The organism is Glycomyces sp. NPDC021274 (assembly GCF_040641195.1).
GTDB lineage: Bacteria > Actinomycetota > Actinomycetes > Mycobacteriales > Micromonosporaceae > Glycomyces.
On the sequence record NZ_JBFADC010000001.1, the window covers coordinates 793,393 to 849,984 of the forward strand.

A 56,592-nucleotide genomic window follows, 5' to 3' on the forward strand; every position below is an offset into this window, starting at 1 on the left:
TGCCGTCGTCGTGTGCTGCCTCCGGGCTCTCCCCCACGGCTTCAAGGAGTTCCACCGTCGCCTGGCGCGGGTCGGCGGCACCCGCGATCGCGCCGACGACCGCCACACCATGGGCTCCGGCCTGTCGGCACAGCGCCGCGCGCTCGGCGGTGATGCCGCCGATGGCGATCACCGGCAGGTCGACGGCCTCGCAGACCGCGGCCAGGCCTTCAAGCCCGATCGGTTGCGGCAGACCGGCTTTCGTCGTGGTCCCCCAGACCGGTCCGACACCGAGATAGGTCGCCCCGGCGCGACGGGCGGCTCGGGCCGATTCCGGGTCGCGGGCGGTGCCGCCGATGATCGAAGCGGCGGGAAGGATGCGGCGCGCCGCGTCGAGGGGAAGGTCGTCCGCGCCGAGGTGGACGCCGTCGGCGCCGACCGCCTGCGCGATGTGCACCCGGTCGTTGACCAGGCAGACCGCCCCGTACTGGTCGCAGAGCGCAGCGATCGCGGTCGCGAGGTCGAAGGCCGCCCGATCGGTGTAGTGATCCTCGGGCCGGACCTGGACGAGGCGCGCCCCCGCCGCCAGCGCGGCCTCGATCGCGAGCAGCGGATCGCGGTGCGTGGCAAAGCTGACGGCGTCGCGCCCCGGCCCGGCCGAGCCGGTCACGGCCAGCACGTCGCGTTGCAGGGAGACCACTCCCTGCGGCGCTTGGAGGATCGGCCCGGCGGCCGGAGGGACGGCGGTCGGTTCGAGCGACACGGCAAGGGAGTCAGCGAGTCCGAGGACCGGGTCACGGAGCGTTGCGCCGAATCGCGGCGTGTTCGGCGGTGCGACCGGTCCGCGGGTGTCGGTGATGACGTGAAGTCGGGGTAGACGAGTAGCGCGCATAGCTCCTTCTCCCTGCGCCAGCATGATCTGGATCAGGTTCGACGGTCGGGACTACCAAGTCCCCTCTCAGCCCGATGCATCGGACTCCCGTGGGTTTTATTCGTTTACGGCCGTTACGCTACGTCATCGCGAGGACCTTTCGCAAGTGCGGTGTCAGGTACTGGACACCGCCGCTCTCCGGCTACCCGCCGGTCGCGTGGTGGCGGAAGCGCTCGACGATGTCGGTCCGGACGCGTTCAAGGCCCGTCTCCCGCTCCTCGAGTCGCCACAGCCCCATGGTGAGCCGGTGCGCCTCGCGCGGCTGCTCCGAATGGCGGTAGGTCCATTCGTACATGTCGAACAGGGGCCACCACGTGTATCCGACGACGTCGACGCCGGAGGCGCGCAGGTCGTGCAGGGCCGCAACGGATTCGTCGAGCCAGTCGAGCCGCTCCTTGACCGATCCGGTCACGCACGTCTCGGTCAGCATGACCGGCGCCCCGTACCGGGTGTGGGCCTCGCGTATGAGCTCGTTCAGGCCGGTGACGCCGTCGTCGCGGGTCGGGCGCGGGTCGCGGAAGCCGCCGCCGTGGAAGACCCCGGCCTCGAAGACCTCGGTCGAGTGGCGCGGGTAGTAGTTGACGCCCATGACGTCGGGGAGCACGGGCGCCTCGGCGAACCAGGCGAGGTCGGCGTCGTTCCACCCGTTGGCACGCAGGTGCGGCGTGAGCGGGTGGGCGTCGTCGACGCGGCCGGTGACGAGGTCTTCGACGAGGAAGACCTGGTTCTTCAGGCGGGCCGCGTGCTCGCGGTGCTCCGGGACTTCGGTGTCGCCGACGTAGCGCATGCCGGCGTCGACGTGGACGAAGACGCCGCGGTCGCCGAGGACGTCGCGCATGGCGCGCTGGGCGAGCACGAAGCCGCGGGCGAGCTGCCCGACCATGGTGCTGAGCCCTTGCGGCCCTGAGAGGTACGGGGGCCAGTACGCGTACTCGCCGGAGAAGAGCGCGTGGATCATCGGCTCGTTCACCGGCGTGTAGTCGTGGACGCCGAGGTGCGCGTAGCGTTCGGCGACGCGGGCGGAGTACTCGGCGACGAGCTTCGGGTAGTCCGGATTGGCGAACTGCCGTTCCAACCACAGTGGAGTGCCGTAGTGCATGAGGTCCACAATGGGCCGAAGGTGGAGCTCGGCGTAGCGGTCCATGACGCGGTCGAGCCATTCCCAGTCCCAGCGGCCGGGTTCGGGCTGGATGCGATGCCACGGCACGCCCCACCGCACGAGCTCGGCGCCCGCCTCGACGGCGAGGCCGAGGTCGGCGTGCCACCGGTCGTAGTGCTCGGTGAGCTCGTACTCGTCGATCGGCCGCTCGCCCGGCCCGGCCTGGGGCACGAAGGTGTCCTCGACACCGACGGCGAAGTGCAGGCCGCCGTCGCGGTGCCAATTCACAGCTCCGCGAGCGTCGCCGAGGGGCCAATTGGGGGAGCCGGTCATTTGAGTCCTGTCGTTGCGATGTTCTCGATGAAGCGCCGCTGGATGAAGAGGAACGCGATGACGAGCGGCAGGATCGCGATGAGCGAGCCGGCCATCATCACGCCGTGGGGCACGATGCCGCTGGGTCCGGTGAGCTGCGTCAGGCCGGAGGTGATGGTGCCCATCTCGGCGTCGGTGGTGAACACCAGCGGCCACAGCAGGTCGTTCCAGTTGTTGACGAAGGTGAAGAGCCCCAAGGTGAGCAGGGCGGGGACGGCGTTGGGGAGCACAATGGACCGGAAGATCCGGAACTCCCCCGCGCCGTCGATGCGCGCGGCCTGGTCGATGTCGCGCGGGAGCGCGAGGAAGAACTGGCGCAGGAAGAAGATCCCGAACGCGTCGGCGGCGCGCGGCGCGATGAGCCCGGTGTACGTGTTCACCCAGCCGAGGTCGGCCACGAGCTGGTACAGCGGGATGAGCGTGGCCTGGAACGGGATCATCAGCGTCGCGATGATGACGATGAGCAGGAGCTTGCGTCCCCTGAAGTCCAAGCGCGCCAAGGCGTATGCCGCGAGCGAGTCGAAGACGAGCGCGAAGAGCGTGACCCCGCCGGCGAACACGAAGCTGTTGCCGACCAGTCGCGCGAACGGCAGCTCGGAGGTCACGGTCTTGAGGTTGTCGAGCGTCCAGTCGCCGGGCAGCAGGCTCGGCGGGTAGGCGTTGACCTCGGCCGCGGGCTTGAACGCGGTGAGCACGATGATCGCGATCGGCAGCAGCACCAGGGCGGTGACGACGACGAACGCGATCGTCGTGAGCACAGTGGAGGGCTTGAGTCCCCGGAGTCGCGTCCTCATGCCAGGTCCTTTTCTTTGCGGCCGAAGAACACGAACTGCGCGAGGCTCAGCAGCAGGGTCGCGGCCAGCAGCACGTACGACAACGCCGAGGCGAAGCCGATGTCGAGTTTGCGGAAGCCGGACTCGTAGATCTCCATGACGAGGGTCTGGGTGCTGCCGTAAGGGCCGCCGCCGGTCATCACGTAGATCTGGTCGAAGGCCTGGAGCGCGGCGATCATCGCGAAGATGAGCACGAACGCCATCGTGTTCGACAGCATCGGGAGGGTGACGTTGCGCAGGCGCGACCACGCGCCCGCGCCGTCCATGCGGGCCGCCTCGTAGACCGAGGTCGGGATGTCCTGCAGGCCCGCCAGGAAGATCACGAAGTAGAAGCCGAAGAGCTTCCAGACGGCGACGAGCACGACCATGGGCATGGCCAGGTGCGGGTCCTCCAGGACGTTGCCGATCTGGATGCCGAGGCCGCGCAGCCAGTAGTTGAGCAGGCCGACCTGCGGGTCGACGAGGTAGCTCCAGGCGAAGGCGGCCACGGAGAACGAGACCACGAACGGCACGAACAGGGCGGTGCGGAAGAAGCCCCGGAAGGGCAGGCGCGGATTGTTGAGCAGCAGCGCGAGCCCGAGCGCGGCGACGACCGCGACGGGCGTGAACAGCACGGTGTAGAGCGCGGTGTTCGTGACGGCGTTGAGGATGTCGGGGTCGGTGAAGACCCCGATGTAGTTCTCCAGGCCGATGAACTCGGGGTCGCCGAAGCCGCTGGCGTCCGTGAAGGACAGTCGTAGCGCCGAGAGCATGGGCCAGATCGTGAACGCGCCCAGGACGATCAGGGCCGGGGCGAGGAACGCGGCGGCTTTGGCGGTGCGGTGCGCGGGACTGTCGGCGCGGCGGCGTCCGCCCAGCGGTGCGGGCGGGCGGTACCGCCGGCCCGTCGGTGGTGCGGTGGTCATGGTCTCCTTCACTCCCCTTGGTGCGGCGGGGACGCCGAGGGGCGGCGTCCCCGCCGGTCGCTGTCCTGTTCGGACTTCGTTCCGGCCTGGCTAGAGCGCGTTCTGGATGGTCTCCTGGGCCTGGGCGAGCAGGTCGGCGATGTCGTCGCCCGCGATGGCGCGCTGGGTCAGCTCGTCCACGGCGGCGAGCACGTCGACGCTGTTGACGACGCCGGGCAGGAGCGGGCGGCCGAGGTCGGCGATCTCGGTCAGCGAGGCGACGACCGCGTTCGAGTTGACCGCTTCGGCGGGCACGTCGGTGCGCAGCGGCGGCCAGCCGGACCCGAGCGACCAGGCGGCGGCGTTCTCGTCGTTCAGGAAGAACGCGAAGAACTGCTCGGCGGCGGCGCGGGCGTTGTCGTCCGCGTCCACCGTGACGGCCATGGAGACGCCGATGGCGGAGGCGGCCTGGGTCGCGGGCCCGGCCGGGATCGCGGCGATGGCGCACTCGATGCCGTTCTCAGCGGCGATGGAGGCCATCCAGGGGCCGCCGATGGTCATGGCGGCCTTGCCGGCGCCGAACAGCTCGTCGGCGCCGACGCCGTCGATGCCGGTGGGCGAGATCTTGTCATCCACAATGGCCGCACGCCAGTACTCGAGCGTCGCGGCGTTCTCGGGCGAATCGATGACCGCGTCGATCCCCTCGCTCACGATGTCACCGCCGTTGCCGTAGAACAGGGACGGCCAGAGTCCATTGGCGACGGTGGCGTGGTCGGGCAGGACCACTCCGTACTGCTCCGGGGTGCCGTCGCCGTCTTCGTCCACAGTGAGCTGCTTGGCGGCGGCGACCCACTCGTCCCAGGTGGCCGGGAACTCGGTGACGCCGCCGGCCTCGAACAGCGCGGTGTTGTAGTAGACGGCCAGCGGCACGAAGCCGGTGGGCACGCCGTACCTGGTGCCTTCGACCTCGATCATCGCGACCGCGCCGGGGATGAGGTTCGCGGTGTTGGACGAGTCGTCGGCGTAGAAGCTGGTGAGCTCGACCAGGGCGCCCTTGTCGGCGTAGACCGGGAGGCGCTCGGCGGGCATGGCGACGATGTCGGGGCCCTCGCCGGCGGACAGGGCCGTCAGCAGGGTGTCGTCGATGCTGGCCCAGGTCTTGACCTCGGTGTTCACCGTGATGTCGCTCTGGGAGGCGTTGAAGTCGTCGACGATGCCCTGGAGCACGTCGCCGTCCGCCTCGGTGTAGCCGTGCCAGAAGGTGAGCGTCGCCGGACCGCCGGTCTCGCCGTCGCCCGAGCATCCGGATCCGAGGAAGGCCAGCGCGGCGCTGCCGGCGCCGCCCATGAGGACCGTTTTGCGTTTCATTTCAGTTCCCTCCCAACGCAGCTGTGCTGTCACAACCGGCGCTGTCAATGAGTGATGCGGCATGCAGTTGGTACGAACAACGTCGAGGGGGTCCTGTACTGGGGGAACCGTTTGTACAACGTTGTAAGTTCGGGAAGCGTACGCCCGCCGTGTCGCGACTGTCAACGCGACCCGCCGTTCTTTTCCACTTCGTTTCCGATCCGTGATCAGATCCGCGACCGTGGGCTTGACCTGCGGGCATTGATGGCCGTACGACGTCCCGGACGCATAATACAACGTTGTAAATTGTCGGTGTACGAGGCCGCGAGCGACCGGCATCGAAGCGGGATTGCCGACCGCGGGGTCGGGACCCGGAACGGGCTCGCCCTGCGCCCTGCGGTCAGTTCCTCGGCGCGGACTCGCGCTCGACGATCGTGTAATCGGCCAGCTCGGTCCGGGGCGGTTCCTTCGGGCCGACCTCGGCGATGCGCGCGAGCAGCGTCTCGAGTGCGGTGCGCGCCAGCCACTCCCGACCGGGGTCCACTGTGGTGAGCGAGGGGATCGAGTAGGCGGCCTCGTCGAGGTCGTCGAAGCCGATCACGGCCACGTCCTCGGGCACGCGGCGGCCGGCCTCCTGGAGCACGCGCATCGCGCCGAGCGCCATGGTGTCGTTGAAGCCGAAGACCGCGTCGAACGGCACGTCCCGATCGAGCAGCTCGTGCATGGCGCGGGCGCCGTCGGCGCGGTGCCACAGGGTCGCGCGGACCACGAGCGAGGCGTCGTAGGGCACGTCGTGGGCGGCGAGCGCCTCGCGGTAGCCGCGCAGGCGGAGCCGGGCCGAGCCCATGACCTCACCTTCGTACTCGCCGATGACGGCGATCCGGCGGCGGCCCGAAGCGAGCAGGTACTCGGTGGCGGCGCGGGCGGCCTCGACGTTCCGCATCGTCACGTGGTCGCACGGCCAGTCGAAGGTCCGCTCGCCGAGGAGCACCAGCGGGAACGGGACGTTGAGCGCGTCGGCGTCCTCCTGGCCCATGCCGAGCGGGCTGAGAATGAGGCCGTCGGTCATGCTCAGGCGCGGGCTGCGCAGCAGCGCGAGCTCGCGGTCGCGGTCGCCGCCGGTCTGCTCGACGACCACCGTGAGGCCGGACTCCTCGGCCGCGGCGATGACCATCCCGGCGAGCTCGGCGAAGTAGCTCAGGTTGAGCTCGGGGACGGCGAGGGCGACGGTGTCGGTGCGGCCCGAGCGCAGGCTGCGGGCGTTGAGGTTCGGCTTGTAGCCGAGCTCGGCGATCGCGCGCTCGACCTTCTCCCTGGTCGCGGGGCGGACGTGCGGGTAGTCGTTGATGACATTCGAGACGGTCTTGAATGAGACGCCTGCCAGTTTCGCGACATCGCGCAAAGTCGCCGCCATCGCACCTCCTCGGTCCGCGCTGATTCTACAACGATGCAAATCAGTCCTGCCGGACCGATTCGGCCCGGGTCGGCCCGCTCACGGCCCGACTCGGCGACAGTTTATCCGCACATTTCGATGAACTGATTCGTCGGCGTCCGCCGAGTACCTGAGGGGCGCAATGGGCGCGCCCCGCCCGGTCCGACTCGGCTCGCGCCGCTATGCCTCCGCGCGTTCGACCTTCAGGACGCGGTAGCCGTTGGCGCTCGCGTGCTTGTCGACTTCCCAGCCGTTGTCGGCGAGCCAGCGCGCGAGGGAATCGGCGCCGAGGTGCTTGGAGACGACGAGCCAGGCGACGCCGCCGTCCTTCAGACGCGGCAGCCAGGTCTCGAGCAGTTCGTGCAGGGCCTCTTTGCCGACCTTGATGGGCGGGTTGGACCAGATCTCGTCGAACCGCACGTCCGCCGGGACGTCCTCGGGCGCGGCGACGTGCACCGTGCCGGGGGCCTTCGCGGTGTTGCGGCGGGTCAGGTCGAGAGCGCGGCGGTTGACGTCGACGGCCCAGACCTCGGCGTCGCTCCGCTGGGCGAGCACGGCGCTGATCGGCCCGTACCCGCAGCCGAGGTCGAGGAAGGTCCCGGCGGTCTCCGGCGGTACGACCTTGTTCAGCAGCACGCTGGTGCCGGGGTCGAGGCGGTAGCCGGAGAAGACCCCCGTCGAGGAGGTCAGCTTGTATTCGACGCCGTCGAGCGTGAACTCGACGGTGCGCTCGCGGTCGTCGACGGCGGGCTGCTCGCTGAAGTAGTGCTCTGGCTGGTCGGCTGGGCCTTTGGACATGCCGACCATTGTCGCCTGCCCGTCCTGCGCCGGTCGCCCGGATCGGCCGGTTAGAGACGTGGGCCGTCTCCGACCCCGGGAGTGCTGCGTGACATGTGATGTGCCACCGGGTCGGTGTCGCTCGCACACTCGAGTGCACTGCGTGACATGTGATATGTCACGTGGCACGGCTTGTCACCCGGGGAGATGAACGCCGCCCCATGCCGTCCTTCTCCCGGGGGAACGCTTCCCGGTTTCGGCGGTTCCCGGGTCTAAGCTGCCTCCATGGCACATGGCCCGTCACCGTTCGGAGTTCCCCAGGAGACGCAGGCGCACCGGCCTCCGGACAATCCAGGATTCGACTGGTCGGAGTACGACGAGCGCTCGCAGATGCGCGCGCCCACCGCGCGGCTCAGCCCCGAGGACCGCACGCCGACCGTGCGGCTCGGCGCGGGAGACCGCTCGCCCACGCGCGGGCGGCGCTCGCCCGAAGAGGAGATGGAGGAGCACCTGGACCAGATCCAGGCCTCGCGTCCCCTGCGCCGCGCCGCCCAGCGCGCCCGGCGCCGCACGAAGTGGTGGCTGGTCACGCTCGTGATCGTGAGCGCGCTCGCGGTCGTCGGGGCGTGCACGGCCGGGGCGTTCATCGTGCTCCGCGAGGGCGAACCTGACCCGTCCGCGCCGAGCGCCGAGCCCGCCGCGGACCAGCCGTCCGCAGTGGACGACACAGAGGCGGCGCCCGAGGTGGTCGACCCGATCGCCAGCCGCGCGACCGACACCGCACCGATCTCGATCGAGGAGCTGTTCGGGGCGGACTCGATCACCCCGGCCGGCGGCACCGGCGCGTACAAAGTCCTTGAGACGGAAGAACTCTCGAACTGCGCCGACGCCGGACTCGACGAGCTCGCCGAGCTGCTGGCCGACGCCGACTGCACCCAGACCGTGCGCGCGACGCTCATCAACCCCGACGGCGAGTACGCGGCGACCGCGGGCGTCCTCAACCTGGCCGACACGGCCGAGGCGGATGCACTGCGCGCCGCGATCGAGGCGGGCCTCGAAGGCGGCTTCGCCGCCCTGCGGACCGACGGCGAAGCCGAGGAGCTCGGCCGCGCCGCGACCATGGTCGGCTACAACACCTACGGGCATTACCTGATGTACGTGGTCATCGGCCGCACCGACGGCGAGCCCATCGAGGAGGCCTCGGAACCGGTGCGCGCCATCGTGAGCGACCTCGTTGACGTGTGGTTCATCGACCAGCTCAACCCGAGGCGCGAAGTGCAGTAGCCACTCGCACGGCTTCGAAACGACGCGCCGCAGCGGCGGCCGGGGCTCGAACGTGAACGGAGAGTCCCAGCAAATCGGACATTCGCAAGCACCCCCGAATCGACAATGCCCCGTGGGTACGACACCGAATCCCAAGCTTCGGGCCGCGCTCGCGCCTAACGCCTCGAACGGGATGGTCGAGACCATTCATATTCGGGTCGTCGGCGACTCGCCGCCCGCCGTCAGCGCCTCCCTCTCGAAGGGCGCCCGACGCCACGGGCGATTGCCGTTGTGCCCCTGAAGCTTTCGGCGAACTCCCGGCCGCGCTCCACCGACCGGCCAGTGTCGGGAATGTGAACAATCTACTGTGACACTTGCCATAACCGATCATCCCATGATTTGATCAATCCAGGCCTGCGTCCCCATCCGTCCCCGGCAGGCCCAACTGGCGTCCGATTCCGATGCCATGTGACATGTCACGTAGTACCCAGTTCCCCGCGACCACCCCATCGGTCACCCCGACCGCCTCACCTCAGGAGCCGCAATGCCTTCCTGGACCCTCCCCGCCCGCCGCGCGCTGGCCGCGCTCGCCGCGACCGCGCTGGCCGTCCTCTCGGTCGTCATCCTCGACGCCGCGCCCGCCGAAGCCGTTCGGCCCCCGGGCATCCCGTCCACCGCGACCGCGCAGTCCGAGCTCAACGCGCTCACCGTCGCCGCCGAGTCCCACGCCTCCAGCTACGACCGCAGCCTCTTCCCGCACTGGCGGTCCGTGAGCGGCACCGGCAGCTGCACCGCCCGCCAGCACGTGCTCAAGCGCGACGGCCAGAACGTCGTCACCAGCGACGGCTGCCAGCCCACCTCCGGCAACTGGCAGTCCGACTTCGACAACACCTGGACGACCACGGTCTCCAACGCCACCATCGACCACGTCGTCGCCCTCTCCGAGGCCTGGGCCTCCGGCGCCTGGTCCTGGACCACCGCCCAGCGCCAGGCCTTCGCCAACGACATCAACTCCCCGCAGCTGTGGATCGCCACGACCTCCGCGAACTCCTCCAAGAGCGACTACGACCCCGCCGAGTGGATGCCCGTCAACACCACCGGGCTCCGCTGCGACTACGTCAAAGCCTGGACCCACGTCAAGTACCTGTACAACCTGTCGATCGACGCCGCCGAGAAGTCGGCGATCCAGTCGCACCTCACCAACTACTGCGGTTCCTCCGGCGGCACCCCCACGAACTGCAGCGGCTCCAAGACCACGCCCGCCGCGATCCCCGAAGGCTCGCCGCTGAACTCGACCATCGCCCTGTCCTGCACCGGGACCGCGTCCTCGACGAGCGCGGTGAGCGTCAACATCACCCACCCGTACAGCGGCGACATCACCATCGCGCTCATCGCCCCTGATGGCACGAGCCGCACGCTCAAGTCCGCCGGCGGCTCCGGCGCGAACATCGCCACCACCTACAGCGTCAACCTGTCCTCCGAGAACCGTTCGGGCACATGGACACTTCGCGTCACCGACACGTATGCAGGCGGTTCGAGCGGCACGCTGAACAGCTGGTCGCTCAGCATCTGACGCACCGAGCACCGCACCAAGGAGGGCCGGGCACTGGCGCGCCCGGCCCTCCCACCTATCCACCGCAGGTGTCAGGCTTCATCCGAAGTGGTCAGTTCCCCAGCTGACTGCTCCAGTGCGAGGCGCCGCGGCGGATCGGACCACCCTCGTCGGCTTTGACGCCGCCGCCCGCCGCTTGGTTCCATTCGGGCGACTGCGTCAGGTAGAACAGGTACCCGAGCGCCGGACCGACGATCACCGCCGCGATGCCCACGGCCACGAGCAGCCCCTGCAGGGTCGCCGGCGCACCAGCGCCTTCGGCGATGCTCACCTGGTCGACCAGCACCCACGGGTACTGCCCGATCCCCCACCCGGCCATCACCGCCGCGACGGCGATCACCGCGGTCAGCCGGGCCGGGCCGAAACGCCCGCGCCACAGCAGGACCAGCGTCGCGATCCCGCCCAGCGCCGAGAGCGCCATGACGGGCGCGGCACGCCCGGTCAGGCCGTCCCAGAACGTCGGCGCGTCGTGCTCGATCGGGATGAGCCCGGCGAACACCACGATTCCCGTGACCGAACCGACCACAAGGGACCTGACGCGGAGTTTCGCGGCCAGTGCGGTCTCGCCGCGCCGGGCGGCGTCGGCGGTCAGGAAGGTCGCGGCCAGGAACGCGCAGGTGCCGACCGAGATGCATCCGGTGAACAGCGCGGTCGGGTTGAGCCAGGACGACCACGGGTCGCCGTTGCCGCCCGCCGGCACCCGGCCGGAGGCGAGCGCCCCCACGATGGTGCCGAGGAAGAACGGTGCGAGCACCGAGGAGGTCGCGAACACGACGCCGAACAGCTTTGCCTGCCAGAGGGTCTCGCTGTACTTGCGGAAGGCGAAGCTCGCGCCGCGCAGCACGATGCCGATGAGCGCGAACACGAACGGCACGTACAGGGTGGTCATGGTGGCGGCGAACGACTGGGGGAACCCGGTCCACCACATGACCAGCACGTAGATGAGCCAGACGTGGTTGGCCTCCCACACGGGGCCAATGCTTTGGTCGATGAGCGTCCGCAGTGGAGCGCCGCGCCGGGCGCCTCCGGCGGTGAGGTCGTGGAATCCCGAGCCGAAGTCGGCCCCGCCGAAGACGGCGTACGCGACGACTCCGGCGAACAGTGCTGCGGCGACGGCGAACTCGAGCGACATCATTTCGCCGACCCCTTCGCCTCGGCAGCCGCAGTGCCGTCCTGCGAAGCGGCGCCGTCCCGCTCACCGCCGGTGCCGTCCTGCTCATCGGCGCATTCGCGGATCTCGGCGGGCCCGTCTGCGGCCAAGAGCTTCGACCCGTAGGGGCTCGGCAGGTCGCCGGCACCTTCACGCCAGCGGCGAGCCATCGAGCGCAGGATCGCGATCGCGGCGATCGTCATGCCGCCGTAGAGGAGCACCGATCCGCCGTAGACGAACCACAGGGCGGCCGAGTGGTCCGCGGCGGCTTCGGTGGTGCGCATGACGCCGTAGACGATCCACGGCTGCCGGCCCACTTCGGTGGCGATCCAGCCCGCTTCCATCGCGGTCATCGCGAGGAGTCCGGTGACGGCCATGAACCGCAGGAACCACTGGTTCCCCAGCAGGTCCCGTTTGCGCCAGCGCAGGAACCAAAAGAGCGCGACGGCCGCCAGGAGCAGCAGGCCGATCCCGACCATGGCCTGGAACGAGTAGTGGGCGATGTTGACCGGCGGCTCGTCCTCCTCGGGGAACTGGTCGAGGCCGGGAACGGGTTCGGTGAAGGAGTTCAGCGCGGCGACCGAGGACAGGTACGGGATCTCGATGGCCCACTTGACCTCGCCGTCGATGTAGATGCCGCCGATCGTCAGCGGGGTGGCGCCGTCGGCGGTCTCGTCGGCGAACTCGAACGCGGCGAGTTTCGCGGGCTGGCGTTCGGCCAGGTCGTGCCCGAGGAAGTGCCCGGCGAACGGCTGGGCGAGGGCGGCGATGGTCGCGAAGGCGAACGGCACCATGAAGCCGAGCCGGTGGTGGCGGTCGCGGCGGCCCTTGAGCATGCCGACGGCGTAGACGGAGGCGATGGAGAAGCCGGCGACCATGTACGCGGCGAGCCACATGTGCCCGAAGGCCAGGAAGGTGTGCTGGTTGAACAGGACGGCCCACGGTTCGATGTTCACGACCTCGCCGTTCACGATGTCGAAGCCGGTCGGGGCGTTCATCCAGGCGTTCACGGCGAGCACGCAGTAGGTGCCGATGATGCCGGTGATCGCCATGGGCAGCACCATGAGCAGGTGGAGTTTCGGGGGCATCCTGCCCCAGCCGTAGAGGTAGATGCCGAGGAAGATCGCTTCGAGGAAGAACGCGAGGCCCTCGAAGGCGAACGGGAGTCCGAGCACGTCGCCGAAGGTGCCCATGAGGCCGGGCCACAGGAGGCCCATCTCGAAGCTGAGGACGGTGCCGGAGACCGCGCCGATCGCGAAGAGCACGGCGGAGACCTTGCCCCAGCGCTTGGCGAGGTTGAGCGCGACCGGGTCGTTCTTGCGGATGCCGCGCAGGTGCATCACGAAGATGATGGCGGGGAACGCGACTCCGAAGCAGGCCAGGATGATGTGCCATCCGAGGGACAGCGCCATCTGCTGGCGGGCGGGCATGAGCCCGGCTGGGTCTGCGGCGGCGACCACATCGGACGCCTGGGCGAGGAGCTGGGTTGCATCCATGCTTTGAAGCTACGGCCTGGAAATCCCGAACACACGCTCTTGTGAATGCTTTCACAAGGCCGTCGAAGGCGAGATCGAACGTGTTCAAAAACTGCAGGACCAGCGGATACGCGTCCCTACCTCGACAACCTGCCGAGCGGCTAGGAGCCGGGAGCCGCAGCGCTCAATTTTGCGCGAATCCGATCGCCGCGGCGTGGCGACCGCCTCCGGCGCCGCACACCGGCCCCGAGTTCCGCCCCGCAAGGCGCTGATCTCGGGGCCCACGGTACCGCCGAAAGCTCATACCCTGAAACCTTCGCAATCGATCGGCGGAGACGGGAAGACCCCGGCGCAGGACTGAGCCCGCGCGACCGACAGGCCGCCGCTCAGCGCTACGCCCCCAGCGCCGAGGCCATCTCGATCAGTTCCGCCAGCTCCTCCACGTCCGGGTCCTCGCTCGTCTCGGCCAGTTCCCGAGCCGCGGGCAGCAGTGACTCGCAGTCGAAGCCGGCGCTGCCGCGCAGGACCTCGGCGAAGGCCGCCGCGACCAGGTCGACGCTCAGGTGCGCGTCCGCGTCGGCGTTCAGGTCCGCGCCGGTGTTCAGCGCCACCGAAGCAGTACCGATCTCCTCGGTCTCCGGGTCCTCCCAGCGCACGTCGACCACCGCCGCGTCCCCTGCCACGTCCCTCATCGGCAGCGTCAGCGCGTAGAGCGCCGTGACGCTGTGCCCGGGGCCGACCTCTCCGCCGTCCACAGTGTCGTCCTCGAACTCCTCGTCCTCGATCGCGCGGTTCTCGAACCCGATGAGCCGGTACTCCACCACATACTCCGGGTCGAAGGTCACTTGGATCTTCGCGTCGCGCGCGGCCACCCCGAGTGTCGAGGTCAGCCGCTCCGAGAAGACCCGCTCGGCCTCGGTCTCGGTCGCGAAGTACACCGCCCAGCCGTCGCCGTTGTCGGCCAACTGCTCCAGGAGTTCCTGGTTGTAGGAGTCGCCGACGCCCACGGTGAGGAGGGTGATGCCCTCGGCGATCTCCTCGCCCAGCGCCTCCAGCATCGCGTCGTGCTCGGTGATCCCGACGTTCGCCTCGCCGTCGGAGAGCAGGATGACCCGGTTGTCCTTCTCCGGGTCGAACACCTCGCCCGCGATCTCGTAGCCGTCCCGCAGGCCGGCCTCCATGTTCGTGGACCCGCGCGCGTACAGGTCGTCGATCGCTGCCCGCAGTGTTTCGCCGTCGCCGACGTCCGTCATTCCCAGCAGCACTTCGGATTCGGACTCGTACGTGACGATCGCGACCGAGTCGGTCGGCCGCAACTGGCTCACCAGCAGGTCGAGCGAGTCGCGGACCAGCGCGATCCGGTCGCCTTCCATCGAGCCGGAGACGTCGATGACGAAGGTCAGGTTCACATCGGCGCGGCCCTCGTCGGACGCGCTTTGCGTCTGGAGGCCGACGCGCATCACGTGGGTCGCATCGCCCGCGTCGTACCAGTCCGGCAGCTCGGTCCCGTCGACGCTGACCGCGAAGCCGTTCCCTTCGGGCTCGGCGTATCCCTGGTCGAAGTAGTTCACGAACTCCTCGGGCCGGATCTGGTCGGCCGGCGGCAGGACCCCGTCCTCGAGCGAGCGGCGCGCGTAGTCGTAGGAGGCGGTGTCGACGTCCACCGCGAACGTCGATTGTGGATCATCGGCCGGGGACACCGGCTCGTTCGCGCCGTACGTCTCGTCAGGGGGCGGGGGCGCGGCAGCACCCATGTCCTGCGCGGTACCGGATTCACTGCCGCTCGTGCCGGTGCAGGCGGTAAGGGCGAACAGCAGGAGGGCAGCCGGAATACCGGCCACTTGGTGGCGTCTCATGGAGGGGTTCCCTTCTCACTCGGGATGACGGGGTACTTCCATGAGACAGCCGATACCGCGTTTCGGTTCCCCTCGTGACCGAACCGTGATGGCACGGTGAGCGAACAGGACCCGACCGAGACCGATCCGTCACCGTGTCACGATTCGGTCACTAACGGTCGCAGTAGCGTTTCGGGAGGCGGAAGCCGTAGTCCCGCATGACCTCCCGGAGCACGTCCGGGTAGTCGGTGATGATGCCGTCCACGCCGTCGTCGATGAGCTTGCGCATGGTGGCCTCGTCGTTCACGGTCCACGGGACGACCTCGATGCCGTAGTCGTGCGCGTGGTCGACCATCGCCTCGGTCACGTACGGCGCGTAGCCCGGGTCGGTGACCTTCCCGTTCTGCGGCGAGCCGTGGACGGGCGAGAACGCGTCGGCGCCGAACGAGTCGATCGCGGCGATCGGGTCACCGCCGAAGTCGTCGATGTCGATGCCGCCCAGCCAAGGCGAGGCCCCGGCCTGGCCGGTCTGGAGGAACGAGATGTTCGTGAGCGCGACGATCGGCAGCTCCGGCGCGGTCTCGTTCATGAGCATCAACGTGCCCCAGTCGAAGCTCTGGATCGTGACCTGGCGGCTGATGCGCGCCTCGCGGATGTCCGCGACCACGGTCTTCACGAAGGCCTCGCGCGGCGCGGTCTCGTGCGGCGCACCGGCCTCCACTTTGGTCTCGATGTTGAGTTTCACCCCGCGCGCGCGGTAGTCGCGCACGAGGTCGAAGACCTCGCTGAGCAGCGGCATCGGCTCGCCGGGGTGGGCCTCCTGGTTCGGGTGGGCCGCCTGCACGAGGCTCCCGCAGTCGAGGGTGCGGGCCTGGTCGAGGGTGAGGTTCTTGACGTACTTGCCGACGTACGGGTACTCCGGGTCGCCCTCGAACGCGGGCGCGGTGTCGAGGCACTTGCCGCCGCTCACACGGCGGTCGTGGGTGACCACGGCATGGCCGTCCTCGGTGATCTGGATGTCCAGCTCGAGGGTGCTCACGCCGAGCTCGAGCGCATTCGCGAAGGCGGGCAACGTGTTCTCGACGACGAGCCCGAGCCCGCCGCGGTGCGCCTGGAGGTCGAAGCTGCGGGAGGGGTGCGCGTCGGCAGGGCTGGGAAGGGCGACGAACAGCGCGGAGGCGACGACAGCCGCCACCGCGCCGGCAGTGAGGAAGCGTCTCATGACCTCAGCATCGGGGCTCGGCCTGACCCCGCGGTGAACGCATCCGTTCGCGCGGGTGACAACTCGGCCGCCGGCCACTCGCATGGGCGACGTTCCACCCCTGGCGCTTCGGGTGACGTTCCACCACTGACGGCTCTTTCGGGTGACATTTCGGCCCGCGACCGCGTGTGCGGCGGTTTTCTGTCGGGGCCGGCTGCGACGCTCGGCCCGGACCTTTCTTTCCCCTCTAGTGGTGGGTGGGGGTTTGTGGACGGCCGATTTCGGGGCCGCCGGTATCGCCGGGAAGCGTTCGCACCCGGCGCGTGAGGTCGACGCGGGCCTGCCAGTCCTTCGGGTCGTCCGAGTAGGAGACCTCGACCAGGGTCAGGCCGTGCGGCCCCACCACATGCACATCGTTGGCCCGCTCGCCGATGTGGAGGATCGAGGCGAGCCACTGTTCGTCTCTGCGACCGTCGCCGACCGCGAGTGCCGCGCCCACCAGGCTCCGGACCATCGAGTGGCAGAACGCGTCGGCGCGCACCGTCGCGACCGCGACGCCGTCCTCGTCCCGCGCCCAGTCGTACTGCTGGAGCTCCCGGATGGTCGTCGCGCCCTCGCGCGACTTGCAGAAGCCCACGAAGTCTTGCTCGCCGAGCAGGACCTGGCACGCCGCGTGCATCCGCTCGACGTCGATCGGCCGCTGCCAGGCCAGGGTGTCCAAGCGCCGCAACGGATTCACACCCCACATCGCATCGGCGACCCGGTAGCGGTACCGCCGCCACTGCGCCGCGAAACGCGCGTTGAAGCTCGGGTCGACCGCTTCGGCGGACACCGCCCGCACATCGGGCGGGAGGATGCCGCGCATCCGCCACAGGAGCCTGTCGCTCAGCGCCTCCCACTTCGCCGTGGGCACGTCGACGTGCAGAATCTGGCCCGTCGCGTGCACGCCCGCGTCGGTCCGGCCGGCCACGGTGAAGTCGCCGATCTCGCCGAACAGCAGCTCCAGCGCGCGGATGACCTCCGAGGCCACCGTCCGCAACCCCGGCTGGAGCGCCCACCCCGAGAACTCGGCCCCGTCGTAGGCGATGCCGATTCGCAGTCTCGTCTGGTCCACTGGATCTCCGACCTCTGCTTGGAACCCAAATATCCTATAGGATATATCCTATGGGAAAGACGAAACCGCGCGCAGAGCGTGAGCCCTGCGCGCGGTTCAACGGCCTAGCTAGTCGACCAACTGAATGATCGCCATCGGAGCGTTGTCGCCCTTGCGGTTACCGGCCTTGATGATCCGGGTGTAGCCGCCTTCGCGATTCGCGAAGCGGGGCGCAACCTGCTCGAACAGGTCGTGCGTGGCGTCCTTGTTGCGCAGCTTGGCCAGCGCCAGACGGCGGTGGTGCAGCGTGCCCTTCTTGCCGTACGTGATGAGACGCTCGGCGTAGGGGCGCAGGCGGCGGGCCTTGGTCACCGTGGTGGTGATGCTGCCGTGCTCGAACAGGGAGGCCGCGAGGCCCGAGAGCATGAGCTTCTCGTGTGCCGGGGAACCGCCCAGGCGCGGGCCCTTTGTAGGTTTGGGCATTGTCTTGCTCCTCTTGGTTTGACGCGGCCGGCCGTCTTACGGAACCGACCGCCACTGGTCGGGAAGCTTAGAGCTCCTCGGTCTCGCGGAGATCTTCACCGTCTTCTTCGTACTCGTCGTTGTCGGCGACCGGCGACCCGCCGTAGGCCACAGCGGCCTCGCTCGGGTCGAAGGTGCCGGGCGAGTCCTTCAGGCTCAGGCCCATGCCGGCGAGCTTCATCTTGACCTCGTCGATCGACTTCTGCCCGAAATTCCTTATGTCGAGCAGGTCCGCCTCGGTGCGGTTGATGAGTTCGCCAACGGTGTTGACGCCCTCGCGCTTGAGGCAGTTGTAGGACCGGACGGTCATGTCCAGGTCCTCGATCGGCAGGGCCAGATCGGCGGCGAGCTGCTGGTCGGCCGGGCTGGGCCCGACGTCGATGCCCTCGGCCTCGGTGTCGAGCTCGCGGTACAGGCCGAACAGCTCCACCAGGGTGGAACCGGCCGACGCGAGCGCGGTGCGCGGCGTCGTGGACGGCTTGGACTCGACGTCGACGGTGAGCTTGTCGAAGTCGGTGCGCTGCTCGACGCGGGTCGCGTCGACGGAGTAGGCCACCTTGAGCACGGGCGAGTAGATCGAGTCGACCGGGATGCGGCCGATCTCGTTGGTCTCGCCCTTGTTGGCCGGGGACGAGACGTAGCCTCGGCCGCGCTCCACCACGAACTCCATGTCGATGCGGCCCTTGGAGTTCAGGGTCGCGAGCTTGAGTTCGGGGTTGTGGACCTGCACGCCGGCGGGCGGCTGGATGTCCCCGGCGAGAACCTCGCCCGGGCCTTCCTTGCGCAGGTACATGGTGGCCGGCTCGTCGTTCTCCGAGGAGACGCAGATCTGCTTGACGTTCAGCACCAGTTCGACGACGTCTTCTTTCACGCCGGGGATGGTGGAGAACTCGTGCAGGACGCCGTCGATCTTGATCGACGTGACCGCCGCGCCCGGGATGGACGACAGCAGCGTGCGCCGCAGCGAGTTGCCGAGCGTGTAGCCGAAACCGGGCTCCAGGGGTTCGATCGTGAACTTGGAGCGGGTCGGGCTGATCTGCTGCTCGGAGAGCGTGGGCCGCTGAGTGATAAGCACTGTTGCGTGTTTCCTTTGTTCGGGGCGCCCGCTATTTGACGCCTAAAACTCATGGATTTTCGGTGACGATGTCCGCTTGGGTGTCGCTGCGCGTATTAGACGCGGCGACGCTTCGGCGGCCGGCAGCCGTTGTGCGGCTGCGGGGTGACGTCGTTGATCGAGCCGACCTCGAGGCCGACGGCCTGGAGGGAGCGGATCGCGGTCTCGCGGCCCGAGCCCGGGCCCTTGACGTAGACGTCGACCTTGCGCATGCCGTTGTCCATCGCACGGCGGGCGGCGGCCTCGGCGGCCATCTGCGCGGCGTACGGGGTGGACTTGCGCGAGCCCTTGAAACCGACCTGGCCGGACGAGGCCCAGGCGATCACAGCACCGGTCGGGTCGGTGATCGACACGATGGTGTTGTTGAAGGTGCTCTTGATGTGGGCGTGCCCGTGGGGCACGTTCTTCTTCTTGGCGCGCGGGTTCTTGGAACCGCCGCGAGTCTTCGGTGGCATCAGCTGGTCTCCTAACGTGCCTTCTTCTTGCCCGCGACGGTCTTCTTCGGACCCTTGCGAGTACGGGCATTGGTCTTGGTCCGCTGACCGTGGACCGGAAGGCCGTAGCGGTGACGGAGACCCTGGTAGCAGTTGATCTCGATCTTGCGGCGAATGTCCGCCTGCACCTCGCGGCGCAGGTCACCTTCGACCTGGTAGTGCTCTTCGATGTGCGTCCGAAGCTGCACGAGCTCTTCGTCGGTGAGGTCCTTGACGCGCTTGTCGCGGTCGAGGCCGGTCGCCGCGATCGTCTCAAGCGAGCGCGTGCGGCCGATGCCGAAAATGTAGGTGAGTGCGATCTCCAGGCGCTTGTCGCGCGGGAGGTCGACTCCAACCAGGCGTGCCATTCAGGCGTACTCCTAGCGTTGTCGGAGGTCTGACCACTGCCTTCTCGTCGGGGTCTGATCCCTGCCCTGATGGGCGATGCGAGCCTCGGCCTCCGAGCCGAGGGTTGTGCTTGCGCACTGGCGGCGGTTTCCCCTTCTGGGGCCTTTCTTGCTGGCGTTGTGTCTGCGTTAGCCCTGACGCTGCTTGTGACGCGGGTCGGACGAGCAGATAACCATCACTCGTCCGTGCCTGCGGATCACGCGGCAGTTCTTGCAGATCACTTTGACGCTCGGCTTGACTTTCACGAGTCCTACTTACGTGTAGAAGTCAGGTCAGCGGTAGCGGTAGACAATCCGCCCGCGCGACAGGTCGTACGGCGAGAGCTCCACCACGACCCGGTCCTCGGGGAGGATTCGGATGTAGTTCTGGCGCATCTTGCCACTGATGTGGGCGAGTACCTTGTGGCCGTTGGTGAGTTCCACCCGGAACATTGCGTTCGGGAGGGACTCGACGACCTTGCCCTCAATCTCGATGGCACCGTCTTTTTTCGGCATGTCCTCCGCTACCGTGACAACTCGGTCTGAAAACCCCGCACCCATGACAGGTCGGAGCTACTGGCACGCCGACCCTGGGTCGGGTCGGCATTGGAATGGCGCGGCGCTTCACCAACGGCATCCGGGTGCACGGCGACACCCGAAGCGCATGGCGACCCACTCGGGGACGCACTGCACCACTGAGCGAGTCTACTCGCGTCCCAATACGGCTCACCAGCGGGTTCACCGTGACGGAGGGCACTGCACAGTGCCTCCATAAGACGTGAGCGGAGCGCCGCCGGTCTTCCAGTCGCCCGGAAGGCCGGGCGGCGCTCATTGCTCACTCAGGCTTACTTCGAGTAGAACTCGACGATGAGCTGCTCGTCGCAGATCACGGGGACCTGCTTGCGCTCGGGCACCGAGAGGAAGCGGGCGATCAGGCCTTCGAGGTGAGCCTCGATGTAGGCCGGAGTCACTTCGCCCGCCCAGGCGCCGGCGGCGGCCAGCTGGAACGGCGTGGTCTCGCGGGACTTCTTGCGCACCTGCACGAAGTCGCCGGCCTTGAGCCGGTAGGACGCGATGTCGACCTTGCGGCCGTTCACGGTGAAGTGGCCGTGGTTCACGAACTGCCGCGCCTGGTAGATGGTGCGGGCGAATCCGGCGCGGAGCACGAAGGCGTCCAGGCGGGACTCGAGCAGCGTCACCAGGTTCTCACCGGTCTTGCCGGGCTTGCGCACGGCCTCGGCGTAGGCGTTCCGCAGCTGGCGCTCAGAGATGTTGTACTGCGCGCGCAGACGCTGCTTCTCGACGAGCTGGTTCTTGTAGTCCGATTCCTTCTTGCGGCCGCGGCCGTGCTGCCCCGGAGGGTAGGGACGGCGCTCCATGTATTTGGCGGCCTTCGGCGTCAGAGCGATGCCGAGGGATCGGGAAAGCTTGACTTTCGCCTTAGCTTGCAATGATCTCTCCAGTAATTCATGCGTCGCCTCGAAGAAGATACGAGGCACAGTACGCTCCTGACCAGCAGGAACGCGTGAGTGTAGCGCGCTCAGTTATGCACTCGAGGGAACCTCGAGGACTGGCGCGCACACGGTGATGCAGTAGCCGAACGCCACGGTGGAACCATGGGTCAACTCAGCCAGGGTACTCGCCGTGCTCAGGAGCGTCGAGCACGGGCCTCTGCGAGAGTGACCAGGCGCTCTACGAGCTCGCCGTACGAGATGCCGTAGGCGGCGAACGCCTGGGGGACGCCGCTCATCGGCGTCATGCCCGGCATGGTGTTCACCTCGTTGAGGTAGACGACACCGTCCTCGCCGAGGAAGCAGTCGACGCGGGCCAGGTCGCGGCAGTCCAGCAGCCGGAAGACCTTGCGGGCGAGCGCCTGGGCCTGCTCGGCCACGCCCTCGGGGTAGTCCGGGTGGAGGTTGAACGGCTCGGGGTTGTCGAGGTACTTGGCCTCGAAGTCGAACCAGCCGTCCTCGCCCTTGGCGAGGACCTCGAGCGGGAACGTGATCTCCAGGTCGCCGTCGAGGGTCTCGACGACGCCCATCTCGATCTCGCGGGCGTTCACGAAGCCCGCCTCGAAGACGACCTTGTCGTCGACCTCGCGGGCCTTCTCCACGGCCTCGGCGAGTTCGGCGCCCGAGTTGACCTTGCTGATGCCCAGGCTCGATCCGGCGCGGGCGGGCTTGACGAAGATCGGCAGGCCGAGCTTGTTGATCACGGCTTCGGCGTCGAGCTTCTCGCCGGCCTTGAGGACGTCGAACGCGCCCTGCGGGACGCCTTCGGCGGCGAGGAGCCGCTTGCTGAACTCCTTGTCCATGCACAGCGAGCTCGAGAGCACACCGGAGCCGACGTAGGGGACGCCGGCCATCTCGAACAGGCCCTGGATCGTGCCGTCCTCGCCGAAGGGGCCGTGCAGGACCGGGAAGAGGACGTCGGCGATCGGCTGCGAGCCCGGGCCGAGGTCGATCGCGACGGCCTTGCCGGCCTCGGCGGTGACCTCGGGGAGGGCCTCGGGGGACTCGATCGCGAACGCCACGTCCGGCGAGAGTTCGACCCATTCGCCGCTGCGGGTGATGCCGATCGTGGTGACGTCGAAACCCCGCTCGCGCAGGGCCTTGGCGACGCCCGAGCCGGAGGCGCACGAGACCGGCTGTTCCACACTGCGTCCGCCGAAGAAGACGGCGACGGTCGGTTTACTCATTGTCGGACCTCAAACTGTCGATTTCGGGTTTGGTCTCGCGTCCCATGAGTTCGGCGACCGCGGCTCTGGGGTCGAGGCCTTCGTGGCAGACCCGCTCCACGGCATCGCAGATCGGCATCTCCACGCCCACCTTGCGGGCGAGGTCGGTAATGGAACGGCAGCTCTTGACGCCCTCGGCGGTCTGCTTGGTGACGCGGGCGGCCTCTTCCAAGGTGGCCCCGAGCCCCAGCTGCTCGCCGAAGGTGTGGTTGCGCGACAGCGGGGACGAGCAGGTCGCGACGAGGTCGCCGAGCCCGGCGAGCCCGGCGAACGTGGTCGGGTCCGCGCCCAGTCGCGCGCCGAGGCGGGTGGTCTCGGCCAGGCCGCGGGTGATGATCGTGGCCTTCGTGTTGTCGCCCAAGCCCATCCCTGCGGCCATGCCGTAGGCGAGGGCGATGACGTTCTTGACCGCCCCGCCGAGCTCGCAGCCGACGACGTCGGTGTTCGTGTACGGGCGGAAGTAGGAGGTGGTGACGGCCTTCTGCACGTCGACCGCGCGGCCGTGGTCGATGCACGCCACGACGGAGGCCGTGGGCTGCTCCTCGGCGATCTCGCGGGCCAGGTTCGGGCCCGACAGGACCGCGATGCGCGATTCGGCCGCACCCGTGACCTCGGCGATGACCTCGGTCATGCGCTCGGTCGAGCCGAGCTCGATGCCTTTCATGAGGCTCAGGAGGGTCGCGACCGGTTCGAGGTGCTCCTTCCACACGGCGAGGTTGCCGCGCAGGGTCTGGCTCGGGACGGACAGGACCACGAGGTCCGCGCCACGCAGCGCGACGGCCGGGTCGTCAGTAGCGCTCACCAGGCCCGGCAGCTCGATGTCCGGGAAGTAGTCGGGGTTGCGGTGGGTCGCGTTGATCGCGTCGGCGACCTCGGCCCGCCTGGCCCACACTGTGACCGGCGTCCCGGCGTCGGCGAGGATCTTGGCGAACACGGTTCCCCAGGAACCGGCCCCCATGACGGCTGCTCTCACTCGGAAGACTCGCTTTCGTCGGATCGGTGCTGCCGGGGATCGAACAACGGGGGTGCTTCCTGTCCGCGGATCTCGGCGAGGCCCTCGCGCAGGGCCTCCATGATGCGGTCGGTGACCGCCGCGAGGTCCTCGCGCGTGGGTTCCCTGCCCTCCCAAGGGGAGAGGTCGACGGCCGGGAGCGCGCGCACGGTGACCGGCTTGCGGCCGATCTTGAACTTGGGGTCGCGCTTGCGGTCGTGGATGCCGAGGGCGCCCCACTGCACGATCGGGATCACGGGCGCGCCGGAGTCGAGGGCGAGGCGGGCGATGCCGGTCTTGCCGCGCATCGGCCAGCGGTCCGGCTCCTTCGTGACCGTGCCCTCGGGGGACATGATGACCACGTGCCCTTGGGCGAGTTCGCGTTCGAGGGTGCGGAGCGAGTCGGCCGCCTCGGCGCTGCCGCGCTTGACGGGGATCTGGCCGGTGCTGCGCACGAGCGGGCCGACCACGGGGATGCGCAGGATCGACTCCTTGAGGAGGAACCGGGGGTGGCGGCCGGCGTTGTACACGTAGTGGACGACCAGGAGCGGGTCGATGTCCGAGTAGTGGTTCCAGACCAGGATCGCCGGGCCCTTGAGGGGCACGTGCTCCATGCCCGACCAGGACCGCTTGGTGAGTCCGAGCATGCCGCCCTTGACGAGGTTCGCGTAGACGCGGACGTCGGGGCGGAGGGCGTCGCCGCCGCGGCGGCGGAAGGTGTACTGCGCCTCGGGCCTCGGCTCGGTCACCTGCTGGCTCGCTTTCTCAGGAGTCGGGCTCCGGCCTGTGGGTTCGGCCTGTGCCGTCGTGTACGGGATCGTCAGTGCATTGCACTCTAACGCCCGCGCCGGGCCCTTCAGGCGACGGTAAGCAAAGCGTGGGGTTTGACTCCCCGCGCCGGGGCGCACCGCTACGTCGCGTGAACTCCCAGGTACGCGGCGCGCGGTCTCTGAACGACGGCACGGGAGCGGCGGTACCCGAGGGTTGCGCGAAGTCCGCTATGATGTCATCATAGAGTCACTGTGACATCTAGCTTGCCGACCGCCCGTGTCGGCCGGAATTTCGACTCGACTCGGAGTGAGTGACATGAACTGGCGTCTCTTCGGCTGGCTCGCGGCCCTGTTCGGCGGCGCGGTCCTCGCCGTGATCATCGTGGTGAACGTGATCCAATTCGTGCTCGGAGCGATCGGCGGCATCCTCGCCTTCATCTTCAACTTCGCGCTCTTCATCGCCATCGTCGGCGGCATCGTCTGGCTCGGCCTCAAGGCCAAGAAGGCCATCGGCGGGCGCAACAACCCCCAGATCCGGAAGTAGGCCGGCCGGACGCAGTTCCGGCCGGCCCCGACTCCCCTCGGCGGTCGCTCGCTTTCCCGGCCCGCATGGGCCAAGCTGAAACCATGCAGGGCACCGTCTCGAACTTCAACGAGGACACCTCCGGCGAGGTCGTCCTCGACAGTCCATCCGAACTCAGCGGCCGCCGCGTCACCTTCGACGCGGCGGCCTTCGCCGTCTCCGGCCTGCGGTTCCTCCGCCTCGGCCAGCGCGTCGACCTCGACACGGACGCCGACGGCACGGTCGTCGCCGTCCGGATCCCCACCATGCGTGCCTAGACGCCCCGCGCACGGCCTGCGCCGCGCGAGTGGCACGCTTCCCGCGGTTGGGCAGGTCCCAGTACCGTATGAGGCGTGAGTGTGGAACAGGACACTGTCGGGAACGGGGCGCCGCAGAGGCAGATCGCGGCCGCTGGCGGCCTGTTGTGGCGCAACGGCGAGCGCGGCCTCATCGAGGTGATCGCGGTGTGGCGCCCCAAGGTCGGGAACTGGTCGCTGCCGAAGGGCAAGCTGGACCCCGGCGAGCACCCGCTCACGGCGGCGTGCCGCGAGGTCGAGGAGGAGACCGGGATTCCGGTCATCCCGCAGATGCGGCTGTGCCGGGCCTCGTATGTGCTGCCGAATCCCGAAGGGGACGTGCTGAAGCACGTCGACTACTGGTCGATGCGCACGGAGAAGCCGGATGCGGCGTTCACCGCTGACGAGGAGATCGGCGAGCGGCGCTGGATCACGTTGGCGGAGGCGCGGGAGGCGTTGACGCGGCCGCGGGACCAGCAGGTGCTCAGGGCGTTCGGCGAGCTGCCGGCGGTGACGGCGACAGTGCTGCTGATGGCGCCGGCGGAGGTCGATCAGGCCTGGGACGGGCCTGAGGTGACGCGGCCGTTGAGCCTGCGCGGGCAGGACCAGGCGGTGCGGGTGGCGGCGCTGGCGTCGTTGTACCAGCCGGATCGGGCGTATTGCGCTACCGGGCGGGCGAGCGTGCAGACTTTGGAGCCGATCGCGCAGGCGGTGCGGTGCAGGCTGAGCGGTGACACGGCGTTCGACGCCGAAGCGCACGAACGCAATCCGGAGCGCTCCAGTGCGCGCCTGCGCGAACTCGCGGGCGGCGGCGGGACGGCGATCGTCTGCGCGGAGCCGGAAGTCGTGAGCGACACGGTCGCGATCCTGGCGGACGAGGACGGCGTCGAGACCGCCGATGTGTCGACGCGGCCGGGCGAGGCGTGGGTGCTGTCGCTCTCGGGGCAGAAACTCGTAGGTGTGGAGCGGCTCTAGGGAGCGGGCCTCGGCCCGGTTCGGAGGCACGGTGAGAGGCACTGAGCGCCGTATCGCAGGCCCGGTCTCGGCGAAGCTTGCGAGCCGTCAATTGGCACTGTCAAAACCCTGACACGGGGGTACGACAATCCGGCCGGTGCTGGTCCGTTGGCGGCCTTGGTTCGGCGGGCACGGCCAGAGGCACTGAGGGCCGTGTTTCGGGCCCCCGGTCAAAACCCTGGCATGGGGGTACGACATTCCGTGCGGCCGTGGCGGGGGTCACGGTGGGAGCAAGGCTGCATTCCCGCCTCCTGGACCGCTCAGGTGCCGCGTGCGAGTGTTAGCGGTACCGTTGGCCGCCCCACTGCTCTGCGTGCGCGTGAGCGCGCCTACAAGGAGGAAAGCCGCCGTGCCGGACCGCACCCCCACCGCCCTCCAGAACTGGGCCGGGAACATCCGCTTCTCCCCCAGCCGCTTCGAGGCGCCCGCCACGCTCGACGAGGCCCGCGCTGTCGTCGCGGCCGCGCCGCGCCTGCGGGTGCTCGGTTCGGGCCACTCGTTCAACACGATCGCCGCCTCGGACGCGACGATGATCTCCCTCGCCGGCATCGAGCCCGAGGTGAGCATCAACGCCCTCACCGGCACCGTGCGCGCCTCCGGCTGGATCACCTACGCGGCCTTGAGCGATGCCGTGCACCGCGCGGGCTTCGCCCTGCACAACATGGCCTCATTGCCGCACATCTCGATCGCCGGCTCGATCGCGACCGGCACGCACGGTTCGGGCGACCGCAACGGGAACCTCGCGACCGCCGTGGCCGCCATCGAGTTCATCGGCCCCGACGGGGAGCTGCGCACGGTCGCCCGCGGCGACGAGGACTTCCCCGGTTCGGTCGTCCACCTGGGCGCCTTGGGCGTCGTGCACACGGTGACCCTGGACCTGCTGCCCGGCTTCGAGATGCGCCAGTACGTCTACGACGGCCTGGCGTTCGACCAGGCGCTCGCGCACTTCGACGAGCTGACCTCCTCGGCGTACAGCACCAGCCTGTTCACCGCCTGGGGCGCGTCCCCGGTGTTCCAGTACTGGGTGAAGCAGCGCACGGCCGACCAGACCCACCCGTTCCCGCAGGCGAACTGGTACGGGGCGCCGCTGGCCGACGGCAAGCGGCACCCGGTCCCGGGCGTCGACCCGGAGGCGTGCACGGTGCAGCAGGGCCAGACCGGCCCGTGGCATGAGCGCCTGCCGCACTTCAAGCCGGAGTTCACGCCCAGTTCGGGCGATGAGCTGCAGTCGGAGTTCCTCATCGACCGGGCGGACGCGCCCGCGGCGCTCGAGGCGCTGGCGGGGCTGGGCGAGCGGCTCGGGTCGGTGGTGCAGATCTGCGAGGTGCGCACGATGGCGGCGGACGACCTGTGGCTCTCGCCCGCATTCGGGCGCGACACCGTGGGCCTGCATTTCACTTGGGTGAGTGACTTCGGGGCGGTGGCTCCGGTGATGTCCGCGGCGGAGGCGGCTTTGGAACCGTTCTCACCCCGGCCCCATTGGGGGAAATTGTTTTCGATACCAATGGATGAGGTCTGCTCGCGTTATCCGCGAATGGGGGACTTCGAGAAACTCCGGGCCCGCGTCGATCCAGAGGGGAAGTTCGGCAATGACTTCTCCGACGCAGTCGCGGGCGGTGCCGCGAACCAGTAGGCGGTGCCGGCTGAGGCACCCGCCGGTGTAAAGCCGTGTAAAGCAGCGAGGGCATTCAGGTGGCTCCTGAATGCCCTCTTCCCCGTGCGAGTTCGGACGGGCGCCTCACCGCGTGCCCCGAACCGGTTCGGGGCCGCGGCATCAGCTGCGTCCGCGCTTCGTGGTCTTCTTGGCCGCGGTCTTCTTCGCGGCGGGCTTGGCCGCGGTCTTGCGCACGGCCTTCTTCGCGGTCGCGGCCTTCTTGGCCGTGGTCTGCTTCGCCGCGGTCTTCTTGGCGCCCACGCGGCTCGTGGCCGTCGACCGGGTCGCCGTGGAGGCGGCCCGCGTGGTCTTCTTGGCGGCCGTCTTCTTGGTCGCGGCCTTCTTGGTGGCGGTGGCCGTCTTCTTGGCCGGCGTCGCCTTCTTGGCGGTGGTCGACTTGGCCGCCTTGCGCTTGCCGGTCACGAGCTCCTTGAAGCCGGTGCCCGGACGGAACGCGGGGACGACGGTCTTCTTGACCTTCACCGCATCCCCGGTGCGCGGGTTGCGCGCCATGCGAGCGGCGCGTGCGCGCTTCTCGAAGACGCCGAATCCGGCGAAGGAGACTTTCTCCCCTTTCACCACCGCGCGCTGTATCTCGTCGATCGCGACATCCACGACTTCTTTCGCAGCGGCCCGGTCGCCAGTGCGTGCGGCGATCCGTTCGACGAACTCTGCCTTGTTCACGAGTCCTACCCTCCCGATAGTCCTTGAAGCCATACCAGCTTGTTAAGCGCACGTTATGACGTTTCGAAAGCGAACGCAACTGTTTCCGCGAAAATAGACCCGTTGTGTCGCAGGGAATTTTTATTCAGGTGCCCGAAATCGACGCTCGCAACCCCGTTGGGAGGGACCCGAACACGCCTGGAGCCGGTGGCTTCGCCACCGGCTCCGAACGTAGGGTCTAACTGGATCGCGTCCCGGACACTAGACCTGAACGGGGAGAGTCCTAGGCCGCCAAGCGTCCCGGTTCGACTCGAAGCCCGCGATCTTGTCCTCGTCGCGCAGTGTCAGGGCCACGTCGTCGAGCCCTTCCATCATGCGCCAGCGCAGGAACTCGTCGAACTCGAAGCTCCAGGTGCGGTCGCCCGCACGGACTTCGCACGCCGCGAGGTCGACCGTGGTCTCCGACTCCGGGTGCAGTTCGGCGCGCAGCCACAGCTCTTCGACGGCCGCCTCGGGCAGCTCCACAGTCAACAGACCGTTCTTGAGGGAGTTGCCGCGGAAGATGTCGCCGAAGCGCGGGGCGATGACGGCCTTGAACCCGTAGTCCTTCAGTGCCCAGACGGCGTGCTCGCGTGAGGAGCCGGTGCCGAACTCGGTGCCGGTGACCAGGATGGTGGCGCTGCGGTACTCCGGCTGGTTGAGGAGGAACTTCTCGTCCTCGCGCCACTCGGCGAACAGCCCGTCCTCGAAGCCGGTCTTGGTGACCCGCTTGAGGTACACGGCCGGGATGATCTGGTCGGTGTCGACGTTGGAGCGTCGCAGCGGGGCGACGCTGCCGGTGTGGGTCGTGAACTTGTCCATGATTCCCTGCCCTTCCTACAGATCCGCCGGGCTGGCGAGGTGGCCGGTGACGGCCGTGGCGGCGGCGACGGCCGGGCTCACCAGGTGGGTGCGCCCGCCCTTGCCTTGGCGTCCCTCGAAGTTGCGGTTCGAGGTGGAGGCGGCGCGCTGGCCGGGCGTCAGCTGGTCCGGGTTCATGCCCAGGCACATCGAGCAGCCCGCGAAGCGCCAGTCGGCGCCGGCCTCGATGAAGACCTTGTCGAGGCCTTCGGCGATGGCCTGCTCGCGGACCTTCGCGGAGCCGGGGACGACCATCATGTTGACGGTCTCGGCGACCTTGCGGCCCTTGATGACCTCGGCGGCGGTGCGCAGGTCCTCGATGCGGCCGTTGGTGCACGAGCCGAGGAAGACGACGTCGACGTCGATCTCGCGCATCGGCGTGCCGGCTTCGAGGCCCATGTACTCCAGGGCCCCGGCGGCGGTGGTGCGCGCGATCGGGTCGTCGAAGTCCTCGGGTGCGGGGACGGTGCCGGAGAGCTCGACGCCCTGCCCGGGGTTGGTGCCCCAGGTGACGAACGGGCTCAAGGAGGCCGCGTCGATGACGATCTCCTTGTCGAAGACGGCGCCCTCGTCGGTCTTGAGGGTCTGCCAGTACTCGACGGCGGCGTCCCAGTCCTCGCCCTTGGGCGCGTGCGCGCGGCCCTTGACGTAGGCGGCGGTCTTCTCGTCCGGCGCGATCATGCCGGCCTTGGCGCCCCACTCGATGGACATGTTGCACACGGTCATGCGGCCTTCCATCGAGAGCTCCTCGATGGCCTGGCCGCGGTATTCGACGATGTGGCCCTTGCCGCCGCCGGTGCCGGTGATGGAGATGATCTTGAGGATCAGGTCCTTCGCCGAGACGCCTTCGGGCAGCGAGCCGTTCACGGTGACGGCCATGTACTTCGGCTTCGCCTGCGGCAGGGTCTGCGTGGCGAGCACGTGCTCGACCTCGCTGGTGCCGATGCCGAACGCGATCGAGCCGAACGCGCCGTGCGTGGAGGTGTGGGAGTCGCCGCACACGACGGTCATGCCCGGCTGGGTGAGTCCCAGCTGGGGTCCCACGACGTGGACGACGCCCTGGTTCTCGTCACCGAGCGAGTGGATGCGCACGCCGAACTCTTCGCAGTTGGCGCGGAGCGTCTCGATCTGCTTGCGGCTGGTCGGGTCCGCGATGGTGAAGAGGTTGTCGGTGGGCGTGTTGTGGTCCTCGGTCGCGATCGTGAGATCGGTCCGGCGGACTTTGCGCCCTGCCTGCCGCAGGCCGTCGAAGGCCTGGGGGCTGGTCACCTCGTGGAGGAGGTGCAGGTCGATGTAGAGCAGATCGGGTTGCTGGCCGCCCGTGCGTACCACGTGGGCGTCCCAGACCTTCTGCGCGAGGGTGCGCGGTGCCGTTCCCTCGGATTCGTGTGGTGTAGGTGACATCTCTGTTCCCAGTCGTTGGACTTCTCGAAATATGGGAGGTAATGTTCAGCTCGTGAGAACGAATACTATCAGCGGAGTCGGCGTCCTTGACAAGGCGGTGCTCATCCTCACGGCTTGCACCAACGGCGCCAGCCTGGCTGAGCTCGTGCACGAGACCGGACTGCCCAGGGCCACGGCCCACCGGCTCGCACAGGCCCTCGAAGCCCACGAGATGCTGCAACGCGACCACGAGGGCCGCTGGCGCCCCGGCCCGAAACTCGGCGAGCTCGCCGGGTCGACGGCCGACGTCCTCCTCAGTGCCGCCGAACCAGTGCTCAACCTCCTCCGCGACCAGACGGGCGAATCGACCCAGCTGTACCGCAGGCGGGCCGACGAACGCGTCTGCGTGGCCGCCGCCGAGCGCGCCTCCGGGCTGCGCGACACGGTGCCCGTCGGCGCGGGACTCCCGATGACCGCCGGCTCCGGCGCGCAGGTGCTGCTCGCCTGGGAACCGCCGGAAGGGATCCTGCCGCTGCTGCCCAAGTGCCGGTTCTCGTCGAAGACCCTCGCCGAGGTCCGCCGCCGCGGCTTCGCGCAGTCGGTCGCCGAACGCGAACCCGGCGTCGTCAGCGTCTCGGCCCCGGTGCGGGACAAGACCGGCCGCGTCGTCGCCGCGATCTCGGTGTCCGGACCCATAGAGCGTCTCGGACGCCGCCCTGGCGACCGCCTCGGCATGGCCGTCATCCGCGCCGGACAGAAGCTCTCCGGCCTCTAACCCCCATTGTCATCCCGAAAACGGCCCGGTGGAACCACGGTTTCAAGAACGTGGAGCCACCGGGCCGTTCTGCGTCGTCCAGCGACCGAACGGTCAGGAGCCGCTGCGCTCGGCCAGCGCCGCTTCGACCTTGGCGAGGTGCTTGGCGCGGGCCTGGTGCTCGCGTTCGAGGACCGGCGAATCGGGGGCGTGCGTCTCCAGGTAGCGGATCGCGACCACGTCGTCCTGGCAGCGCCCGAACAGGTTCTGCAGCCGCTTCGCCTCGACCGCGATCGTCTCGGCGGGCTCGCCGAGGTCGACGGCCGCTTCGGCGGTGTAGCGGGTCCGCTTGGCCGCGTTGCGCGCCTCGTGGCGGGCCTCGTCCGGGTCGGCCGCGCTTTCGATGGCGTCCAGTGCCCGCTCGAGGTCCTTGCGCGCGGCCTCGAGGATCGGGCCGAGCACCGCTTCGACCGGTTGCGACGCCACGGCCGCGTACTGCGGCGCGGTGGCCATGGCTTGGGCCGCGGCGAGGAGCTTGGTCGTGCGCTCGCGCGAGCAGGCCTTTGCGAGGGGCCCGTAGGCGAGGCGCTCCTGCTCGGCGAGGGCCTCGAACCAGTCCGGGCGCTCGTCGCAGAGCCGCTTGGCGAACCGCATCCGCAGCACCTCGAGGTCGCGGACCTCGCCGAGTTCGTCGGCGAGCCAGCGCAGCCGCCTGCGGTTGAGCGGCATCGTCTCGTAGAGGCCGGAGTAGGTCGACAGCAGCGAGCGCAGCCGGCGGGTGGCCACCCGCATGCGGTGCACGGCGTCCGGTTCGGCGTTGATGACCGGTTCCCGGAACTCGTGCAGCGTCGCCACCTGCAGGGCCAGATAGGTGTGCACGCCGTTCACGGCACTGGGTGTTGCTGTCATGAAACCTCCGCTGTCGCTGGGGCACCAATTACAGCATCATGCGATCGCGAGCCCCAAACCCGAAGGCCCGCAAGCACACCAGCAGCCGATGCGATGTCCTTCAGGAGGCGGACAAGCTCGGCGTGCGTTGCGGGCGGTTCGCGAACCGTCAGCGGAGCGCACCTACGGCGGCTTCGATCTCGCTCCTCAGATTCGGGCTTTCGAGGAGGTGCTTGACCTGCTCGATGACCGGTGCCATGAACTGGTCCGGGCCGGGTTTTCCGGAGATGTGGCCGACTGCCGCTATCGCGACGCGGGCGGCGGGGCTGGGGATCAGGGGCTGGCGCAGTTGCAGGCCCTGGACTCCGGCGAGGAGTTCGACCGCGAGGAGGGTGCCGAGGTTGTCGATGATGGTGCGGAGTTTGCAGGCCGCGGCCCAGCCCATCGAGACGTGGTCTTCCTGCATGCCGGAGGTGGGGACCGAGTCGACTGAGGCGGGGGCGGCGAGCCTGCGGTTCTCCGCGACGATTCCGGCCGCGGTGTACTGCGCGATCATGAGCCCGGAGTTCACTCCCGGGTCCGGGCTGAGGAACGCTGGGAGGCCGCGCGAGCGCGTGACGTCGAGCAGGCGGTCGACGCGCCGTTCCGAGATCGAGCCGACGTCGGTTGCGGCGATGCCGAGGAAGTCGGCCGCGTAGCCGAGCGGGGCGCCGTGGAAGTTGCCGGTGGATTCGACCCGGCCGTCCGGGAGCACCACGGGGTTGTCGACGACCGAGCGGAGTTCCTGGGCGGCCACGGTCTCGGCGTAGGCGAGCACGTCGCGCGCGGCCCCGGCGACCTGCGGGGCGCAGCGCATCGAGTAGGCGTCCTGCACGGCGTGCGCGGTGTCGTTGCGGTGGGAGTCCATGACCTCGGAGTCCTGGAGCAGCCGGTGGATGTTCGCCGCGCTGTGCGCCTGGCCCGGCTGGGGCCGGATCTCGTGGAGTTCGGGCTGGAACGGTCGGTCCGAGCCGAGCATGGCCTCATTGGACAGTGCGGCGCAGACGTCGGCCATGGTGAGGAGGTGGCGGAGGTCGGCGACGGCCAGGATGAGCATGCCGAGCATGCCGTCGGTGCCGTTGATGAGCGCCAGGCCCTCCTTGGAGGACAAGGTGATCGGGGCCAGCCCGGCCCGCTCCAGGACCGGCGCGGCGTCGACGCGCGTGCCGTCGTCGGCGCGGACCCAGCCCTCGCCCAGCAGCACCATCGCGCAGTGCGCCAGCGGCGCAAGGTCACCCGAAGCGCCCAGGGAGCCGTGCCGCGGGACCCACGGCGTGATGTCGGCATTGAGCAGCGCGGCCAGGGCGTCGGCGACCTCGGGGCGCACCCCGCTGAGGCCCATGGCGAGCGAGCGCACGCGCAGCAGCATCATCGCCCGGACCACCTCGACGGGCATCGGGTCGCCGACGCCGGCGGCGTGCGAGCGGATCAGCGCGTGCTGGAGTTCGGCGCGGCGCTCAGGGGCGACGAACGTGTTGGCGAGCGCGCCGAAACCGGTCGAGACGCCGTACACGGGACGGCCTTCGGCCTCGATCGAGTCGACGATCGCGCGGCTGCGCGCCATGGCGTCGCGTGCTCCGGCGTCGATGACGACCCGCGCGCGGTCGCGGGCGACCGCGATGACCTCTCCGGGGGTGACCGGGACGGTCGTGATGTGGACTGCGGACATCGTTGCTCCTCAACTCACCGCGGTGCCGGCGCGGAAGACGGTGTCGATCAGGGGCGTCCCCGGCCGGTAGGCCAGGTGGACGTGCGAGGGGGCGTCGAGGACGACCAGGTCGGCGCGGGCGCCGACTTCGATGCGTCCGATGTCGTTGCGCCGCAGCGCATCCGCACCGGCGGCGGTCGCGGCCTCGAGCGCCTCGGCGGGGGTCATGCGCATCTCGCGGACGGCGAGGGCGATGCAGAACGCCATGCTGCTCGTGAACGAGGAGCCGGGGTTGCAGTCGGTCGCGAGCGCGACGCGGGCGCCGGCGGCGAGGAGGCGGCGTGCGTCGGGGTAGGGCGAGCGGGTCGAGAACTCGGCGCCCGGCAGGAGGGTGGCGACGGTGTCGCCGTTCGCGAGGGCGTCCACATCGGAGTCGGTGAGGTGCGTGCAGTGGTCGGCCGACGCCGCGCCGAGCTCGACGGCGAGCCGCACGCCCGGGCCCGCGGTGAGCTGGTTGGCGTGGACGCGCAAGCCCAGGCCCGCTGCGGCGCTCGCGGTGAGGACCGCGCGGGCCTGGTCACCGTCGAAGGCGCCGCGCTCGCAGAACACGTCCGCCCATTTGGCGTGGGGCGCGCAGGCCTCGAGCATCGGCCCGGCCGCGAGCGCGGTGTACTCGTCGGGATCGGTGCCGTGGGGGACGGTGTGCGCGCCGAGGTAAGTGGTCTCGGTGGTGAATTCGCCCGCGATGCGCAGCGACCGGGCCTCGTCCTCCACGGTGAGGCCGTACCCGGACTTGATCTCCACGGTGGTGGTGCCCTGGCGGAGCATCTCGGCGGTGAGGCGGGCGCAGGTCTCGCGCAGTTGCGCATCGCCCGCGGCGCGGGTCGCGGTGACGGTGGTGCGGATGCCGCCGCCGGTGTAGGGCTCGCCGGCCATGCGGGCGGCGAACTCGGCGGTCCGGTCGCCGGCGAAGACGAGATGGGCGTGGCTGTCGACGAAGCCGGGGATGACGGCGTTGCCGCGGGCGTCGAAGTACTCGTCAGCTTCGGGCCGGTCGCGCCGGTGGCCGACCCAGGCGATCCGGCCGTCCTCGACGACGATCGCGGCGTCGTGGTGGACGGTCCGTTCCTTGTCGGCGGTGAAAAGTTCGCCGATGCCGTCGATCAGCAGGCTCATCGCCGGTCCTTTCGGTGAGCGGCATGGAGGTTCGGCAAGCGGAGCCCGCGCGGTGGCGGGCAGGTCTGCATGGTGCAGCTCGGCCGGGCCCGGCACGGCGCGGCGCCGCCCGGCGAAGGGCGATCCGACGCGGAGCTGCGCGGCCGGCGCCCCGAAGCGGCACCGCCGATCAGCAAGCGATCCGGACCGACGCGCGCCGACCGTGCACTGTCCAGTGCGATGCCGCCCGGCGAAGGGCGATCCGACGCGGAGCCGCGCAGCCGGCGCCCCGAAGCGGCATCGCGGATCAGCAAGCGATCCGGTCCGACGCGCGCCGGCCGTGCACTGTCCGGTGCGATGCCGCCTGACGACCGGCGAGCCGACGGGAAGCCGCGCGGCTCGCCCACCCGAGGTCGGGTGCGGTGGGCCGGTACCGAGCCGGTCATGCCCACAGCCCTCCGATCGCCGCCGCGAGTTCCGCGCCCGCGTCGATGCGCAGGTGCCTGCCGCCCGCGACGATGCGGCGGCCGTCCACGATCACATCGGTGATGTCGGCGGCCGTGGCCGCGTAGACGACCCCGGACGGATCGATCCCGGCGGTGCGCGGCGTCCTCAGGTCCACCGTGACCAGGTCGGCCCGCGCCCCGACCTCGATGCGGCCCGCATCGGGCCAACCGAGGCTGTCGTGCCTGGTCATGGCGTCGAGCAGCTCGCCCGCGGTGAACCGGCCGCGCTCCTCGCTGACGAGCCGCTCGTGCATCTCCACCGCCCGCGCCTCCTCGAACATGTCCACAATGGCGTTGCTGTCCGTGCCGAGCGAGAGCCGCACGCCCGCCTCCGCGAGCGCGTGCGCCGGGCCGAGGCCGTCCGCGAGGTCGCGTTCGGTCGTCGGGCAGAAGCTCGCGGTCGTGCCCGAACGGCGCAGCAGGTCGATGTCGTGCCCCGCCAGATGCGTGGCGTGGACGGCGGTGAGGTCGGGGCCGAGGAGTCCGCAGCGTTCGAGCAGTTCCGTTGGGCTGCAGCCGTGTTCAAGGCGGCACGACTCGTTCTCGGACCGCTGCTCGGAGAGGTGCACATGGACCGGGCGGCCCTCGGTCGAGCACGCGAACGCCGCGATCGCCTCGTCCGGCACCGCCCGCACCGAATGCACCGCGCCGCCGATCACCGCGTGGCTCGGCGGGTGCAGCTTCTCGACCCGGTCGAGCCAGGCCTCCAGGCTCCCGTCGCCGAAGCGCCGCTGCGCGGGTTCGAGCGGCAGGCCGAAACCGCCTGCGAGATAAAGGGTGTCGAGCAAGGTGATCCTGATGCCCGCATCGGCGGCGGCCTGGATCAGGGCCTCGCCCATCGCGTTCGGGTCCGCGTACGGCCGCCCGCCCGGCGAGTGGTGCAGGTAGTGGAACTCCCCCACCGTCGTGATCCCGGCCAGCGCCATCTCGGCGTAGACGCCGCGCGCCAGCCGGTAGTACGAGTCCGGTTCGAGGCGCGCAGCGAGGGCGTACATGCCCTCGCGCCACGTCCAGAAGGTGCCTGTCCCCGTCTGTGTGCGCCCGCGCAGCGCCCGGTGGAACGCGTGCGAATGCGCGTTCGCGAACCCCGGAAGGGTCACGCCCGCAAGCACATCGCCCCGCCGCCTGCCCCCGGGCGTCACCTTGGCGATGCGGCCCTCCGCGACCTCGATCACCACCGCATCGGCGGGACCGCTCGGCAGCAGGGCGTGCTCGGCCCAGAAGGTCAGCACGCCAGGTCCCGCAGTACGGCCGCGAGCGCGTCGACGCCCGCGGCGCAGTCGTCGTCGCTCGCCGCCTCCCCCGGGGCATGTGAGACCCCAGTGGGGTTGCGCACGAACAGCATCGCCGTCGGCACATGCGCGGACAGGACGCCCGCGTCGTGGCCCGCCGCGGTCGGCAGGACCGGCGCGCCGCCCAGAAGCGCGGCGATGCGGTCGCGCAGAGCGGCGTCGAAGTCGACGATCGGCGTCTCCGACTCGGGGACGATCCGCACGCTCGTGCCGTCGCGGCCCGCGCGTTCGGACACTTTGGACTCGAAGCCGGTCAGGATCTCGCTGAGCACCGCGTCGTCGGGGGCCCGCGCGTCGAGCCAGGCGGTCACGGTCGCGGCGATCGCGTTGGTGGCGTTCGGCTCCACCTCGACCCTCCCCACGGTGGCCACGCCGCCGGCGAGGCGCGCCTCCTTGCGGGCGGCGAGGACGGCGAACGCGAACGTCAGCATCGGGTCGCGCCGGTCGGGCAGGCGAGTGGTCCCGGCGTGGTCGGCCTCGCCGGTGAACGTGACGCGCCAGCGGCCGTGGGGCCAGATCGCGCTGGCGACGGCCACGGCGGATTCGCCGCCGTCGAGGGCGCGGCCCTGCTCGATGTGCAGCTCGATGAACGCGGCGAGGCGTTCGAGCCGTTCGGGGTCGGGTCCGAGGAGGTCCGGTGCGGCCCCGGCCGCGCTCATGGCCTCGGCGAGCGTGATCCCGCCGGGGTCGGTGAGCGCGCGGGCGCGGTTGGGCTCGATCACGCCGGCCATGAGGCGGGAGCCGAGGCAGGGGACGCCGAAGCGTCCGCCCTCCTCCTCGGTGAACGCGGCGATGCCGATGGGCCGCTTCGGCTTCGCGCCGTCCGCTCGGAGTTGGTCGACCGCCAGGAAGGCGGCGACGATGCCGAGCGGGCCGTCGTAGGCGCCGCCGTGCGGGACGGAGTCGAAGTGGCTGCCCGTGAGGATCGCGCCCTCCGGGTGCGGGGCGTCGGGATCGACGACGAGCTCCTTTTCCGCGTCCCACCAGGCGTAGAGGTTGCCGTTGCGGTCCTCCTCGCAGCGCAGGCCGCGCCGCTCGGACTGGGCCTGGAACCAGGCGCGCAGCGCCAGGTCGGCCTCGGTCCAGGAGAACCGGACGTAGCCGCCGGTCTCGGCGCGGCCGATCGGCGCAATCTCGTTCCACAGTCGACGGAACTCGCCCGCGTCCATGTCAATCCCCGTTCACAGTTGCAGCGTCGCTCTGAGCGCAGTCGGCCGTTCTCAGGACTCCTTGGCGGGCACGCGGACACCGTGGTCCTCCGCGACCCGCTCGGCCTCCTCGTATCCGGCGTCCACGTGGCGGATGACGCCCATCGCCGGGTCGTTGGCGAGCACCCGCGCGAGCTTCTCGGCCGCGAGCGGCGTGCCGTCGGCGACCGTGACCTGCCCGGCGTGGAGGGACCGGCCGATGCCCACGCCGCCGCCGTGGTGGATCGACACCCAGCTCGCGCCCGAAGCGGTGTTGACGAGGGCGTTGAGCAGGGGCCAGTCCGCGATCGCGTCCGAGCCGTCCTTCATGCCCTCGGTCTCGCGGTAGGGGCTGGCGACCGAGCCGCAGTCGAGGTGGTCGCGGCCGATCACGATGGGGGCCTTCAGGGTTCCGTCGGCGACCATCTCGTTGAAGCGCACCCCGGCGACATCACGCTCACCGTGCCCGAGCCAGCAGATCCGGGCCGGGAGGCCCTGGAACGCGACGCGCTCGCGGGCCAGCGAGATCCAGCGGTGCAGGCTGCGGTTCTCGGGGAACAGGTCGAGCACGGCCTGGTCGGTCGCGGCGATGTCGGCCGGGTCGCCCGAGAGCGCGGCCCACCTGAAGGGGCCCTTGCCTTCGCAGAACAGCGGCCGGATGTAGGCGGGCACGAACCCGGGGAACGCGAACGCGCGCTTGAAGCCGCCTTCGAGGGCTTCGCCGCGGATCGAGTTGCCGTAGTCGAAGACCTCGGCGCCCGCGTCGAGGAAGCCGACCATGGCCTCCACGTGCTGGGCCATGGAGGCCCGGGCCCGTTCGGTGTATCCGTCCGCGTCGGCCCGCGCGAGTTCGGCCGCTTCGGTGTAGTCGACCCCGGCGGGCACATAGGACAGCGGATCGTGCGCGGAGGTCTGGTCGGTGACGATGTCGATCTCGACGCCGCGCCGCAGGAGCTCGGGGAAGATCTCGGCGGCGTTGCCGACCACGCCGATCGACTTCGCCTCGCCGTTGCGCTTGGCGGCCATGGCCTGTGCGATCGCATCGTCCAGGTCGACGGCAACGGTGTCCAGGTAGCGGGTGCGCACGCGCCGTTCGAGCCGCTCGGGGTCGACCTCCACGATCAGGCACACGCCGTCGTTCATCGTGACGGCGAGCGGCTGCGCGCCGCCCATCCCGCCGCAGCCGGCCGTCAGTGTGAGCGTCCCTTTGAGACTCCCACTGAAGCGCTTCTCCGCGACCGCGGCGAACGTCTCGTACGTGCCCTGGAGGATGCCCTGCGTGCCGATGTAGATCCACGAGCCGGCCGTCATCTGCCCGTACATGGTCAGACCCAGCGATTCGAGGCGGCGGAACTCGGGCCAGGTCGCCCAGTCGGGCACCAGGTTCGAGTTCGCGATGAGCACGCGCGGCGCCCACTCGTGGGTGCGCATCACGCCGACCGCCCGGCCGCTCTGGACCAGCAGCGTCTCGTCCGCCTCCAAGGTGAGGAGGGTCCGCAGGATCGCCTTCAGGTCGTCGCGGCTGCGCGCGGCCTTGCCGGTGCCGCCGTAGACCACCAGGTCGTCGGGGCGCTCGGCCACCTCCGGATCGAGGTTGTTCTGGAGCATCCGGTACGCCGCCTCGGCCTGCCAGGTCTTGCAGTGCAGGTCAGGGCCGTGTGGTGCGTGCATTCGTGCGCCCCCTGTCACAGGTTGCCGCGCTTGGCCTGCTCCTTCTCCAAGGCCTCGAACAGGGCCTTGAAGTTGCCCTTGCCGAAGCTGAGCGAGCCGTGCCGCTCGATGATCTCGTAGAACATTGTCGGCCGATCCTGTTGCGGCTTGGTGAAGATCTGGAGCATATAGCCGTCCTCGTCCCGGTCCACCAGGACGCGCCGCGCCTGCAGCTCCTCGATCGGCACCCGCACCTCGCCGATGCGCCTCCGCAACTCAGGGTCCTCGTAGTAGGCGTCGGGGGCCTCCAGGAACTCGACGCCGCGCTCGCGCATCGCGTCGACTGCGGCGATGATGTCGCTGGTCGCGAGCGCGATGTGCTGGACGCCGGGGCCGCCGTAGAACTCCAGGTACTCGTCGATCTGGGACTTCTTCTTGCCCTCGGCGGGCTCGTTGATCGGGAACTTGATCTTGCGGCTGCCGTTGGCGACGACCTTGCTCATGAGCGCGGAGTACTCGGTGGCGATCGCGTCGTCGACGAACTCGACGATGTTGGTGAATCCCATGACCCGCTCGTAGTAGCGGACCCATTCGCGCATCTTGCCGAGCTCGACATTGCCGACCACGTGGTCGATGGCCTGGAAGAACCGCTTCCGCGGCGGCGCGACCATGGGCTCGGCGGCGACGAAGCCCGGCAGGAACGGGCCGTCGTACTTCGACCGGTCGATGAGGACGTTCCGGGTCTCGCCGTAGGTGCCTATGACGGCGCGGCGGACGGTGCCGTGATCGTCGGTGAGGTCGTGCGGTTCCTCGATCGCGATGGCGCCCTGCTCGATCGCGTGCTTGTAGTTCGCGTCCACATCGGGCACTTCGAGCGCGACTTCGATGACGCCGTCGCCGTGGGCCGCGTAGTGCCGCGTCGCCTCGGCGTCGGCGGTGACGCCGCCGGCGAGGACGAAGACGACGCCGCCGGACTTCAGCGCGAACTCGGCGTGCTCGCGGTAGCCCTGCTCGGGGCCGCGGTAGGCGAACAGGGTCATGCCGAACGCGGTGGAGTAGTAGTGGGCGGCCTGGCGCGCGTTGCCGACGTAGTAGCGGACGTGGTCCCAGCCCTTGATCGGGAAGGCGTCCTCGCGGATGTCGTGCTCTACGGCGCCGACAAGATCGGCATCACTGGGGCGGTTGGCAGTGTCGACCATGGCGGCCTCCTCGTCCTCAGAGCTCATTTCCGGCTCGCAAGCATCGCCGGGGTGGTCGGTCTCCCTGATCATTGTTCAGATTCTGGGACAGGGCAAGCAGTCGCCGAAATACTGATCAACTTGCGCAAATCTTGCACCTGGTACTCGCTTACACTGGTCGATATGACCACTGAAACGGGAATCGACGCGCTCGATGCACGGCTCATCGAACTCCTGGAGGCCGAGCCGCGCATCGGCGTGCTCGAGTGCTCGCGGCGGCTCGGGGTGGCGCGCGGGACGGTGCAGGCGCGGCTCGACAAGCTGACGCAGCGGGCGGTGGTCCGGGACTTCGGGCCGCGGGTCGAGCCCGCGGCCCTCGGGTATCCGGTGACGGCGTTCGTGACGCTGGAGCTGCGGCAGGCGGTCGGGCACGAGCACATGGCGCAGCGGCTCGCGAAGATCCCCGAAGTGCTTGAGGCGCATACGGTCACGGGCCAGGGCGACATGCTGTGCCGGATCGTGGCGCGCACCAACGCCGAGCTCCAGGGCGTGATCGACCGGGTGCTGGCGAGCGAAGGGGTCCAGCGCGCCACCACGGTGATCGCCCTGGCCGAGCAGATCCCGTACCGGACCCTGCCGCTCGTCAAGCAGGCCGCGAAACCCTAGGCACCGGTTTCGTACGATTGGCAACCATGACCGCCACCCCTCCGCCCGAACGTCCGAACCCGCTCGCCGACGAACTCGATCTCCTTCTGGCCGACGCCATGTGGGCGTACGAATCCCGGCAGGACATCAGCGTCCTCAAAGGACTCACGGAGCAGCTGCGGGCCGAGATCGGCGACCCCGCAGTGGCGCGTGCCGCCAGTCTCCTGCAGTGGGGTCGCCCCTCGGAATTCGAGGACGAGGACCTGGACTGGGACGACTGGGCCAAGGCTCAGGTCGAACTGGCCGCCGTCCTCCTCGAAGCGGACGTGACCGCTGCGGCCGACCTCCAGGGCCGGGCCGCGGCGCTCAGACGGCTCGCCGATCTGCGGGGCCAAGGCGGATCGGCGCGGAAGGCCGTCGCCGTCCTCATCGACCTCGCCGACGTCCAGACCCAGATCGCGGCGGCCGATCCCGCTGCCGGGCTGCCGGACCTCGCCGACACGTTCACGAGACTCGCCAAGGCCTGCCGCCGGGCCGGCGGGGACGGCGACGACACCGAGCAGGCCCGGTACCAGGGCGATGCCGCCCGATACCAGCTGCGCGCCGCGGAAATGCACTGCGCGCTCATCGGCAGCGGCGGCGAAGACCAGCGCGCCGAGGCCCTCGGCGCCACCTGGTTCGCGGCGGAACTCGTCGAGGAAGCCGACGGCGCCGCCGCAGCGGTACCGGTCTCAGCGGCAGCGCTGCGGCTCGCGGAGCGGCACGCCGCCGAACTCGAACCCCCGCAGCGACTCCAGCGGATCGACGTCGCACTGGCGACCCACGCCTCCAGGCTGGCACGCGCCGACCTCCGGGACACGGCGCTGCGCTGCTCCCAGCAGCGCCTCAACCTCTACGAATGGCCCGGAGGCGTCCACTACGACGCCGAACGGCACGCCAGGGCCCTCCAGGCCCATGCCGTCCTGCTCCGCGATGCCGGGTTCCCCGAGACCGCGATCCCGGTGCTCGAGCGGGCCGCGGACACCGCTCTCGCAGCAGTGCCCAAGGCCGCGCAGCCGTCGACTCAGCTCGACCAGGCGCTCCGGCTCGTCACAGCACTGCGCGAGGCGCACGAAGCCGCCGGGGAGTCCGAGGCGGCACTGCGCCAATCCGAGCGGGCCGTCGACCTCCACAGGCAGGTGTTCGAGCTCATCCCGAAGCTGCACAGGGCCAGGCAGTTCCGCAGCGCCGTCGAAGCCCACCAGGCCCGCCTCGCCGAGCACGGCCGCGACGACGACCCGGTCGGCTTCGCCCACATCATCATCGCCGTCTTCGAGCGGATCGAAGGGCAGTCGAACACCGCGCTCGCCGAACTCCTCTGCGCCAAGCTGTGCGAACTCGACGACCGCGGCCACTACTCGGCGGCGCTCGCCCTCGGCGACCGCGAAGTGCCACTCCGCGAGGCGATCGCGCAGGCCGCACCTGAAGCGCCGCAACCGGAGCTGGCGCGCGCCCTGGTCAACCGGGGCCTCATGTACAGCCGCCTCGGACGTCACTCCGAGGCCGTGCCGGACTTCGTCCGCGCCGTCGCACTCCACGAGGCGGTCGTCGCCGCGGCGAGCGACGGCGCGGACCGCAAGGTCGTGAAACTCTCCGAAGCGCTCTACGACCACGCTTCATCGCTCGAATGCATCGGCGAGTACCGCCAGGCGCAGGCGGCCATCGAACGCTGCATCGCGCTGCGCGAAGCGCTCGCCGAGACCGACCCGGACGAGCACCTCCGCCGCCTGGCCTCGGCCCAGAACCTGCTCGCCAACATCCAGCACGAACACCGCGAGTTCACCGCCTCCCTCGCCGCCCGCGACCGCGCCGAGAGGATCTACGAAAGCCTCCTCGACACCGACCCCGGCACCGCCTGGAACCTCGCCCTCGTCCGGTCGGGCCGGGCCGCGACCTACGTCAACGCGCACCGGGACCGGGAAGCCCTCGAGACGGGCCGGGCAGCGGCGGCGGCATACGAGGAGCTGTACGCCGAAGACCCGACCCGGGCCCGCCCCGACTTCGCCCGGACCCTCCGCAACCTGTGCATCACACTCGGCAACCTCGGACTGCTCGACGAAGCGGCGCGCACCGCCGAGCGCGCGCTGGTCATCCAGGAGGCGGCCCACCGCGAAACCGCGGAAGGCACACCGGGCTCCCTGGCGGACGCACTCGACCGGTACTCGCTGGCACTCGCCGAGATCGGCCGGACCGCAGAGGCCGTCGCACACGCCGAACGCGCCTGTGAACTCGTCGAAGGGCTCCTGGCGACCGACCGCCGGGTGCACCTCGCCGACGCGGTCCGCATCCTCGGCAACACCGCCGGCACGCTCGCCGACGATGATAAGAACGACGAAGCGCTCGCCGTCTCCCGCAGAGCGCTCGGACTCGCGAGGGAACTGACCGCCGCCGGGGACCCGGACGGCCCCAGGTACCTCACCACGTGCCTGCTCAACCACGGCAACCGACTCAGCGCCCACGGCCTCAGCGAGGAGGCCCTCGCCATCGCGGAGGAAGGCGTCGAACTCGCCGAACGCGTCCCCGCCGGACCCGGCGCCGCCTGCACGCTCGCCAAGGCGCGCATCAACCTCGGCCGCCGTCTCGACGCCCTCGGAAGGACCGACGCGGCGATCGAGGTCACCGACAAGGCCATCGCCCTGCTCGAAGCGTCGCCCGAATCGGAACACGACCTGGAGGTGCTGGACACCCTGGCCACCGCCTACGGGAACCAGGCGCAGTCCTTCGCCGACACGCGACGAGCGGAGGAGGCCGAAGCCGCCGGCCGCCGGGCCGTCGCGCTCCAAGAGCGGCGGGCGGCGCTCGGACACCGGCCCACCGTCCTTCCCGACCTGCGCAACAAGGTCTCCTGGCACGCCTTCCGCCTCGGCGACCTCGACCGGCACGCCGAGGCGGTCGAGCAGGCCGAGTACGCGCTGGAGCTGAGCCGCGAGATCGACGACCCCGAGGACATCACCAACCGCGAACTCGACCTCGCGGGCCTCCTCCAGGACCTGGCGCTGCCGCTTGCCGACGACGGCGACCCCATGGGCGCCTTCGCGGCGAATCAGCGGTCCATGGCACTGGTGCGGTCCGCGTACGCGCGCCGGCCGGAGACCGACGAACGGCAGCGGTGCGGGGCGCTCCTCGACTGGACCTGGGCACTGACCCTCGTCGGTCGGGTGAACGAGGCCCTGCAGGCGTCCTTCGAGACGGTCGAGGCGGTCGAGCGGCGCTACGGCGGCGAACCGGAGTGCAATTACTGGCAGGCACTCGCACTGGACAACGTCGCGACCTCGCTCGGCGCGGTCGGCCGGACCGCGGAGGCCCTCGACTGGCAGCGGCGCGCCACCACCGCATGGCGAACGCGCCTCGCGGACAAGGACACGCCCGGACGCCGCGCCGATCTGGCCTGGTCGCTGCGGTACGAGGCCCAGTGGATGAGCGGCACCGGGGCCGATCCGCAAGCGACCGCGGCAGTGTCCGCGAGCGCCGTCGACCTGTACCGCGAAGCCGTCGAAGCGGTTCCCGACCAGCGCGGCGACGCCGCGATCGCGCTGAGCGAGCATGCCGTGAACCTCGAGGCCGCAGCCGTGCTGCAGGAAGCGGTAGCAGCAGCCGAAGGGGCCGTGGGCGCGCTCGAAGCGCTCGCTGAGACCGAGCCGGACAAACGCCCGCACCTCGCGCAGGCGTTGCGCAACCAGGCCCGGGTCCACGCGAGGGCGGGGTTCGAGGACGCGTTCGCGATCGCACTCCGCTCGGTGGACCTCTGGTCGGAGCTCTTCGCACTCGTGCCGCGGGCCTACGGGTTCGAACTCGGGGAGACGCTCAGCGCTGCGGCTGCGATCGGCCTGCGAAACGACCCGAACGAGGCGGTGCCGCTCGCCGAGCGTGCCGTGGCGCTGCTGGAGGCGGCTGAGCGGGAGGAACCGGGAGCCTACGCCTCCCGCCTCGACCGGGCGAGGTCCACGCTGCAGGCGTGCCGGGCCGCGACCTCAGTGTCCACATCGGTCGGTGCCCGGCATCCTCGGCAGGACGCGCCCGCGGCGCGTGCCAGGGAGCTCAGGACGAGGCGGGCGTGATGGTCCCTTCCACTTCGCCCAGGCCGATGGCCGCGCCGTCGGCACCGGGGGCGGTGGCCGTGATCAGGACCGTGTCGCCGTCCTCCAGGAACTGGCGGCTCTCGCCTTCGCCGACCGCGACCGGTTCCTTCCCGCCCCAGGTCAGCTCGAGGAACGAGCCGCGCTGGTCCGGTTCGGGCCCGGACACGGTGCCGGAGGCGTAGAGGTCGCCGGTGCGCAGCGAGGCGCCGTTCACCGTCATGTGGGCGAGCATCTGCGCCGGGGTCCAGTACATGCCTTTGAAGGGCGGGCGCGAGACCTCGGTCCCGTTCCAGCGCACGGACATCCGGAGGTCGTAGCCGAATCGCTCGGTCTCCTGCAGGTACTCCAGCGGGGCCGGGTCCTGCACGGGTGCGGCGGTCTTCGCGCCGGCCAGCGCGTCGAGCGGGGTGACCCAGTGCCCGATCGAGGTCGCGAAGGACTTGCCGAGGAACGGCCCGAGCGGCACGTACTCCCAGGCCTGGATGTCGCGCGCGGACCAGTCGTTGACGAGGACGACGCCGAACACATGCTCGGCGAAGTCGTCCGCGCTGACCGGGGCGCCGAGTTCGGTGCCGACGCCCACGACGAAGCCGACCTCGGCCTCGATGTCGAGGCGCGCACTCGGACCGAACTCCAGGGAGGCGTCCTTCGGCTTGCGCTGGCCGCGCGGGCGCACGATCGGGGTCCCCGAGGGGACGACCGTGCCGGCGCGGCCGTGGTAGCCGACCGGGAGGTGCTTCCAGTTGGGCAGCAATGGTTCCGAGTCGGGGCGGAAGAGCCGGCCGAGGTTCGTGGCGTGGTCTTCGGAGGCGTAGAAGTCCACATAGTCCGCTACCGCGAAGGGCAGGTGCATGTGCGCCTTGGCGACCGGGGTGAGGAGGGTCGCGGACTGGTCCTGGAAGCGGCGGTCGCTCAGGAGCTCGGTGAGCTGGTGGCGCACGAGGCGCCACGCGGGCGGGCCCATCGCCATGAAGCCGTTGAGGTGGTGCTCGTGGAACGCGGGCCGGATCCAGGGCAGGAAGAACGTGCCGGTCGCGAGCCCGCGGAGGTCGAGCACCTGGTCGCCGATGCGGACGCCGATGCGCGGGGCGGGGTCCTTCGTGGTGGAGAAGACGCCGTACGGGAGGTGGTGGAGGCCGAACGGGCCGCCGTCGGCCCCTTCGACCCAGCTGGAGGCGGTCATGCGCTGTCCTTTTCGCTGAGGGTCCCTCGGTGCAGGAGGCCGAGTTCGGTGAGGTCGTGGAGGGGTTCGTCGATGCTGCAGGAGCCGTAGCCGGTCCACAGGGCGCGCGGGCGGTCGAGGACGCGGCGGGCGCGGGAGGCGAGGTCGGCGGCATCCGTGCCGGCCAGTGTCGCGGCGAGGTCGTCAGTGCGGGCGCCGTCGAATGCTTCGGCGGCGGCGACCAGGACGTTCAGGAACCCGTGGTGGTCGAACCCGGTGGCGGGGTCGCGGTGGCGCACGGCCTGGTGGAGCCCGGCGGTGAGCTTGAACTGGAGCCCGCGCAGGCGGCAGCCGCTGATGGCGGCGGCGAGGGTCTCGGGTGCGGGGAAGAACTCGGCGGCGAGGCCGCCGGTGCGGAACTTCGGGGTGAAGCCGGTGGCCCGCACGGCGTCGAGGGCGTCGTCGCCGAAGGGCAGCTCGGCGAAGACCGGCTTGCCCCAGGAGGGCGCGAACTTGACTAGGTGGTCGAGGGCGTGCCGCGACTCGTAGTGCAGGACGGTGACCTGCGGCGGGAGTGCGGCGACGTCGCCTGCGACCTGTTCGAGGTCGCCGTCGACGATGACGCCGATGCGCAGTTCGCCCCGTCCCAGGTTCCGGGCGAGTTCGGCGAGCCGCGACTGGGGTACCAGCAGCGGGCCGACCATGGCCTCGAACCAGGACTGGCGGTACCCGCGGTGGGCGGGGACGGCCGCTTGCATGGGCGCGTTTCCTGGTGGGAAGAGCGCCGCGTCGTCGATGAGGCCCCGCAGCATCGCGGGTATCGGTCCAACCATGCTGCCGAGCCTAGGCGGTGCCCGCGGCCCGGGTCCAGCGCTCCGCGCAGCTCATGCGCGAATGGGCCCGAGTCGCGCGCGGGTGCGCGCGGACCTCTCGAAATCGAACGGCCGGAAGGTTATCCTCGGGGCATAACCGCCGCGGAGCGGGCGTCACCCTCGCCGGCCCGCGCACGACAAAGGAGTCGACGTGCCGTTCTACCGTTCCGTCGGGCAGATCCCCGACAAGCGACACACGCAGTTCCGCCAGGGCGACGGGAGCCTGTACTCCGAGGAGCTGATGGGCCAGGAGGGGTTCTCCTCGGACTCCTCGCTGCTGTACCACCGCTTCCGGCCGACCGCGATCTCCTCCAGCAGCGAGCACCGGCCCGAGCGGGCCGAGCCGGTCGCGAACCACCCCCTCAAGCCCCGCCACTTCCGCACCCACAAGCTCGACGGCGCGGGCGACGCGGTCTTCGGCCGCAACCACCTTCTGTCCAATGCGGACTGCCGCATTTCGTACGCAGTCGCCGACAAGCCTTCCCCGTTGTATCGCAATGCGATCGGGGACGAGTGCATCTATGTGGAGTCCGGTGCGGCGAGGGTCGAGACCTCGTTCGGCGCGATCGACATCGGCCAGGGCGACTACCTGATCATGCCGATGTCCACGATCTACCGGATCGTCCCGACCGGCAGCGAGGCGCTGCGGACGCTCGTCGTCGAGTCCACGGGCCACATCACCCCGCCGAAGCGCTACCTCTCGGTGCGGGGCCAGTTCCTGGAGCACTCCCCGTACTGCGAGCGCGACCTGCGCAGCCCCGAGGAGCCGCTGCTCGTCGAGGGCGAGGACGTGGACGTGTACGTGCAGCACCGGGGGCGCGGCAGTGCGACGCTCTGGACGAAGTTCACGTACGCCCACCACCCGTTCGACGTGGTCGGCTGGGACGGCTGCCTCTACCCGTGGGTGTTCTCGATCCACGACTTCGAGCCGATCACCGGCCGCATCCACCAGCCCCCGCCCGCGCACCAGGTCTTCCAGGGGCCGAACTTCGTCATCTGCAACTTCGTGCCGCGCAAAGTGGACTACCACCCGGACGCGATCCCGGTGCCGTACAACCACCACAACGTCGACTCCGACGAGGTGATGTTCTACTGCGGCGGCAACTACGAGGCCCGGCGCGGCTCCGGCATCGAGCAGGGCTCGATCTCCCTGCACCCCTCGGGCTTCACGCACGGCCCCCAGCCGGGCGCCGCCGAGCGCTCCATCGGCGCCGACTACTTCGACGAGCTCGCCGTCATGGTCGACACCTTCCGGCCCCTCGAACTCTGCGAACCCGCCCTCGACGTGGAGGACACGAACTACGCCTGGACGTGGAACCGCGACCCGGCCTGATACGGCGAAGCGCCGGTCGGCCCCCGGGCGGACCGGCGCGGAGGTCAGCCCTTCGGATCGGGCCAGGGGACCCGTTTCGCGTAGTGCGCGTAGGCGACCAGTGCCGCAGCCGCGGCGACGAGGCCGCCGAGCGTCATGACCGCGGCGGGCGAGGAGCGGTCGACGACGAGGCCTCCGGCGAGCGCCCCCATGGCGATGGTGGCCTGGAACGAGGCGGTGAACAGCACCGATGAGCCCTCAATGGACTGCGGCGCGGACTTGGCGAACCAGGTCTGGGAGCAGACCGGCACACCGCCGTACGCGATCCCCCAGAGCGTGAGGAGCACGATCGCGCCGAGGAGGCCGCGGCCGAGGACGGGCAGCAGCAGCGTGCTCGCCGCGATCGCGGTCGCCACCAAGGCGAACGTGGCCCGCGGATACCGGGATACGGCTGCGCCGCAGAGGAAGTTGCCGAGCATCCCGGCCGCGCCGTAGACGAGCAGGACGACGGTGACCGTGGTCGGGTCCGCGACGGTGACGTCCTCCAGGAACGGCGTGACGTACGTGTACGCGCCGAAGTGAGCGGCGACGATGAGGAACGTCATCGCCAGCGCGAACCGCGTGCCGGTGCCGCGAAGCATGGTCCCCAGCTCGGACAGGCGCGTCGGCCGCTCGGGCGGGAGCTTCGGAACGGTGAGGACCAGTGCCGCGAGGACCGCGGTGCTCAGGACGCCCATGACGACGAACGCGGTGCGCCAGCCGGCGACCTCGCCGATGAAGGTGCCCGCCGGGACCCCGAGCACCGACCCGAGCGGCACGGAGGAGAAGATCACCGCCGTCGCCCGGCCGACCGATGCGGGCGGCACGAGGCGGCCCGCCAGGCCGGCCCCGATCGACCAGAAGCCGCCGATGGTGACGCCGACGAGCACCCTGGAGGCGAGCAGCAGCCAGTAGTCCGTGGCCGCGGCGGCGAGGAAGTTGGCGGCCGCCAGCAGCAGGATGAGGGCGCAGAGCATCGCGCGGCGGTCGAAGCGGGCGGTCGTGACGGTCACGAGCGGGGCGGCGATCGCGGCCAGGAGCCCCGGCATGGTCATCATCAGCCCGGCCATGCCGTCGGAGATGTCGAAGCTCGCGCCGATGGAGGTAAGCAGGCCTATCGGCAGGATCTCGGTGGTGACGATGGCGAAGATGCCCGTCATCACCGAGACCACCGCCGGCCACGGGGTGAGGGTCGGGCGCTGCGCCGGCGCGGTGGTGCGGGGCGGGGCGGTGGTGTGCATGAACGTGCGTCCTGTCCTGGTGGCTGGAAGTGCGTGCGTTCCAGCTCATCAGGTGCCGCATCGGGATGCTGGCAGGTTTGCGACGTCAACCCTAGTAGAGGCGTGCGGCCAGGTCCGTGCTGTCGAGGTCGGTGGTGGGACGCCATTCCGCGGCGTGGACTTCTTCGAGCCGGGGGGTGAGTTCGGGGTCGTCGCAGTCGAAGCGGTAGCGGATGTCGTAATGCCAGTGGGCGCCTTCGGCTTTGCGCGGGTTGGCGGGGATGGCGTGCACGTCGATGTGGACCGGGACCGGGTCGGCGAGGGTGAGGGCCGCGGGGTCGATGCCGGTCTCCTCCACCGCTTCCCGCAAGGCGGCCAGCGGCAGGGACTCGTCGGCGGGTTCGACGTGGCCGCCGGGCTGGAGCCAGCGGTCGAGGGACTTGTGGTGGATGAGCAGGACCTCGCCGACTCGGTTGACGAGGATCGCCGAGGCCGTCACGTGGCCGGGCATCGTCGAGCGGTCGAATGCCTCAGGGCCGTTGAGCGCGAGGATCGGCGCGACGGCCTCGAAGTCCTCGGGCCAGCGGACCAGGTAGGCGGAGAGCTGGTCCTTGAGGTGGGCGATCGTGATGGGCACCGACGTATTCTGCCAGCGCGCGAATCCGGCGATGCGCTCGGCCAGTCGACCGCGAGCACGGTCGTGCCGATCGCTCGGGGCCCGCCGGTCGTCGGCGGGCCCCGGATCATCCAGTGCTCAGCGCTTGCGGCCGTAGGTGAGTCGGCGCAGCAGCGTCTCGGCCGGGCCGCGGTAGCCGCGGCGGTGGGCCAGGTAGGCGGCCCACACGGTCAGCGCCCATACGGCGAGCGCGCAGACCTGCGAGACCAGGAGCGGGCTGCCGACGCGGTCGTCCAGGCCGAGAAAGAACGGTGTGGCCAGGACCAGCCAGGCCACGGACTGGAGCAGGTAGCCGCTCAGCGACCGCTGCCCCAGGGCGCTGACCGCGGTCACGAGGGTGCCGGCGGGCTTGCGGGTGAGGACGTGGGCGAGGAGACCGAAGACCGCCGCGTACCCGATGCCGCCGAAGAAGCCCGAGGTCTCGTACAGGAGCTTCATCGCCGCGGCCGTGCCCTCGTCGGCGTTGATGAAACCACCGCTGAGCAGCGCGAACGGCATTCCAGCGGCGACGGCGACCGCGAGGCCGCCGAAGGCGGTCCAGCGCAGCAGCGGCAGGTGCCGCTCGGGCTCTTCGAGGAAGCGGCGGCGGCCCGCCCAGGCGCCGACCCAGACCATGAGGATCATCGGCAGCAGGGTCGCGGTGTGCACCGGCCACTCGGCGAGGCGCTCCGTGACCGAGGCGAGGTAGGACGGCGCTTCGACGGAGAGGAAGGGCGACACGGGGATTGCGGCGTCACCGGTCTGGAATCCCGTCGCCAGCAAGAGCGCGAGGACGAGCACGTACAGGCCGCCGACGGCGAGGTACCAGGGCGCGAAGCGGTAGACCTTGTCCGTGCGCTGCAGCATCAGGATCGTGAAGACGACGCCGATGAGCCCGTACGCGCCCAGGAAGTCGCCGGAGTAGAGCAGCACGCCGTGGGCGATGCCGAAGAGGAACAGCCATCCGTTGCGGCGCAGCAGGACCCGCCGCACCTGGCCGGGGGTCGCTCCCGCTTGCGCCTGGCGGCGGGCGAGCTGCACGAGGCCGTAGCCGAACATGATCGCGAACAGCGGGAACGCCCGCGCGTGGATGAACTCCACCATGAAGAAGTTGTAGAAGCGCTCGAACCCGTGCGGGTCCGTCTCGACGCCGGGCGCGCTGGCGAGGAAGTAGCCGGCGCTGTTGGCGAGCGCGATGAACAGGAGCATCGCGCCGCGTGCGAGGTCGGGCGCGAGGGCCCTTTCGGTGGGGCGCACCGGGCCGCGGCGGATGCGCGGTTCGGCGGGGGCGAGCTGAGCGGTCATGTCGATCCTTCGGGGTGCTCGGTCGAACAATTAATATCTCTAGGATACTATACTAGAGATATTAATAGCATGTGCGATGATGCTTCCGCAAGCGGGGCAGCGAAGGGACGGGGGGTGACCGCAGCGCATGGATGAGGCAGCAGTGCCGGATGAGCTGGCGAGACTGTGGCGGATCACATCGGAGTCCCGCCTCGGGCGGCCCGCGAAACTCGACGTCGGCCAGGTTGTGGACGCGGCCGTCGCACTGGCCGACCGCGAAGGCCTCGCGGCGGCGACCCTCCCGAGGGTCGCCGAATCCCTCGGCGTCACCAAGATGTCCCTCTACCGGCACGTCGGCTCCAAGGACGAGCTCCTGGCCCTCATGCAGGACGCCGCGACCGGACCGGTTCCGTCCTCATTGGATGACACAGGCCCGTGGCGCGAGCGGTTGCGGCTGTGGGCGGTCGAGCAGCTCGCCGGCTTCGACCGGCACCCGTGGCTGGTGACCGAACCGGTGGCGGGACCACCGCGCGGCCCCAACCTGATCGCCTGGTTCGACGCGGGCCTGCGCACGCTCCGGCCCACCGGCCTCGACTGGGGCGCCAAAGTGGGCGTCGTGATGCTCGTGAGCAGCTTCGTGCGCAGCCATGCCCAACTGACGCAAGGGCTCGCGGCCGGCCGCGCCGACACCGGCGAGGACCAGGCGGCGGCCGAGCAGGCCTACGGCCGCGCCATGGCGTCCCTGGTCTCCCCCGAGCGGTTCCCGGACGCGGCGGCGCTGTTCGCCTCGGCCACCTTCGAGGACACCGGCGCCGACTCCGCCCAGCACGACTTCGACTTCGGCCTGGACCTCATCCTCGACGGCGTCGCCGCCGCGGTCGAAGGCTAGCCCCTACGCGTTGGTGAAGCCCTGATCCCAGTCCCAGTCCATGATCTGCGCGCGCATGAGGCGCGCCGCCGCGGGGAGCCGCTCGTCGCTCGCCCAGTGCAGGCTGAGCGTGCGGTTGCAGTGCGGGTGGTCGATGCCGACCCAGGCCACGCCCGGGTCGGGCATGGCGAAGCGGGCGATCTGCGGGAAGACGCTCAACCCCAGACCCGCGCTGACCAGCGTGTACGTGGCGGCCGGCTCGTCGATCTCGCAGACGATGCGCGGCTTGAGGTTGCGGTCGGCGAACAGCCAGTCGAGGAGGCGCCGCTGCCACTGGCCGGGCCGGGTGATCACGAACGGTTCCGCTGCAAGGTCCTCGATCGTCACCTGCGGTGCGGCGGCGAGCCGGTGGTCGCGGGGCGTGGCCAGCCAGACCCGGTCGACGTGCACGACCACGGAGGTGAGGCGCGGAGCGCTCACCGGCTGCGACGCCAGGCAGAGGTCGACCTCGTTGGCGCGCAGCGCCTGCTCCATCTCCTGCGGCGCCATCTGGTGCAGCCGCACGTCGACCTCCGGATGCGCGGCCTTGAACGCCGCGACCGGACCGGTGAGCGGCAGGAACGTCTCCGACGCGAGCCGCACGCTGCCCGCGCCGCCGCTCACGGCCTCCGCGACTGCGCGGCGGCCGGCCTCGAGCTCGCCGAGCGCGCGTTCGACGTAGTCGCGGAAAACGGCACCGGTCGCGTTGAGCCGCAAGCGGCCCGCGCGGTCGAACAGCGGCGTGCCGAGCTCGGCCTCCAGGCGGGCGATGGTGCGGCTGAGCGCGGGCTGGGCGACGCGGAGCTCGGCCGCGGCGCGGCTGAGGTGCTCCTCACGTGCCACGGTGAGGAACTGGTGCAGGGCGTTCAGGTCCATTGACGTCCTCTCATGCCGCTAGCGTTATAACACCATAGCGATATTGGTCTTTGATGACTTAACTGAGCGGTCATATCGTCGGGGGCGTGGAACGACAATTGACCCTCGCCGGGGACGACGCCCCGCCCGAATCTCCCGAGCGCACTGCCGCCAGCGGCTGGGTGCTGCGCGCGGCGGCGACCCTCCTCCTCATCGGCGGCTTCGGCCAGCCCGCGTTCGCGGGCGTGTACCTGAGCGGCGAGTTCGACGGCCTCACCTGGCATGTGCTGGGCGCGGACCTGGTGTCCTACCTCAGCATCGCGCAGCTCGGCGCGGCCGTCGCGGTCTGGATCCGGGTGCGCCGGGCCTGGCCGTTCTGGTCCGCGCTCGCGCTCACGACCGGCGTGTTCGCGCAGTACCTCGCAGGCATGGAGGGCGCGCTCTGGCTCCACCTGCCGCTCGGCGTCGCGCTCATCGCCGGGATCGCCGTCACGTTCGCGGCGCTGTGGATGCGCCCGCTGCCCCGCCGCGTGAAGGCGGTGCGGACCGATGCCTGAGGACGTGTCACGACGCCGCCTGCTCGGCATCGGCGCGGGACTCGGTGCCGCCGCGGTCGGCGGCGTGGCCCTCTCGGCCGCCTGGGCCCGCCGCCCCGCCGCCACCGGCGATCAGCTGGTGAGCGAAGTGCCACTGCCCCAGCCGTTCTCGGTGCCCCTGCCGATCCCCGCGGTCCTCGCGCCCGTCGCGTCCACCGCCGAGGGCGACCGGTACGAGATGGTGCAGATCGAGACCGAGGCCGAGATCCTCCCCGGCCACAGCACTCGACTGTGGACGTACAACGGCACCTTCCCCGGGCCCACCATCGAATCGCGGCGGGGCCGCCATGTCACCGTGGCGCACCGCAACGAACTCCCGGTACCCACGGTCGTGCACCTCCACGGCGGGCGCACCCCGGCCGCCTCGGACGGCTACCCGACCGACCTCGTCCTCCCCGAAGGCTGGACCGGCACCGCCTCCCACCACGGCATGGCCGACGACCACGCCGTCGTCACGAACCTGCAGCGCGAGTACGGCTTCCCGCTCGACCAGCGCGCCGCCATGCTCTGGTACCACGACCACCGCATGGACTTCACCGCCCCGGCGATCTGGCGCGGCCTCGCCGGCCTCCACGTCGTCCGCGACGACATCGAGGACGCCCTCGACCTGCCCCGCGGCGACCGCGAGCTCCCGCTGATGATCGCCGACCGCGCCTTCGACGCGGACGGGCAGCTCGCCTACCCCTCCCTCGACCCGAGCCTGACCGGCGAGATCGGCGTCGAGGAGCCCTACACGGCGGGCGTCCTCGGCGACGTGATCCTCGTGAACGGCGCGCCCTGGCCCGTGCACGAGGTCGACGCCGGGCTGTACCGCCTCCGGATCCTCAACGCCTCCAACGCGAGGCATTACGAACTCGAAGCCGCCACAGAGGACGGAAGGCGTCTCCCCCTCGTCCAGATCGGGGCCGACCAGGGCCTCCTCGCGGCCCCGGTCCACCACGAGCGCCTGCCGATCGCGCCCGCTGAACGCTACGACCTCCTGCTCGACTTCGGCGGCCTTCCGATCGGCACGAACGTGCGTCTCGCGAACCGCCTCGGCTCCGGCCGCGCCGCCGAGGTCATGCAGTTCCATGTGGTCCGCGAGGGCACGAGCACTCCGATCCCGGAAACGCTCGCCGACGACCTCCCGGAATGGGACCGCTCGGAGGCGGTCGCGGTGCGCGACATGGCGTTCCGCGCCGGCCGCATGAACGGCCGCCACGGGTGGGTCATCGACGGCCTCCCGTTCGACCCGAACCGCACCGATGTCACCACCCGCCTCGGCGACATCGAGGTCTGGCGCCTCATCGCCGACGTGCACCACCCGGTCCACCTGCACCTCGTCGGCTTCCGCGTCCTCTCCCGCGGCACCGGCGATCCACTCCCCCACGACGCCGGCCTCAAGGACACCATCGCCCTGCGGCCCGGCGAATCCGCCGAGATCATCACCCGCTTCGACGGCTACAAGGGCCGCTACCTCTTCCACTGCCACAACGCCGAACACGAGGACATGGGCATGATGGCCAACCTCGAGGTGACCTGAGACCCCGCTACGGCAGCGGGCGGGGTACCGGCACCGCGGGCGCATACCGCCCCGTCGTGCTCGACACTCCGCCCGCTGCTGTGCGACCTATGCGCAGGTCCAGGTGACGGCATTCGTGAGCGGCTGCTCGTCCGCGTCGTAGACACCGGTGAAGACGTCCCCGGCGAGCAGCTTGCCGCTGGAGCTGATGGCGACGACGTTGTCGCGGTAGGTGTTCTCGGCCGGGGCGAGCAGGCCCGGCAGCTTCACGACCGTCTTGCCGGTCTGATACGCCGCGCTCGAGCCGCCTCGGACATGGCTGGCGGTGGTGCCCTTGTCGCTGACCGCCACCCAGTCACCGAGTTTGACGACCTGGGCGGT

50 protein-coding genes, 2 pseudogenes and 1 riboswitch (1 of these 53 only partly in view) are annotated in these 56,592 nt (G+C 70.1%); of the genes and pseudogenes, 13 read left to right on the top strand and 39 right to left on the bottom strand.

Translation table 11 applies throughout. The features are described 5' to 3' along the window. Positions 1-34 precede the first annotated feature (34 nt). From thiE to AB0I03_RS03635, 7 genes and pseudogenes are all read right to left on the bottom strand, one after another. Positions 35-589 (bottom strand): annotated as a pseudogene (gene thiE / locus AB0I03_RS03605) (thiamine phosphate synthase); the annotation flags it as partial. A gap of 274 nt (positions 590-863) precedes the next feature. Continuing rightward, positions 864-970, bottom strand: a riboswitch (TPP riboswitch). Positions 971-1,052: 82 nt separating this feature from the next. Then, positions 1,053-2,297 carry a family 1 glycosylhydrolase gene (locus AB0I03_RS03610; protein WP_360405731.1) on the bottom strand — a complete coding sequence of 415 codons (1,245 nt, stop codon included), beginning with the start codon at positions 2,295-2,297 and terminating at the stop codon, positions 1,053-1,055. Between the two features lie 41 nt (positions 2,298-2,338). Next, positions 2,339-3,175, bottom strand: coding sequence for a carbohydrate ABC transporter permease (locus AB0I03_RS03615; protein WP_360405734.1), 837 nt, complete (start codon positions 3,173-3,175; stop codon positions 2,339-2,341). Further along, on the bottom strand, positions 3,172-4,119 hold the full coding sequence (locus tag AB0I03_RS03620) for a sugar ABC transporter permease (protein WP_360405737.1): 948 nt from the start codon (positions 4,117-4,119) through the stop codon (positions 3,172-3,174). The genes AB0I03_RS03615 and AB0I03_RS03620 overlap by 4 nt, the downstream gene beginning before the upstream one ends. Positions 4,120-4,209: 90 nt before the next feature. After that, a complete protein-coding gene (locus tag AB0I03_RS03625; RefSeq protein ID WP_360405740.1) occupies positions 4,210-5,466 on the bottom strand; it encodes an extracellular solute-binding protein in 1,257 nt (418 codons plus the stop codon). 379 nt (positions 5,467-5,845) lie between these two features. Next, positions 5,846-6,859, bottom strand: a complete 1,014-nt coding sequence (locus tag AB0I03_RS03630) for a LacI family DNA-binding transcriptional regulator (protein ID WP_360405743.1) — start codon at positions 6,857-6,859, stop codon at positions 5,846-5,848. 198 nt (positions 6,860-7,057) lie between these two features. Next, positions 7,058-7,675 (bottom strand): methyltransferase, encoded by a 618-nt coding sequence (locus AB0I03_RS03635; RefSeq protein ID WP_360405746.1) that lies wholly within the window; start codon positions 7,673-7,675, stop codon positions 7,058-7,060. A 264-nt stretch (positions 7,676-7,939) separates the two neighbouring features. On the opposite strand from AB0I03_RS03635, the gene AB0I03_RS03640 reads away from it, so the two are divergent. Next, positions 7,940-8,938 (top strand): hypothetical protein, encoded by a 999-nt coding sequence (locus AB0I03_RS03640; protein WP_360405749.1) that lies wholly within the window; start codon positions 7,940-7,942, stop codon positions 8,936-8,938. 523 nt (positions 8,939-9,461) lie between these two features. Then, a complete protein-coding gene (locus AB0I03_RS03645) occupies positions 9,462-10,490 on the top strand; it encodes a proprotein convertase P-domain-containing protein (RefSeq protein ID WP_360405751.1) in 1,029 nt (342 codons plus the stop codon). A 91-nt stretch (positions 10,491-10,581) separates the two neighbouring features. Here AB0I03_RS03645 and AB0I03_RS03650 read toward each other — a convergent pair whose 3' ends face one another. The 15 genes and pseudogenes from AB0I03_RS03650 to AB0I03_RS03720 form a co-directional block, all read right to left on the bottom strand. Then, a complete protein-coding gene (locus tag AB0I03_RS03650) occupies positions 10,582-11,661 on the bottom strand; it encodes a cytochrome d ubiquinol oxidase subunit II (protein WP_360405960.1) in 1,080 nt (359 codons plus the stop codon). Then, positions 11,661-13,175 (bottom strand): cytochrome ubiquinol oxidase subunit I, encoded by a 1,515-nt coding sequence (locus tag AB0I03_RS03655; protein ID WP_360405754.1) that lies wholly within the window; start codon positions 13,173-13,175, stop codon positions 11,661-11,663. The genes AB0I03_RS03650 and AB0I03_RS03655 overlap by 1 nt, the downstream gene beginning before the upstream one ends. 371 nt (positions 13,176-13,546) lie before the next feature. Then, positions 13,547-15,010, bottom strand: coding sequence for a von Willebrand factor type A domain-containing protein (locus AB0I03_RS03660; RefSeq protein WP_360405757.1), 1,464 nt, complete (start codon positions 15,008-15,010; stop codon positions 13,547-13,549). Positions 15,011-15,161: 151 nt separating this feature from the next. Beyond that, entirely contained in the window at positions 15,162-16,211 is a 1,050-nt protein-coding gene (locus tag AB0I03_RS03665; protein ID WP_360405760.1) for a glycerophosphodiester phosphodiesterase family protein, read from the bottom strand. 226 nt (positions 16,212-16,437) lie between these two features. Further along, positions 16,438-17,304, bottom strand: coding sequence for a tRNA pseudouridine(38-40) synthase TruA (truA, locus tag AB0I03_RS03670; protein WP_360405763.1), 867 nt, complete (start codon positions 17,302-17,304; stop codon positions 16,438-16,440). A gap of 114 nt (positions 17,305-17,418) precedes the next feature. Further along, a pseudogene (gene rplQ / locus AB0I03_RS03675) lies at positions 17,419-17,766 on the bottom strand (50S ribosomal protein L17); the annotation flags it as partial. A 67-nt stretch (positions 17,767-17,833) separates the two neighbouring features. Then, complete coding sequence (locus AB0I03_RS03680; protein WP_270115736.1) at positions 17,834-18,880, bottom strand: DNA-directed RNA polymerase subunit alpha; 1,047 nt, start codon at positions 18,878-18,880, stop codon at positions 17,834-17,836. A gap of 95 nt (positions 18,881-18,975) precedes the next feature. Continuing rightward, the gene (rpsK, locus tag AB0I03_RS03685; protein ID WP_136529806.1) at positions 18,976-19,374 is read right to left on the bottom strand and encodes a 30S ribosomal protein S11; all 399 of its coding nucleotides are present in this window, start codon (positions 19,372-19,374) and stop codon (positions 18,976-18,978) included. An 11-nt stretch (positions 19,375-19,385) separates the two neighbouring features. Further along, on the bottom strand, positions 19,386-19,760 hold the full coding sequence (gene rpsM / locus AB0I03_RS03690; RefSeq protein WP_205325287.1) for a 30S ribosomal protein S13: 375 nt from the start codon (positions 19,758-19,760) through the stop codon (positions 19,386-19,388). Between the two features lie 168 nt (positions 19,761-19,928). Further along, positions 19,929-20,045, bottom strand: coding sequence for a 50S ribosomal protein L36 (gene rpmJ, locus AB0I03_RS03695; RefSeq protein ID WP_081913453.1), 117 nt, complete (start codon positions 20,043-20,045; stop codon positions 19,929-19,931). A 27-nt stretch (positions 20,046-20,072) separates the two neighbouring features. Beyond that, on the bottom strand, positions 20,073-20,294 hold the full coding sequence (gene infA, locus AB0I03_RS03700) for a translation initiation factor IF-1 (protein ID WP_026929479.1): 222 nt from the start codon (positions 20,292-20,294) through the stop codon (positions 20,073-20,075). 329 nt (positions 20,295-20,623) lie between these two features. Then, positions 20,624-21,229 carry a 30S ribosomal protein S4 gene (rpsD, locus tag AB0I03_RS03705; RefSeq protein WP_344471048.1) on the bottom strand — a complete coding sequence of 202 codons (606 nt, stop codon included), beginning with the start codon at positions 21,227-21,229 and terminating at the stop codon, positions 20,624-20,626. A gap of 197 nt (positions 21,230-21,426) precedes the next feature. Further along, positions 21,427-22,476, bottom strand: a complete 1,050-nt coding sequence (locus AB0I03_RS03710) for a D-alanine--D-alanine ligase family protein (protein ID WP_360405768.1) — start codon at positions 22,474-22,476, stop codon at positions 21,427-21,429. Further along, positions 22,469-23,473 carry an NAD(P)H-dependent glycerol-3-phosphate dehydrogenase gene (locus AB0I03_RS03715; RefSeq protein WP_360405771.1) on the bottom strand — a complete coding sequence of 335 codons (1,005 nt, stop codon included), beginning with the start codon at positions 23,471-23,473 and terminating at the stop codon, positions 22,469-22,471. The genes AB0I03_RS03710 and AB0I03_RS03715 overlap by 8 nt, the downstream gene beginning before the upstream one ends. Positions 23,474-23,484: 11 nt before the next feature. Continuing rightward, positions 23,485-24,255 (bottom strand): lysophospholipid acyltransferase family protein, encoded by a 771-nt coding sequence (locus tag AB0I03_RS03720; protein WP_360405774.1) that lies wholly within the window; start codon positions 24,253-24,255, stop codon positions 23,485-23,487. Between the two features lie 337 nt (positions 24,256-24,592). On the opposite strand from AB0I03_RS03720, the gene AB0I03_RS03725 reads away from it, so the two are divergent. The 4 genes from AB0I03_RS03725 to AB0I03_RS03740 all read left to right on the top strand — a co-directional run bounded on the left by AB0I03_RS03725 (position 24,593) and on the right by AB0I03_RS03740 (position 27,781). Next, positions 24,593-24,820: a hypothetical protein gene (locus AB0I03_RS03725; RefSeq protein WP_270115742.1), complete on the top strand. Its 228-nt coding sequence runs from the start codon at positions 24,593-24,595 to the stop codon at positions 24,818-24,820. Positions 24,821-24,903: 83 nt separating this feature from the next. Continuing rightward, on the top strand, positions 24,904-25,116 hold the full coding sequence (locus AB0I03_RS03730) for a cold-shock protein (RefSeq protein ID WP_360405963.1): 213 nt from the start codon (positions 24,904-24,906) through the stop codon (positions 25,114-25,116). 81 nt (positions 25,117-25,197) lie between these two features. Continuing rightward, a complete protein-coding gene (locus tag AB0I03_RS03735) occupies positions 25,198-26,109 on the top strand; it encodes an NUDIX domain-containing protein (RefSeq protein ID WP_360405966.1) in 912 nt (303 codons plus the stop codon). Between the two features lie 388 nt (positions 26,110-26,497). Next, positions 26,498-27,781 carry a D-arabinono-1,4-lactone oxidase gene (locus AB0I03_RS03740; protein WP_360405777.1) on the top strand — a complete coding sequence of 428 codons (1,284 nt, stop codon included), beginning with the start codon at positions 26,498-26,500 and terminating at the stop codon, positions 27,779-27,781. Positions 27,782-27,922: 141 nt separating this feature from the next. On the opposite strand, the gene AB0I03_RS03745 is transcribed toward AB0I03_RS03740, so the two are convergent. The 3 genes from AB0I03_RS03745 to leuC all read right to left on the bottom strand — a co-directional run bounded on the left by AB0I03_RS03745 (position 27,923) and on the right by leuC (position 30,769). Beyond that, on the bottom strand, positions 27,923-28,486 hold the full coding sequence (locus tag AB0I03_RS03745; RefSeq protein ID WP_360405780.1) for an HU family DNA-binding protein: 564 nt from the start codon (positions 28,484-28,486) through the stop codon (positions 27,923-27,925). A gap of 240 nt (positions 28,487-28,726) precedes the next feature. Then, positions 28,727-29,326, bottom strand: coding sequence for a 3-isopropylmalate dehydratase small subunit (gene leuD, locus AB0I03_RS03750; protein WP_360405783.1), 600 nt, complete (start codon positions 29,324-29,326; stop codon positions 28,727-28,729). 15 nt (positions 29,327-29,341) lie between these two features. Next, positions 29,342-30,769 carry a 3-isopropylmalate dehydratase large subunit gene (leuC, locus tag AB0I03_RS03755; RefSeq protein WP_360405786.1) on the bottom strand — a complete coding sequence of 476 codons (1,428 nt, stop codon included), beginning with the start codon at positions 30,767-30,769 and terminating at the stop codon, positions 29,342-29,344. 67 nt (positions 30,770-30,836) lie between these two features. Here leuC and AB0I03_RS03760 point away from each other — a divergent pair, with 67 nt between their 5' ends. Further along, complete coding sequence (locus AB0I03_RS03760) at positions 30,837-31,523, top strand: IclR family transcriptional regulator (protein WP_344469158.1); 687 nt, start codon at positions 30,837-30,839, stop codon at positions 31,521-31,523. Between the two features lie 93 nt (positions 31,524-31,616). Here the strand turns inward: AB0I03_RS03760 and AB0I03_RS03765 are convergent, their stop codons facing one another. From AB0I03_RS03765 to hppD, 7 genes are all read right to left on the bottom strand, one after another. Beyond that, positions 31,617-32,411 carry a CHAD domain-containing protein gene (locus tag AB0I03_RS03765; RefSeq protein ID WP_360405789.1) on the bottom strand — a complete coding sequence of 265 codons (795 nt, stop codon included), beginning with the start codon at positions 32,409-32,411 and terminating at the stop codon, positions 31,617-31,619. Positions 32,412-32,559: 148 nt separating this feature from the next. Then, positions 32,560-34,098, bottom strand: coding sequence for a histidine ammonia-lyase (hutH, locus tag AB0I03_RS03770; protein WP_360405792.1), 1,539 nt, complete (start codon positions 34,096-34,098; stop codon positions 32,560-32,562). A 9-nt stretch (positions 34,099-34,107) separates the two neighbouring features. Beyond that, entirely contained in the window at positions 34,108-35,253 is a 1,146-nt protein-coding gene (gene hutI / locus AB0I03_RS03775) for an imidazolonepropionase (RefSeq protein WP_360405795.1), read from the bottom strand. A gap of 421 nt (positions 35,254-35,674) precedes the next feature. Continuing rightward, positions 35,675-36,970 (bottom strand): formimidoylglutamate deiminase, encoded by a 1,296-nt coding sequence (locus tag AB0I03_RS03780; RefSeq protein ID WP_360405799.1) that lies wholly within the window; start codon positions 36,968-36,970, stop codon positions 35,675-35,677. Then, positions 36,964-38,199, bottom strand: coding sequence for an allantoate amidohydrolase (locus AB0I03_RS03785; RefSeq protein WP_360405802.1), 1,236 nt, complete (start codon positions 38,197-38,199; stop codon positions 36,964-36,966). The genes AB0I03_RS03780 and AB0I03_RS03785 overlap by 7 nt, the downstream gene beginning before the upstream one ends. A 51-nt stretch (positions 38,200-38,250) precedes the next feature. Further along, positions 38,251-39,888: a urocanate hydratase gene (hutU, locus tag AB0I03_RS03790; RefSeq protein WP_360405804.1), complete on the bottom strand. Its 1,638-nt coding sequence runs from the start codon at positions 39,886-39,888 to the stop codon at positions 38,251-38,253. A 14-nt stretch (positions 39,889-39,902) separates the two neighbouring features. Continuing rightward, complete coding sequence (gene hppD / locus AB0I03_RS03795) at positions 39,903-41,066, bottom strand: 4-hydroxyphenylpyruvate dioxygenase (protein WP_360405969.1); 1,164 nt, start codon at positions 41,064-41,066, stop codon at positions 39,903-39,905. A gap of 162 nt (positions 41,067-41,228) precedes the next feature. On the opposite strand from hppD, the gene AB0I03_RS03800 reads away from it, so the two are divergent. Both AB0I03_RS03800 and AB0I03_RS03805 read left to right on the top strand, forming a co-directional pair. Then, positions 41,229-41,711, top strand: coding sequence for an Lrp/AsnC family transcriptional regulator (locus AB0I03_RS03800; RefSeq protein WP_360405807.1), 483 nt, complete (start codon positions 41,229-41,231; stop codon positions 41,709-41,711). Positions 41,712-41,737: 26 nt separating this feature from the next. Beyond that, on the top strand, positions 41,738-45,787 hold the full coding sequence (locus AB0I03_RS03805; RefSeq protein ID WP_360405810.1) for a hypothetical protein: 4,050 nt from the start codon (positions 41,738-41,740) through the stop codon (positions 45,785-45,787). On the opposite strand, the gene fahA is transcribed toward AB0I03_RS03805, so the two are convergent. Together fahA and AB0I03_RS03815 are read right to left on the bottom strand one after the other, a co-directional pair. Next, entirely contained in the window at positions 45,768-46,991 is a 1,224-nt protein-coding gene (gene fahA / locus AB0I03_RS03810; protein WP_360405813.1) for a fumarylacetoacetase, read from the bottom strand. The genes AB0I03_RS03805 and fahA overlap by 20 nt on opposite strands. Next, positions 46,988-47,803: a hypothetical protein gene (locus AB0I03_RS03815; protein WP_360405816.1), complete on the bottom strand. Its 816-nt coding sequence runs from the start codon at positions 47,801-47,803 to the stop codon at positions 46,988-46,990. The genes fahA and AB0I03_RS03815 overlap by 4 nt, the downstream gene beginning before the upstream one ends. A 190-nt stretch (positions 47,804-47,993) precedes the next feature. Here AB0I03_RS03815 and AB0I03_RS03820 point away from each other — a divergent pair, with 190 nt between their 5' ends. Next, a complete protein-coding gene (locus AB0I03_RS03820; protein WP_360405819.1) occupies positions 47,994-49,175 on the top strand; it encodes a homogentisate 1,2-dioxygenase domain-containing protein in 1,182 nt (393 codons plus the stop codon). A gap of 44 nt (positions 49,176-49,219) precedes the next feature. Here the strand turns inward: AB0I03_RS03820 and AB0I03_RS03825 are convergent, their stop codons facing one another. From AB0I03_RS03825 to AB0I03_RS03835, 3 genes are all read right to left on the bottom strand, one after another. Beyond that, complete coding sequence (locus tag AB0I03_RS03825; RefSeq protein ID WP_360405822.1) at positions 49,220-50,434, bottom strand: MFS transporter; 1,215 nt, start codon at positions 50,432-50,434, stop codon at positions 49,220-49,222. A 91-nt stretch (positions 50,435-50,525) separates the two neighbouring features. Next, positions 50,526-51,050: an NUDIX hydrolase gene (locus tag AB0I03_RS03830; RefSeq protein WP_360405825.1), complete on the bottom strand. Its 525-nt coding sequence runs from the start codon at positions 51,048-51,050 to the stop codon at positions 50,526-50,528. A 117-nt stretch (positions 51,051-51,167) separates the two neighbouring features. Then, positions 51,168-52,373 (bottom strand): DUF418 domain-containing protein, encoded by a 1,206-nt coding sequence (locus tag AB0I03_RS03835; RefSeq protein WP_360405828.1) that lies wholly within the window; start codon positions 52,371-52,373, stop codon positions 51,168-51,170. A 127-nt stretch (positions 52,374-52,500) separates the two neighbouring features. On the opposite strand from AB0I03_RS03835, the gene AB0I03_RS03840 reads away from it, so the two are divergent. Beyond that, positions 52,501-53,241 carry a TetR/AcrR family transcriptional regulator gene (locus AB0I03_RS03840; RefSeq protein WP_360405831.1) on the top strand — a complete coding sequence of 247 codons (741 nt, stop codon included), beginning with the start codon at positions 52,501-52,503 and terminating at the stop codon, positions 53,239-53,241. A gap of 3 nt (positions 53,242-53,244) precedes the next feature. Here AB0I03_RS03840 and AB0I03_RS03845 read toward each other — a convergent pair whose 3' ends face one another. Continuing rightward, positions 53,245-54,135, bottom strand: a complete 891-nt coding sequence (locus tag AB0I03_RS03845) for a LysR family transcriptional regulator (protein WP_360405834.1) — start codon at positions 54,133-54,135, stop codon at positions 53,245-53,247. A gap of 86 nt (positions 54,136-54,221) precedes the next feature. Between AB0I03_RS03845 and AB0I03_RS03850 the strand changes: the two genes are divergently transcribed. Together AB0I03_RS03850 and AB0I03_RS03855 are read left to right on the top strand one after the other, a co-directional pair. Continuing rightward, positions 54,222-54,671, top strand: a complete 450-nt coding sequence (locus AB0I03_RS03850) for a hypothetical protein (protein WP_360405837.1) — start codon at positions 54,222-54,224, stop codon at positions 54,669-54,671. Then, positions 54,664-56,232, top strand: a complete 1,569-nt coding sequence (locus tag AB0I03_RS03855; RefSeq protein ID WP_360405840.1) for a multicopper oxidase family protein — start codon at positions 54,664-54,666, stop codon at positions 56,230-56,232. Before AB0I03_RS03850 ends, AB0I03_RS03855 begins: the two co-directional genes overlap by 8 nt. Before the next feature lie 87 nt (positions 56,233-56,319). Here AB0I03_RS03855 and AB0I03_RS03860 read toward each other — a convergent pair whose 3' ends face one another. Further along, positions 56,320-56,592, bottom strand: the end of a protein-coding gene (locus AB0I03_RS03860; protein WP_360405843.1) for a hypothetical protein. 816 nt of this gene lie beyond the right edge of the window; only the last 273 of its 1,089 coding nucleotides appear in the window; the start codon falls outside the window, past its right edge; it ends in the stop codon at positions 56,320-56,322.

Bases quoted from the DNA above. Each gene is read 5' to 3' on its own strand.
- AB0I03_RS03615 (WP_360405734.1), bottom strand. From the start codon at position 3,175: ATGAGGACGCGACTCCGGGGACTCAAGCCCTCCACTGTGCTCACGACG.
- AB0I03_RS03620 (WP_360405737.1), bottom strand. From the start codon at position 4,119: ATGACCACCGCACCACCGACGGGCCGGCGGTACCGCCCGCCCGCACCG.
- AB0I03_RS03625 (WP_360405740.1), bottom strand. From the start codon at position 5,466: ATGAAACGCAAAACGGTCCTCATGGGCGGCGCCGGCAGCGCCGCGCTG.
- AB0I03_RS03630 (WP_360405743.1), bottom strand. From the start codon at position 6,859: ATGGCGGCGACTTTGCGCGATGTCGCGAAACTGGCAGGCGTCTCATTC.
- AB0I03_RS03635 (WP_360405746.1), bottom strand. From the start codon at position 7,675: ATGTCCAAAGGCCCAGCCGACCAGCCAGAGCACTACTTCAGCGAGCAG.
- AB0I03_RS03640 (WP_360405749.1), top strand. From the start codon at position 7,940: ATGGCACATGGCCCGTCACCGTTCGGAGTTCCCCAGGAGACGCAGGCG.
- AB0I03_RS03645 (WP_360405751.1), top strand. From the start codon at position 9,462: ATGCCTTCCTGGACCCTCCCCGCCCGCCGCGCGCTGGCCGCGCTCGCC.
- AB0I03_RS03650 (WP_360405960.1), bottom strand. From the start codon at position 11,661: ATGTCGCTCGAGTTCGCCGTCGCCGCAGCACTGTTCGCCGGAGTCGTC.
- AB0I03_RS03655 (WP_360405754.1), bottom strand. From the start codon at position 13,175: ATGGATGCAACCCAGCTCCTCGCCCAGGCGTCCGATGTGGTCGCCGCC.
- AB0I03_RS03660 (WP_360405757.1), bottom strand. From the start codon at position 15,010: ATGAGACGCCACCAAGTGGCCGGTATTCCGGCTGCCCTCCTGCTGTTC.
- AB0I03_RS03665 (WP_360405760.1), bottom strand. From the start codon at position 16,211: ATGAGACGCTTCCTCACTGCCGGCGCGGTGGCGGCTGTCGTCGCCTCC.
- rpsK (WP_136529806.1), bottom strand. From the start codon at position 19,374: ATGCCACCGAAGACTCGCGGCGGTTCCAAGAACCCGCGCGCCAAGAAG.
- rpsM (WP_205325287.1), bottom strand. From the start codon at position 19,760: ATGGCACGCCTGGTTGGAGTCGACCTCCCGCGCGACAAGCGCCTGGAG.
- infA (WP_026929479.1), bottom strand. From the start codon at position 20,294: ATGCCGAAAAAAGACGGTGCCATCGAGATTGAGGGCAAGGTCGTCGAG.
- AB0I03_RS03710 (WP_360405768.1), bottom strand. From the start codon at position 22,476: ATGAGTAAACCGACCGTCGCCGTCTTCTTCGGCGGACGCAGTGTGGAA.
- AB0I03_RS03715 (WP_360405771.1), bottom strand. From the start codon at position 23,473: ATGGGGGCCGGTTCCTGGGGAACCGTGTTCGCCAAGATCCTCGCCGAC.
- AB0I03_RS03725 (WP_270115742.1), top strand. From the start codon at position 24,593: ATGAACTGGCGTCTCTTCGGCTGGCTCGCGGCCCTGTTCGGCGGCGCG.
- AB0I03_RS03730 (WP_360405963.1), top strand. From the start codon at position 24,904: ATGCAGGGCACCGTCTCGAACTTCAACGAGGACACCTCCGGCGAGGTC.
- leuD (WP_360405783.1), bottom strand. From the start codon at position 29,326: ATGGACAAGTTCACGACCCACACCGGCAGCGTCGCCCCGCTGCGACGC.
- leuC (WP_360405786.1), bottom strand. From the start codon at position 30,769: ATGTCACCTACACCACACGAATCCGAGGGAACGGCACCGCGCACCCTC.
- AB0I03_RS03765 (WP_360405789.1), bottom strand. From the start codon at position 32,411: ATGACAGCAACACCCAGTGCCGTGAACGGCGTGCACACCTATCTGGCC.
- hutH (WP_360405792.1), bottom strand. From the start codon at position 34,098: ATGTCCGCAGTCCACATCACGACCGTCCCGGTCACCCCCGGAGAGGTC.
- hutI (WP_360405795.1), bottom strand. From the start codon at position 35,253: ATGAGCCTGCTGATCGACGGCATCGGCGAACTTTTCACCGCCGACAAG.
- AB0I03_RS03785 (WP_360405802.1), bottom strand. From the start codon at position 38,199: ATGGACGCGGGCGAGTTCCGTCGACTGTGGAACGAGATTGCGCCGATC.
- hutU (WP_360405804.1), bottom strand. From the start codon at position 39,888: ATGCACGCACCACACGGCCCTGACCTGCACTGCAAGACCTGGCAGGCC.
- hppD (WP_360405969.1), bottom strand. From the start codon at position 41,066: ATGGTCGACACTGCCAACCGCCCCAGTGATGCCGATCTTGTCGGCGCC.
- AB0I03_RS03800 (WP_360405807.1), top strand. From the start codon at position 41,229: ATGACCACTGAAACGGGAATCGACGCGCTCGATGCACGGCTCATCGAA.
- AB0I03_RS03805 (WP_360405810.1), top strand. From the start codon at position 41,738: ATGACCGCCACCCCTCCGCCCGAACGTCCGAACCCGCTCGCCGACGAA.
- fahA (WP_360405813.1), bottom strand. From the start codon at position 46,991: ATGACCGCCTCCAGCTGGGTCGAAGGGGCCGACGGCGGCCCGTTCGGC.
- AB0I03_RS03815 (WP_360405816.1), bottom strand. From the start codon at position 47,803: ATGGTTGGACCGATACCCGCGATGCTGCGGGGCCTCATCGACGACGCG.
- AB0I03_RS03825 (WP_360405822.1), bottom strand. From the start codon at position 50,434: ATGCACACCACCGCCCCGCCCCGCACCACCGCGCCGGCGCAGCGCCCG.
- AB0I03_RS03835 (WP_360405828.1), bottom strand. From the start codon at position 52,373: ATGACCGCTCAGCTCGCCCCCGCCGAACCGCGCATCCGCCGCGGCCCG.
- AB0I03_RS03840 (WP_360405831.1), top strand. From the start codon at position 52,501: ATGGATGAGGCAGCAGTGCCGGATGAGCTGGCGAGACTGTGGCGGATC.
- AB0I03_RS03845 (WP_360405834.1), bottom strand. From the start codon at position 54,135: ATGGACCTGAACGCCCTGCACCAGTTCCTCACCGTGGCACGTGAGGAG.
- AB0I03_RS03855 (WP_360405840.1), top strand. From the start codon at position 54,664: ATGCCTGAGGACGTGTCACGACGCCGCCTGCTCGGCATCGGCGCGGGA.